51 protein-coding genes, 4 tRNA genes and 1 pseudogene are annotated in these 57,671 nt (G+C 39.6%); 23 read left to right on the top strand and 33 right to left on the bottom strand.

Annotation, left to right across the window (positions count from 1 at the left end; genetic code table 11):
* Window positions 1-12: 12 nt before the first annotated feature.
* Both glnS and ACOB80_RS05105 read right to left on the bottom strand, forming a co-directional pair.
* Complete coding sequence (glnS, locus tag ACOB80_RS05110) at window positions 13-1,683, bottom strand: glutamine--tRNA ligase (protein WP_473164723.1); 1,671 nt, start codon at window positions 1,681-1,683, stop codon at window positions 13-15.
* 251 nt (window positions 1,684-1,934) lie between these two features.
* The gene (locus tag ACOB80_RS05105) at window positions 1,935-2,576 is read right to left on the bottom strand and encodes a DUF1707 and DUF2154 domain-containing protein (RefSeq protein WP_473164722.1); all 642 of its coding nucleotides are present in this window, start codon (window positions 2,574-2,576) and stop codon (window positions 1,935-1,937) included.
* A gap of 346 nt (window positions 2,577-2,922) precedes the next feature.
* Between ACOB80_RS05105 and ACOB80_RS05100 the strand changes: the two genes are divergently transcribed.
* The 5 genes from ACOB80_RS05100 (at window position 2,923) to ACOB80_RS05080 (ending at window position 8,296) form a co-directional block, all read left to right on the top strand.
* Complete coding sequence (locus ACOB80_RS05100) at window positions 2,923-3,183, top strand: hypothetical protein (protein WP_473164721.1); 261 nt, start codon at window positions 2,923-2,925, stop codon at window positions 3,181-3,183.
* A 242-nt stretch (window positions 3,184-3,425) separates the two neighbouring features.
* Window positions 3,426-4,214: a type I methionyl aminopeptidase gene (gene map / locus ACOB80_RS05095; RefSeq protein WP_473164720.1), complete on the top strand. Its 789-nt coding sequence runs from the start codon at window positions 3,426-3,428 to the stop codon at window positions 4,212-4,214.
* Window positions 4,215-4,232: 18 nt separating this feature from the next.
* Entirely contained in the window at window positions 4,233-6,863 is a 2,631-nt protein-coding gene (gene glnD, locus ACOB80_RS05090) for a [protein-PII] uridylyltransferase (RefSeq protein WP_473164719.1), read from the top strand.
* Window positions 6,864-6,884: 21 nt separating this feature from the next.
* Window positions 6,885-7,715: a 2,3,4,5-tetrahydropyridine-2,6-dicarboxylate N-succinyltransferase gene (gene dapD / locus ACOB80_RS05085; protein WP_473164718.1), complete on the top strand. Its 831-nt coding sequence runs from the start codon at window positions 6,885-6,887 to the stop codon at window positions 7,713-7,715.
* 239 nt (window positions 7,716-7,954) lie between these two features.
* On the top strand, window positions 7,955-8,296 hold the full coding sequence (locus ACOB80_RS05080; RefSeq protein ID WP_473164717.1) for a hypothetical protein: 342 nt from the start codon (window positions 7,955-7,957) through the stop codon (window positions 8,294-8,296).
* 13 nt (window positions 8,297-8,309) lie between these two features.
* Here the strand turns inward: ACOB80_RS05080 and ACOB80_RS05075 are convergent, their stop codons facing one another.
* Window positions 8,310-9,071, bottom strand: a complete 762-nt coding sequence (locus ACOB80_RS05075; protein WP_473164716.1) for a pseudouridine synthase — start codon at window positions 9,069-9,071, stop codon at window positions 8,310-8,312.
* Between the two features lie 82 nt (window positions 9,072-9,153).
* Here ACOB80_RS05075 and ACOB80_RS05070 point away from each other — a divergent pair, with 82 nt between their 5' ends.
* The 3 genes from ACOB80_RS05070 (at window position 9,154) to ACOB80_RS05060 (ending at window position 12,274) form a co-directional block, all read left to right on the top strand.
* Window positions 9,154-10,176: a DUF3549 family protein gene (locus ACOB80_RS05070; protein WP_473164715.1), complete on the top strand. Its 1,023-nt coding sequence runs from the start codon at window positions 9,154-9,156 to the stop codon at window positions 10,174-10,176.
* 14 nt (window positions 10,177-10,190) lie between these two features.
* A complete protein-coding gene (locus ACOB80_RS05065; protein ID WP_473164714.1) occupies window positions 10,191-10,490 on the top strand; it encodes a DUF3301 domain-containing protein in 300 nt (99 codons plus the stop codon).
* A gap of 704 nt (window positions 10,491-11,194) precedes the next feature.
* Window positions 11,195-12,274: a hypothetical protein gene (locus ACOB80_RS05060; RefSeq protein WP_473164713.1), complete on the top strand. Its 1,080-nt coding sequence runs from the start codon at window positions 11,195-11,197 to the stop codon at window positions 12,272-12,274.
* 599 nt (window positions 12,275-12,873) lie between these two features.
* Here ACOB80_RS05060 and ACOB80_RS05055 read toward each other — a convergent pair.
* Together ACOB80_RS05055 and ACOB80_RS05050 are read right to left on the bottom strand one after the other, a co-directional pair.
* Window positions 12,874-13,509: a GNAT family N-acetyltransferase gene (locus tag ACOB80_RS05055; protein WP_473164712.1), complete on the bottom strand. Its 636-nt coding sequence runs from the start codon at window positions 13,507-13,509 to the stop codon at window positions 12,874-12,876.
* 134 nt (window positions 13,510-13,643) lie between these two features.
* Window positions 13,644-14,711, bottom strand: coding sequence for a ketoacyl-ACP synthase III (locus ACOB80_RS05050; protein WP_473164711.1), 1,068 nt, complete (start codon window positions 14,709-14,711; stop codon window positions 13,644-13,646).
* A 189-nt stretch (window positions 14,712-14,900) separates the two neighbouring features.
* Here ACOB80_RS05050 and ACOB80_RS05045 point away from each other — a divergent pair, with 189 nt between their 5' ends.
* From ACOB80_RS05045 to ACOB80_RS05035, 3 genes are all read left to right on the top strand, one after another.
* A complete protein-coding gene (locus ACOB80_RS05045; RefSeq protein ID WP_473164710.1) occupies window positions 14,901-15,116 on the top strand; it encodes a dodecin in 216 nt (71 codons plus the stop codon).
* A gap of 133 nt (window positions 15,117-15,249) precedes the next feature.
* On the top strand, window positions 15,250-17,115 hold the full coding sequence (locus ACOB80_RS05040; protein WP_473164709.1) for a GNAT family N-acetyltransferase: 1,866 nt from the start codon (window positions 15,250-15,252) through the stop codon (window positions 17,113-17,115).
* Window positions 17,112-18,035, top strand: a complete 924-nt coding sequence (locus ACOB80_RS05035) for a histone deacetylase family protein (protein ID WP_473164708.1) — start codon at window positions 17,112-17,114, stop codon at window positions 18,033-18,035. The genes ACOB80_RS05040 and ACOB80_RS05035 overlap by 4 nt, the downstream gene beginning before the upstream one ends.
* 57 nt (window positions 18,036-18,092) lie before the next feature.
* Here ACOB80_RS05035 and hpf read toward each other — a convergent pair whose 3' ends face one another.
* The 3 genes from hpf to ACOB80_RS05020 form a co-directional block, all read right to left on the bottom strand.
* Window positions 18,093-18,431: a ribosome hibernation-promoting factor, HPF/YfiA family gene (gene hpf / locus ACOB80_RS05030; protein ID WP_473164707.1), complete on the bottom strand. Its 339-nt coding sequence runs from the start codon at window positions 18,429-18,431 to the stop codon at window positions 18,093-18,095.
* A 309-nt stretch (window positions 18,432-18,740) separates the two neighbouring features.
* Window positions 18,741-18,914, bottom strand: coding sequence for a DUF3545 family protein (locus tag ACOB80_RS05025; RefSeq protein ID WP_473164706.1), 174 nt, complete (start codon window positions 18,912-18,914; stop codon window positions 18,741-18,743).
* 73 nt (window positions 18,915-18,987) lie between these two features.
* Window positions 18,988-19,824, bottom strand: coding sequence for an HDOD domain-containing protein (locus ACOB80_RS05020; RefSeq protein WP_473164705.1), 837 nt, complete (start codon window positions 19,822-19,824; stop codon window positions 18,988-18,990).
* A 377-nt stretch (window positions 19,825-20,201) separates the two neighbouring features.
* Between ACOB80_RS05020 and ACOB80_RS05015 the strand changes: the two genes are divergently transcribed.
* The 6 genes from ACOB80_RS05015 to ACOB80_RS04990 all read left to right on the top strand — a co-directional run bounded on the left by ACOB80_RS05015 (window position 20,202) and on the right by ACOB80_RS04990 (window position 25,420).
* Window positions 20,202-20,582 carry a GntR family transcriptional regulator gene (locus ACOB80_RS05015; protein ID WP_473164704.1) on the top strand — a complete coding sequence of 127 codons (381 nt, stop codon included), beginning with the start codon at window positions 20,202-20,204 and terminating at the stop codon, window positions 20,580-20,582.
* Between the two features lie 10 nt (window positions 20,583-20,592).
* Window positions 20,593-21,453, top strand: a complete 861-nt coding sequence (locus ACOB80_RS05010) for a hypothetical protein (protein ID WP_473164703.1) — start codon at window positions 20,593-20,595, stop codon at window positions 21,451-21,453.
* A gap of 161 nt (window positions 21,454-21,614) precedes the next feature.
* On the top strand, window positions 21,615-22,511 hold the full coding sequence (gene yihG / locus ACOB80_RS05005; protein WP_473164702.1) for a 1-acylglycerol-3-phosphate O-acyltransferase, YihG family: 897 nt from the start codon (window positions 21,615-21,617) through the stop codon (window positions 22,509-22,511).
* An 86-nt stretch (window positions 22,512-22,597) separates the two neighbouring features.
* A complete protein-coding gene (locus ACOB80_RS05000) occupies window positions 22,598-23,266 on the top strand; it encodes a TetR/AcrR family transcriptional regulator (RefSeq protein WP_473164701.1) in 669 nt (222 codons plus the stop codon).
* A gap of 47 nt (window positions 23,267-23,313) precedes the next feature.
* Window positions 23,314-24,711, top strand: coding sequence for an aldehyde dehydrogenase family protein (locus ACOB80_RS04995; protein WP_473164700.1), 1,398 nt, complete (start codon window positions 23,314-23,316; stop codon window positions 24,709-24,711).
* Window positions 24,712-24,847: 136 nt separating this feature from the next.
* Window positions 24,848-25,420: a type II secretion system protein gene (locus ACOB80_RS04990; protein ID WP_473164699.1), complete on the top strand. Its 573-nt coding sequence runs from the start codon at window positions 24,848-24,850 to the stop codon at window positions 25,418-25,420.
* A 56-nt stretch (window positions 25,421-25,476) separates the two neighbouring features.
* Here the strand turns inward: ACOB80_RS04990 and ACOB80_RS04985 are convergent, their stop codons facing one another.
* The 9 genes from ACOB80_RS04985 to ACOB80_RS04945 form a co-directional block, all read right to left on the bottom strand.
* Window positions 25,477-27,297: an acyl-CoA dehydrogenase C-terminal domain-containing protein gene (locus ACOB80_RS04985; protein ID WP_473164698.1), complete on the bottom strand. Its 1,821-nt coding sequence runs from the start codon at window positions 27,295-27,297 to the stop codon at window positions 25,477-25,479.
* A 281-nt stretch (window positions 27,298-27,578) separates the two neighbouring features.
* Window positions 27,579-27,655: transfer RNA gene (locus ACOB80_RS04980), tRNA-Asp, on the bottom strand.
* Between the two features lie 23 nt (window positions 27,656-27,678).
* Window positions 27,679-27,755 (bottom strand) — tRNA-Asp (locus ACOB80_RS04975).
* Between the two features lie 43 nt (window positions 27,756-27,798).
* A tRNA-Asp gene (locus tag ACOB80_RS04970) sits at window positions 27,799-27,875 on the bottom strand.
* Between the two features lie 24 nt (window positions 27,876-27,899).
* Window positions 27,900-27,976: transfer RNA gene (locus ACOB80_RS04965), tRNA-Asp, on the bottom strand.
* Window positions 27,977-28,116: 140 nt separating this feature from the next.
* On the bottom strand, window positions 28,117-29,406 hold the full coding sequence (locus ACOB80_RS04960; RefSeq protein WP_473164697.1) for a TIGR03503 family protein: 1,290 nt from the start codon (window positions 29,404-29,406) through the stop codon (window positions 28,117-28,119).
* 8 nt (window positions 29,407-29,414) lie between these two features.
* Window positions 29,415-30,140 (bottom strand): DNA polymerase III subunit epsilon, encoded by a 726-nt coding sequence (dnaQ, locus tag ACOB80_RS04955; protein WP_473164696.1) that lies wholly within the window; start codon window positions 30,138-30,140, stop codon window positions 29,415-29,417.
* Window positions 30,124-30,639, bottom strand: coding sequence for a DUF2919 family protein (locus ACOB80_RS04950; protein ID WP_473164695.1), 516 nt, complete (start codon window positions 30,637-30,639; stop codon window positions 30,124-30,126). The genes dnaQ and ACOB80_RS04950 overlap by 17 nt, the downstream gene beginning before the upstream one ends.
* A gap of 7 nt (window positions 30,640-30,646) precedes the next feature.
* The gene (locus tag ACOB80_RS04945) at window positions 30,647-31,360 is read right to left on the bottom strand and encodes a DUF599 domain-containing protein (protein WP_473164694.1); all 714 of its coding nucleotides are present in this window, start codon (window positions 31,358-31,360) and stop codon (window positions 30,647-30,649) included.
* Window positions 31,361-31,559: 199 nt separating this feature from the next.
* On the opposite strand from ACOB80_RS04945, the gene ACOB80_RS04940 reads away from it, so the two are divergent.
* Together ACOB80_RS04940 and ACOB80_RS04935 are read left to right on the top strand one after the other, a co-directional pair.
* Entirely contained in the window at window positions 31,560-33,926 is a 2,367-nt protein-coding gene (locus tag ACOB80_RS04940) for a carbohydrate binding family 9 domain-containing protein (RefSeq protein ID WP_473164693.1), read from the top strand.
* Window positions 33,927-34,089: 163 nt separating this feature from the next.
* A complete protein-coding gene (locus tag ACOB80_RS04935) occupies window positions 34,090-36,456 on the top strand; it encodes a carbohydrate binding family 9 domain-containing protein (RefSeq protein ID WP_473164692.1) in 2,367 nt (788 codons plus the stop codon).
* Between the two features lie 66 nt (window positions 36,457-36,522).
* Here the strand turns inward: ACOB80_RS04935 and ACOB80_RS04930 are convergent, their stop codons facing one another.
* Window positions 36,523-37,038 carry a hypothetical protein gene (locus tag ACOB80_RS04930; RefSeq protein ID WP_473164691.1) on the bottom strand — a complete coding sequence of 172 codons (516 nt, stop codon included), beginning with the start codon at window positions 37,036-37,038 and terminating at the stop codon, window positions 36,523-36,525.
* 21 nt (window positions 37,039-37,059) lie between these two features.
* A pseudogene (locus tag ACOB80_RS04925) lies at window positions 37,060-37,398 on the bottom strand (RDD family protein); the annotation flags it as partial.
* Window positions 37,399-38,140: 742 nt separating this feature from the next.
* On the opposite strand from ACOB80_RS04925, the gene cysK reads away from it, so the two are divergent.
* Together cysK and ACOB80_RS04915 are read left to right on the top strand one after the other, a co-directional pair.
* Entirely contained in the window at window positions 38,141-39,109 is a 969-nt protein-coding gene (gene cysK, locus ACOB80_RS04920; protein WP_473164690.1) for a cysteine synthase A, read from the top strand.
* A 105-nt stretch (window positions 39,110-39,214) separates the two neighbouring features.
* Window positions 39,215-39,652, top strand: coding sequence for a hypothetical protein (locus ACOB80_RS04915; protein ID WP_473164689.1), 438 nt, complete (start codon window positions 39,215-39,217; stop codon window positions 39,650-39,652).
* 33 nt (window positions 39,653-39,685) lie between these two features.
* Here the strand turns inward: ACOB80_RS04915 and ggt are convergent, their stop codons facing one another.
* Together ggt and ACOB80_RS04905 are read right to left on the bottom strand one after the other, a co-directional pair.
* Window positions 39,686-41,446: a gamma-glutamyltransferase gene (ggt, locus tag ACOB80_RS04910; RefSeq protein ID WP_473164688.1), complete on the bottom strand. Its 1,761-nt coding sequence runs from the start codon at window positions 41,444-41,446 to the stop codon at window positions 39,686-39,688.
* Window positions 41,443-42,048: a tRNA-uridine aminocarboxypropyltransferase gene (locus ACOB80_RS04905; RefSeq protein WP_473164687.1), complete on the bottom strand. Its 606-nt coding sequence runs from the start codon at window positions 42,046-42,048 to the stop codon at window positions 41,443-41,445. The genes ggt and ACOB80_RS04905 overlap by 4 nt, the downstream gene beginning before the upstream one ends.
* A gap of 104 nt (window positions 42,049-42,152) precedes the next feature.
* Here ACOB80_RS04905 and rrtA point away from each other — a divergent pair, with 104 nt between their 5' ends.
* Complete coding sequence (rrtA, locus tag ACOB80_RS04900; protein WP_473164686.1) at window positions 42,153-42,746, top strand: rhombosortase; 594 nt, start codon at window positions 42,153-42,155, stop codon at window positions 42,744-42,746.
* Between the two features lie 86 nt (window positions 42,747-42,832).
* On the opposite strand, the gene ACOB80_RS04895 is transcribed toward rrtA, so the two are convergent.
* Window positions 42,833-43,699 (bottom strand): flagellar protein MotY, encoded by an 867-nt coding sequence (locus tag ACOB80_RS04895; RefSeq protein WP_473164685.1) that lies wholly within the window; start codon window positions 43,697-43,699, stop codon window positions 42,833-42,835.
* Between the two features lie 188 nt (window positions 43,700-43,887).
* Between ACOB80_RS04895 and rnt the strand changes: the two genes are divergently transcribed.
* Complete coding sequence (gene rnt, locus ACOB80_RS04890) at window positions 43,888-44,607, top strand: ribonuclease T (protein WP_473164684.1); 720 nt, start codon at window positions 43,888-43,890, stop codon at window positions 44,605-44,607.
* On the opposite strand, the gene ACOB80_RS04885 is transcribed toward rnt, so the two are convergent.
* From ACOB80_RS04885 to ACOB80_RS04835, 11 genes are all read right to left on the bottom strand, one after another.
* Window positions 44,576-44,935 carry a hypothetical protein gene (locus ACOB80_RS04885; RefSeq protein WP_473164683.1) on the bottom strand — a complete coding sequence of 120 codons (360 nt, stop codon included), beginning with the start codon at window positions 44,933-44,935 and terminating at the stop codon, window positions 44,576-44,578. The genes rnt and ACOB80_RS04885 overlap by 32 nt on opposite strands.
* 142 nt (window positions 44,936-45,077) lie before the next feature.
* On the bottom strand, window positions 45,078-45,542 hold the full coding sequence (locus ACOB80_RS04880) for an outer membrane lipoprotein (RefSeq protein ID WP_473164682.1): 465 nt from the start codon (window positions 45,540-45,542) through the stop codon (window positions 45,078-45,080).
* A gap of 15 nt (window positions 45,543-45,557) precedes the next feature.
* On the bottom strand, window positions 45,558-46,160 hold the full coding sequence (gene lpoB, locus ACOB80_RS04875; protein ID WP_473164681.1) for a penicillin-binding protein activator LpoB: 603 nt from the start codon (window positions 46,158-46,160) through the stop codon (window positions 45,558-45,560).
* Window positions 46,161-46,182: 22 nt separating this feature from the next.
* Window positions 46,183-46,620: a YcfL family putative periplasmic lipoprotein gene (locus tag ACOB80_RS04870; RefSeq protein ID WP_473164680.1), complete on the bottom strand. Its 438-nt coding sequence runs from the start codon at window positions 46,618-46,620 to the stop codon at window positions 46,183-46,185.
* A gap of 10 nt (window positions 46,621-46,630) precedes the next feature.
* Window positions 46,631-48,043, bottom strand: a complete 1,413-nt coding sequence (locus ACOB80_RS04865) for a COG3014 family protein (protein WP_473164679.1) — start codon at window positions 48,041-48,043, stop codon at window positions 46,631-46,633.
* Between the two features lie 179 nt (window positions 48,044-48,222).
* Window positions 48,223-48,699, bottom strand: a complete 477-nt coding sequence (gene greA, locus ACOB80_RS04860) for a transcription elongation factor GreA (protein ID WP_473164678.1) — start codon at window positions 48,697-48,699, stop codon at window positions 48,223-48,225.
* 117 nt (window positions 48,700-48,816) lie between these two features.
* Entirely contained in the window at window positions 48,817-52,038 is a 3,222-nt protein-coding gene (gene carB, locus ACOB80_RS04855; protein ID WP_473164677.1) for a carbamoyl-phosphate synthase large subunit, read from the bottom strand.
* A gap of 24 nt (window positions 52,039-52,062) precedes the next feature.
* Entirely contained in the window at window positions 52,063-53,190 is a 1,128-nt protein-coding gene (gene carA / locus ACOB80_RS04850) for a glutamine-hydrolyzing carbamoyl-phosphate synthase small subunit (protein WP_473164676.1), read from the bottom strand.
* 278 nt (window positions 53,191-53,468) lie between these two features.
* Window positions 53,469-54,278: a 4-hydroxy-tetrahydrodipicolinate reductase gene (dapB, locus tag ACOB80_RS04845; protein WP_473164675.1), complete on the bottom strand. Its 810-nt coding sequence runs from the start codon at window positions 54,276-54,278 to the stop codon at window positions 53,469-53,471.
* An 8-nt stretch (window positions 54,279-54,286) separates the two neighbouring features.
* Window positions 54,287-54,712 (bottom strand): DUF6841 family protein, encoded by a 426-nt coding sequence (locus tag ACOB80_RS04840; protein ID WP_473164674.1) that lies wholly within the window; start codon window positions 54,710-54,712, stop codon window positions 54,287-54,289.
* Window positions 54,713-54,839: 127 nt separating this feature from the next.
* Window positions 54,840-57,638, bottom strand: coding sequence for a TonB-dependent receptor domain-containing protein (locus tag ACOB80_RS04835; RefSeq protein ID WP_473164673.1), 2,799 nt, complete (start codon window positions 57,636-57,638; stop codon window positions 54,840-54,842).
* Window positions 57,639-57,671: the final 33 nt, after the last annotated feature.

The raw sequence follows: 57,671 nt of genomic DNA, 5'->3' as shown, positions 1-57,671 counted from the left end.
ATTTAAAGCAAATTAAGCGTTAATTTTTGCCCAAGTATCTCGTAAACCAACAGTACGATTAAATACTAGCTTTCCATCTACAGCATCTTTATTGTCTAAACAAAAATAACCTTGTCGCTCAAATTGATAGGCTTTTTCAGCTTCAGCGCTAGCCAACGCAGGCTCGACTTTAGCATTCTCAATTACCACCAATGACTCAGGATTGATAACCGAGTGAAAATCTTCAGCCGCACCAGGGTTAGGTACTGTGAATAATCGGTCGTAAAGGCGCACGGTTGCATCTAAAGCTTGGCCTGCAGATACCCAATGAATAACACCTTTTGGTTTAGTGCCATCTTCAGGGTTTTTACCTAAGGTTTTATCGTCATACGTGCAATAAACCGTTGTAACATTGCCATCTTCGTCTTTATCGCAACGAGTCGCTGTTACTACATATGCACCACGTAAACGTACCGCCTTACCAAGTACTAAGCGTTTATATTTTTTATTCGCCTCTTCGCGGAAATCTTCCGCTTCAATTAGAATTTCTTTGCTAAATGGCACAATGCGTGAGCCTTGGCTATCATCGCTAGGGTGGTTCTTAACGCTTAATTCTTCCACTTGATTTTCAGGGTAGTTTTCAATCACTAGTTTAATAGGATCAAGTACTGCCATAGCGCGCGGCGCATTGTCATTAAGATCTTCACGAATACAAGCTTCTAATACGCTCATTTCAACCGTGTTATCCATTTTGGTAACACCAATGCGTTTTGCGAATTCTCTGATAGAACCAGGAGTAAAACCACGTCTACGTAGAGCAGAAATAGTTGGCATACGCGGGTCATCCCAGCCTTCAACCAAGTTTTCTTCAACTAACGCATTTAACTTACGCTTACTCATTACTGTATATTCAAGGTTTAAGCGAGAAAACTCATATTGTCTCGGTTGAGACTCAATAGAAATATTATCGATTACCCAATCATACAAACGACGGTTGTCTTGGAACTCAAGCGTACACAAAGAATGCGTAATATTTTCAATCGCATCAGAAATACAGTGAGTAAAATCATACATTGGGTAAATGCACCACTTGTCACCCGTTTGATGATGATGTGCAAATTTAACTCGGTAGATAACAGGATCGCGCATACACATAAAGCTAGAGCTCATGTCAATTTTCGCGCGTAAAGAACATTCACCTTCTTTAAAGCCACCACTGCGCATCTTCTCAAATAACGCCAGATTTTCTTCAACACTAGTATCACGATATGGGCTATTCTTACCTGGCTCTTTTAACGTACCGCGGTATTCACGCATTTGTTCACCGTTAAGAAAACAAACGTAAGCTAATCCTTTTTCAATTAGCTCAACGGCGTATCCATGTAGGCGTTCAAAATAATCTGACGAATAACGAACATCTCCAGCCCACTCATACCCTAACCACTGAACATCTTCTTTAATTGAGTTCACATAGTCGATATCTTCTTTCTCTGGGTTGGTATCATCAAAGCGTAAATTACATAAGCCTTTATAGTCTTCAGCTATGCCAAAGTTCAAACAAATTGATTTAGCATGGCCAATATGTAAATAACCATTTGGCTCAGGTGGAAAACGCGTCTGCACACTGGTGTGTTTACCACTATCCAGATCTGCATCAATGATTTGACGAATAAAATTAGTTGGACGGTTTTCAATTTCCGACATGAACGATTAACCTTCAAAATGATTCTTTAAATACCAGTCGCGCATTATGGCAAATTAGCTCGCTAACTTACAGGGCAAAGTTGGTATTAATGTTAAATTATTTAAGGGTTCATCGCCTTACACGTAGGAATAACAAACTTAAAGATAAAGGAGCCGTTTACCGACTGCCTTTTTAATGAACAACCAAGCCAGATGTTTGCCTAAAACTAACAATTTTCTCGCTTGGTTGTGAATAATTTTTGTAGAAAAACCTACTGAAACATGCGCTTTAAGCTATCAGCGAAGGCAACAAATTTTTCTTTCACTGTTCGCTTCAGTTTAATATCGACGCCACCAAAAATAATCAAACCTTCAACAATAATTGTCGGTGCATTTCGATCCGCAACTGATGGCGCTTTATTATCTAAGCCACCAAAAATACAAAACGCTTTAGAAACAACATTAACGTTTTCAGGGACATAAATATCGTCACCACCACAAAAGCACAATACTTTCAATGTAGTTTTAGGCTGGGTAAAACGCGCTTCACTAAAATCGATAGTGCTGCCCCCCATAATACTAATTGAGCGAATTTCCCGTGGAACCGTCCAGCGGCCACTGCGATCACTACCGCCACAAATATTCACTAAATGTTCAATATCTTCGGCATCGTCTACAGTATATTGGTTATCGAGCTCTCTTCGCTTACTGTCGACATAAGCTTGGTCAACAGTAAGATCTAAATCTTCAGCCAATGCTGCTATTTCTATATTATCTTGACTTGCCATCGCCGTATCTAAACGTCGCTCAAACGCTTCGTAAGACAATTTTCCATGGCTGTAATTCATAATGAGTTGATCTATAACTTCATTACGAACATCTTCAATCGGCCTATCTTCAATGACAACTGGCATAGTATTTTCCTAATAGTTGAAATCCACATTAATAGTCAGTGAGAAATTAATTTTCTTACAGCTAATATTACTTTTCTCAAAAACATCACATTGCCAAGCTATAAAGCAAACTTTAAACCAAGATTAAACCATATAAATTTCAAACAGTTAAAATAGAGACAATACAGTAACATAAGTGTAACAACCACATTATGGTGAATACGGTTACATTGTGGTGGATTTAACTACACAAAATAAAATCAAACTTTTTTGTAATTACTACCTACTTGATAATAAAGACATTTAATTTTTGGCCTAGACTTTGCTGAAACATATTTCAGTTATAGCAAGCATGAAAGGAATAATCATGGGAATCGATGTACTGCAACTTTTAGCTCTTATTTTTATTTTTGTTTTCCCAATCGTTATGGTGGGAATATTTACTAATCATAAAAAAGAAATGGCAGCACTTAATAATCAGCTTAGCGAATCTGATAAACATCATTATGAGTCAGAAATCGCGGCGCTAAAAAAGCGTTTAGAAGTGTTAGAAGCAATAGTAACCGATAAAAGCTACCAGCTTGCATCTGATATCGACAACCTAAAGCAAGACAAAACCATTCAATAAAGCACTTAGATTTCCTGCCCACTAGACTCTACAAACGGGCAGGCTTTATTTAATGCTCAATTAACCTCGCTGTAATTAGCGTAATCCTCCCTATTCCAAGACTAAATTTAACCCTTAGAATCTCACTGAAATACTGCGTTTTTTAATATATTGAATAGGCATCACGCTATTTTCAATGTAGAATCTACCTCCATTATTGCGCACGAAAATGTGCTATTTGCTAGATTATTAATGAGGTATGAATGTCCATCACGATTAAAACACCTGAAGAAATTGAAAAAATGCGTGTTGCAGGCGCTTTAGCTTCGCAAGTGCTAGAAATGATAGAGCCACATGTAAAAGCAGGTGTTACCACAGATGAACTAAATACAATATGTGCTGATTACACAGAACGTGTACAAGAAGCGATATCAGCGCCATTGAATTATCACGGCTTTCCAAAGTCTATTTGTACTTCGGTAAACCACGTCGTTTGTCACGGTATCCCTGACGAAACACCTCTGCAAGATGGCGATATTATTAATATAGATATTACTGTGATTAAAGATGGTTATCATGGCGATACCAGCAAAATGTTTTTAGTTGGTGATGTGTCACCTGAAGACAATCGTTTATGTCGTATTACGCAAGAAGCTTTATACGTTGGCTTAAAAAAGGTTAAGCCGGGCAATAAATTCGGTGAGATCGGCACAGCAATTCAAAAGTTTATTAAGAAATCTGGTCGCTACTCTATCGTTAAAGAATATTGTGGTCATGGCATTGGTAAAGTTTTCCATGAAGAGCCACAAATTGTGCATTACAAAAACAATGACAGCACCAAAATGGAAGAAGGCATGTGCTTTACCGTTGAGCCTATGATCAACCTAGGACGTGCTAATACTGTTTTAGATAAAGAAGATAACTGGACGGTTTACACCATAGACGGTAAAAAATCAGCACAATGGGAACATACTATTGTCGTGACTAAAACAGGATGTGAAATTCTAACCTTACGTAAAGAAGAGTCGTTACCAAGAGTATTACACAACTAAGCGTAGTTTAAAAAGAGAATGCACGTGTCAGAAGTCTCTATCGTTCCAAATGAGTTTACTCAACCTTTTCAAATAAGTGCGGCACCAATTTCTACTAAAGAAATTGTGTCGCTCAACAAGTCTTTCTTATCGTGGCAGCAGCAACAATTTGCACCACAAGAAATCACCGACTTAATTGCCGCTCGTGCACACTATATAGATCAAGTATTAACAAAACTTTGGTGTCAACATCAGCTTGATGAGTTTCAAATAAGCTTGCTTGCAGTTGGTGGCTACGGACGTGGTGAATTACACCCCTACTCTGATGTCGATATTTTATTGTTAACACAAGAGGACGTTGATGCGGCTCAAGAAGAAAAGATATCGGCGTTTATTACCCAGTTGTGGGACATAAAACTAGATATAGGTCACAGTGTTCGCAGTATTAAAGAGTGCTTAAAACAAGCGGTTAACGACGTAACTGTTGCCACTAATTTAATGGAAATGCGTCAAATTTGTGGTAATGAAGCATTAACTCAACAATTGCAGCCGCTAATTAACGAAGAAGTATTCTGGACCACAAAAAAGTTTTATCTCGCTAAAAAAGACGAACAAGCTAATCGCCATGATCAATATAATGGTGCGGCTTACACTCTTGAGCCTAATTTAAAAGCGAACCCAGGTGGCTTAAGAGATATTCAAACGATTGGTTGGGTCGCTAAAAGGCACTTTCACGCAGACTCATTAGAAGAGCTTGTTGAACACGGTTACCTCACATCAAACGAATTTAATGAGCTTTTAGAATGTCAGTATTATCTTTGGCGCATGCGCTTTGCACTGCACTGTATAGCAGGTAGAAGTGAAAACAGATTGCTATTTGACTACCAAGTTGATGTCGCCACCATGATGGGTTTTGGTGACCGCGGTAAACTTGCCGTTGAACGCATGATGAAGCGGTTCTTCCGTATTATTGGTAGGGTTGCAGAACTCAACAAAATGTTACTTCAACATTTTGACTACACCATCATCAAAAACAAAAAACACGATGTACAGCTGGTCTTGAACGACGATTTTGTGGTTTTAGACGGGCTTATCAAAGCGGTAAATAAACGCATCTTCATGCGTTCTACAAAAATCATGGAAATGTTTTTGCTTATTGCAAAACATGAAGAAATTACCGATCTGCACCCTGAAACTTTGCGCTTAATGCGAAATGCACGAAGACGGTTAGTTTCTGGCATGATGGACTATGCAAGATGTAGAAACATCTTTATCGAAATCGTTAAGCACCCTAGAGGGCTAGGCTTACCATTAACTTTAATGCACCGACATTCAATATTGGGAGCCTATTTACCAGCTTGGCGTTCCATTGTCGGTCAAATGCAATTCGATTTGTTTCACGCTTACTCAGTGGATGAACACAGCTTTAGGTTACTCAAAAACTTATATCGCTTTAGTAAAGAAAAATACAACGATGAATTTCCGCTTTGCAGTAAAATAGTGCAACGTATTCGCAAGCCTGAAGTGCTTTTTATCGCGGGTATTTTTCATGATATAGCAAAAGGAAGAGGTGGTGATCACGCAGAGCTAGGTGCAGTTGATGCCCTAGCATTTTGTAAAGAACATCAACTCAATGACCACGATGGCCGCATGGTATCTTGGCTTGTTAAACACCATTTATTGATGTCGGTAACCGCGCAGCGAAGAGATATTTCAGACCCAGAAGTCATAAAAGCTTTCGCCAGCATTGTTCGAGATGAAGCACATTTAGACTATTTGTACTGCTTAACAGTTGCGGATATGCGCGCTACTAATGAGAGTTTATGGAATAGCTGGAAAGCTAATTTACTGGAAGAACTCTACTTTAGCACTAAACGCGCCTTTAGGCGTGGATTAGAAAAGCCGGTAGACTTACGTGCAAAAATTAGAGAAAACCAAGATCAAGCACTGAGTATTCTCGACCACCAAAACGTTGATATCGACAGTATTAAAAACCTTTGGCAAGAATTTAAAGCGGACTATTTCCTTCGCTATGCCCCAGAACAAATTGTTTGGCACTGCCAACATATTTTAGGGCACAACCGCGATAAACCTTTGGTTCTTATTAGCCCTACTCCCTATCGTGGTGGTACCGAAGTTTTCGTTTACACCAAAGATAAGAAAAACATATTCGCCACGATTGTTTCTCTATTAGGCGCAAAGCGTTACTCAATTCATGATGCGAAAATTATCACCAGCAAAACTGGGTTTACTGCAAATACATTTGTTATTTTGGACAGTAAAGGCAAGGCAATTAACGATTCATTCCAGGCAATAGAGCTAGGTCAGTCATTGACTAACATTTTAACAAAAACTGACCCTAGCATTAACCTGAAGCCTCTAGCAAAGCGTTTTGAACAATTTAGAAAACCCACACAAGTTAGTTTCATAGAAACAAAAACAAGACGCAGTACGCTAATTGAAATAGTTACCCTAGACAGCCCTGGTTTATTGGCTCGTATCGCGAGAGTGTTCCAAGCAAGTCAACTCACTATTCACTCTGCTAAAATCACAACGTTTGGCGAAAAAGCTGAAGATGTGTTTATTGTTTCTACAGCACAAGAGCTAGCATTAAATGCTGAGCAAGAACAAGAATTAGCAGAAAAACTTAAATTAGAATTAGATACATAACACTTATATATGGATAAGAACATGTCAGAATTACAGCAAATTATCGAAAGTGCTTTCGAAGACCGAATGAACATCACACCGACTACGGTGACTACTGAAATTAAAAACGCAGTACTTGATGCGTTAGCGGCACTAAACGACGGTTCAGCACGCGTAGCAGAGAAAGTAGCGGGTGAATGGGTTGTACATCAATGGCTTAAAAAAGCAGTACTACTTTCTTTTCGCATCTGGGACAACGAAATTATCGATGGCGCAGAGAGCAAGTTCTACGACAAAGTGCCATTAAAATACAGTGACTACACCGAAGAGATGTTTGCTAAAGACGGTGTTCGTATTGTACCACCAGCAGCGGTAAGAACAGGTAGCTTCGTAGGACGCAACGTTGTCGTTATGCCAAGTTATATCAATATTGGTGCTTTCGTTGACGAAGGTACAATGGTGGATACTTGGGCGACGGTAGGCTCTTGCGCACAAATAGGTAAAAACGTACACCTATCTGGTGGTGTTGGTATCGGTGGTGTTTTAGAGCCATTGCAGGCAGGCCCCACAATCATCGAAGACAATTGTTTTATTGGTGCTCGCTCTGAAATTGTAGAAGGTGTCGTTGTTGAAGAAGGCGCAGTAATTTCAATGGGTGTTTATATTGGCCAAAGCACACGTATTTATGACAGAGAAACTGGTGAAACACACTACGGACGAGTACCTGCTGGCTCAGTTGTTGTACCAGGCAACCTTCCTTCTAAGTGCGGTACCTATAGCTTATATGCGGCTATCATCGTTAAGAAAGTTGATGCAAAAACACGCGCTAAAGTCGGCATTAACGCCTTACTTCGTTCAGTAAGCGAAGAATAATTCAACTAAGTCTTTATAGAGAAAGCCATCGCTAACATCTAGCGATGGTTTTTTGACACTTCCACTTTAAAAGCAAAAATTTCTCCCTCAATTTCACATTCTCCCAGCAGAATTTAAACGCAACACTTAGGTTTTTTCTAATATAAATCAATCTTGTAGATTTTTTATTCAATTACTTTTTCATACTGGCACACTGATTGCGATACCTCTAATGTCATTGTCAATAAGTTGTTTATCTCATGAAATTTGTAAAACCATTTGCACTAGTATTAGCCTTGTTAACGACAGCGTGTAATACCACAACCAACTCTGTTGTTGAGAAAAAACCTTTAGTATCAGATCAGCACCTGCTGCTGTCACTATTAAATAGACCAATGACAGAAGATCACAAAATCATGGTCGCCTTTACCAATACTAAACTTCAATTACCTGAAAATGGTGGCTTTGTGCCTTTAGTGAGTCCAGTGATGATTACCGGCCCGTACCAAAGCACAAAAAATGAAGAGACTTCAATGCCTAACTTCTATTCGCAACTCATCGCAAGAGACAGCCATGCGATTCGAGTGCAAGGTCCAAATTAACATGGCTTTGAATCTAATTGTCTAGTGCATTTTCAATGGATTCTAACGACCAGTTCAATCGCTCAAACACCGTTAACCATTGCTGATCAAATTGGGCTTCAACTAAGATTTCTTCTTTTAAAACTGGGTGATAAAAACAAAGACTTTTGGCCATTAACATTAAGCGTTTAAAGCCAAAATGCTTAGCAAAAAATGGGTTTTGTTTGTTATCTCCATAGTTAATATCACCAATGATAGGGTGTCTTAAGTGAGACAAGTGCTTTCTGATTTGATGTCGGCGTCCTGTTTTAGGCGCTAGACCCAGTAACGAATATCGAACACTGTTATATTTCCCCAGCGGAATGTCGAGTTGCGCAGTGTTCAAGCGAGTAAAGTTGGTTTGAGCCTCTTTAGTAACTTCATCGTTAGCGCTGAATTTATCACCAATTTTATCTAACTTAATTTTAATAGGGTGATCAATTAGCCCATCTTCAGGCGCAAATCCTCGAGTCAATGCAATGTAATTCTTTCGTACCCGATTATGGTAAAAATCTTCACTCACTAGCCTTGCCATTTCTTCCGTTTTAGCAAACAGCAACACTCCAGATGTCGGTCTATCTAACCGATGAATAGGGTAAACATATTGATTAGCGATATCTCTCACTAACTGTAAAGCAAAATACTTTTCATGTCGGTCAAGATAGCTTCGATGAGCGAATAAACCTGCTGGCTTGTCGACAGCAATAAAGTAGTCATCTTGAAATAAAACGGTTAAATCTGGCTTTTCGGTGAACATAAACAGCATTGCTCAGCTAGGTATTTTGTTTAGCCGCTATTATCTCTATAATACGTGTTGGTTTCGACAAATATATTTTTCCATGAGCACCATTTCTAGTATTACTGAGTTACTCAATCTATCTAATGTTCAATTTCGCATCTTCGATATTGGCCGCAGGGTTAGTAAAATATCGAAAGAAACGTTTAGTAAAATTGAAGAAAATCAGTTGCCTCACCCATTTCCTCATCAAGGCCACGCTCATTTAGCTATTGCGTTTTGGCAAGGTAAAGAACAATCTCCTTATCTTTGGTTTGCCAAACTACCGCTAGATGAAAGGGGCTTGCTAAATCAGGGGGCTAGAAACCATTTTGTTGCTATCATCGTTGAAGCGTTGGGAACAGATTTGTCTGCAGACCCAACGGAAAAACAAGCAGAGTTGTTACAAGCCAACCCATACATCTATGAACCAAGCCAATATAAACTGGCTTTTTTACATAGTTTAATTAGCGCTAGTTTGAAACAACCTGCTTCTAGTTACTATCAACCTGCCGTCGACTATTTAATCAAAAAAGATTGGCAAAGCTGGCAAAACATTGGTGTTCAAGGCTTAACAGACCTTGCCGTAAGGTTTGAAGCAGACAATCTAACTTCATTAGTCTCTGACGCATTACCTCACATGCCCAAACAAGTATTGGCAGTATTTTCCGGCGCGCTAGAGAATGTTAAGTTGCCACACACACTGTGCCATGCAGTGCTGAACATGCAATCACAGTCGACATTAGATGAAGAGACAAAGCTTTTATATTTTAGAGCATTATCATGTTCACAGCATGACGAGAGCATCAGAGAGTTAATTAAAGAATCACTAAATAGCGATAAAGCAACTAGTCAAGAGTTTGTCATCACGATCGCAGGGCGTTTCTGGGAATCACTGGAAAATGAGGCTACTTGCCTAGCATTCCTTGAGCTTGTTGCAGCAAAATTCCCAGAATTATTCGCCCCTCTTTTTAGAGATTTAGTCGCTATTCCAGGTTTAAGGGCGATAATATTTGCCAATATGCGAAATGAACAACGTTCAGAAGCACTCGGCAAAGCAATTGGTGCACTTTTCAATCAACAATAAGGACGAACATTTACATGGCTGAAATTTATCTCTTGCTTGGTGCTTTTTTGGTATGTTGGTACTTTTTGTTTTTACGTAATTTAGCTGAAACAGCACGACGACATGCACAACTTTATTGTAAAAACGAAGGCCTTCAATTTATTGCCATTGCCCGAGAATCTACAAGACTAACCTTCAATAAAACCCACGGTCTGTATTGGCAAAGTGTTTTCAATTTCGAATTTAGTGGTGATGGTGAATCAGCCTACTCTGGAAAGATTTCCTTGAAGAATTTGCGTAAACAGAGCATCGATGTCCCTGCTTATAGGATTTAAGCTTGTGCAAGAATTTTTAATAATAAAGTAGCGGACAAAGAAAAAGCGACTTAGCGTCGCTTCTTCTGGTTGGGTATGTCCTGTACCTCAACATCTACTCAGTGTCTTCCTGACTTAGAGCGTCCTGCCCCGCATATTGAAAACCTTCCTAGTTTTGAACAAGTGCGCTTCCCTACTTAACATCCTGTCAATGCGCTATCCTTAATTACGTCCTGTAAATCTCGTTCATTCAACTCCGTTTGAGTTTTCCTTTTTACTTCCATATCCTTGCTGAGTTACTCAAATATCGTCAATCCTTTGAGGATATTTGTTTTGGTTTTCCTTAACCCTGTGTCGTCCTGACAGTTATAATTCTAGGCTATTGGCTTTTTAAAAAAAGCGACTAAAAACAAAAAATTTTAAGTGATTGTTTACTCAAGTTTCTTCAAAATAAAACTTTAGCATTAGTTTCAGCACCTTACGGACAAACTTTAACTAGCTACCCTAAAGATTATTCCCTGATCGCTGACAGCTTATAGGACAATGTCTTACATAAGACATTCGACTTTGTCTATCACTTGACGATAAAGGTAATACCTTCAAGGCGAATTAAACGCCAAGTAGCAATAAATGGGCTAAGAAAATGCTGACATTAAAGAGAAAACTGTTTACTCTTTGACACTATAATCTATACCCAATTTTAGTTTGGAGATGACGTGCCTTTCTTGTCTTCTTTGCTCTGTTTCCAAGGAGCAGATGATCGTTTTAGGTTTGCCCTAATTAACTTAGTAAGTACCCTATTATTCGCGATAATTTCACTTGTTTTTATCGATTGGCCAATCATTAACGTTGTTTTAACTGGCGCGTTATCAACCATCATATTTGCTTCAACCAAAAGGCGCCTTAACGACGCACAATTAACCAAACAATGGCTATATATCCCTGTAGCTGCGTTTGCGATTACCACACTAATAATATCTATTTCTCAAGTTTTGCCTTTGTATTGGCTACTATTGCTCCCGTTAGCCTTATCACTGATTTTAGTGAGTTACCCATCCAAACATCAGGTGAGAAAGGTGCTTGGATATAGTGGCCCCGTAGATTTGCAAATGTACGAGGTGTCTAACTCTCATCGTCAACATAGAGTAGAGCCGAGTTTTTCAGGGAACGTTTCGAATCAAGAACAGGTAATAGTTGACGCTGCACCTGTGACCTACCAACAAGCAGCGTCTTTACCAAAACAAGATTTAGGTGAACAAATTCGTGAATTCTTGTTTAATCAACAAAATGGCAAAAAGACGATTGCGCTATTAATTAGTATCATCATTGTTGGCATCTTGTTCAGCTGGTTAATGATGACACAATCATCAGGGTCTAAAACGGTAGAAGAAGTTAATAATGAAGAAAGTATTCAACCAGTGCAGACCGCTTACCACGCAGAGATTTCAAATGTAGTGGTGTTAGCTGATGACTTTGAAGTAGCAACAAATGAGTTTTATGGTGTTGTTATTCAATGGGAGGTTGACGATAACTTAGGCAAAGTTGAGCTATGGGATGTGCATAGTGCCAATGGTGATAAGAGTTGTGAAAAGTTAACCTTTAATAATAAAGAGTCTATTCGTACCACTAAAGTGTTATGGCTTAATCAGAATCTAATTCAAGCGCACTTTTCGCCTTTAGATCAATCAAACCTTATTAATGGCTTAGCAAAAAGAGGAAGTTTTTCGTTATGTGGTTACGACTTTTCCTTAAAAGGAAGTCAAGCGGCATTGGGTAAAAGCAGCTATTTTCAACAATTGCTGTAATTTGCTAATACCTATCCAATTTTACCAAAAATTAAACATAAAAAAATGCGGCTCTTCTGAGCCGCATTTCTCTAACTAGCTTATGCATCCTGCATAAAGTATCCCGCTTCGTCCCTAAATGGTGTTCCTCACCTTTCCTAGCACTTCCTTGGGCATTCCTTCAACATCCTTATAAGCAACCAATCCTCGGTCACACCGGTATCCCTAAGCAATTTCCTTTGCCCTTCCTTGGTTTGTCATCCCTGAAATTTGTCAGTCCCTTGAGTTTACAGTAATCCTTGTATAGTCAAACACGCCTTGTTTGAACTTTCCATGAACACTCTAGCTCTTCTGTCTCATCGCCTTCCTGACAGTGACTATATTACGCCTTTAGAAATTCTGAGGTAGTAACTCATCCAAAATTATTTACTTGTTATATTTTTGTAAAGAAAGGTAAATTTACTTTATTAATTAATAAACAATAACTTACGTGACTTTGAAAAGAAGATATCTGAAAGAAAAAGCTCTTTGTCCTACGTTGTTGTAAGACATGTCTTACAAAGTTATAGGGTAAATAGGAGAAAACGACTATTAACGAATAGCGAATCCTCCTTTTAAGTTTAACGATAGTGAATCATTAGCGACCCTGAGACGTTACCTAACGTTAGGTCCTCCACATGTTTGTAGTCGACATCTTTAAAAAACGAGCGGTATTTATCTGTTGTTGCATAAACAGCCACACCTTCACTTTCTGGGTATTCTTCTAGTAATGTGTTCACCGCCGCCATAAGGTAATGGCCAAAGCCATGGTGCTGATGTAGTGGGTGTATCGCGATAAATGCCAGCATATGAAAGTTATCCATTGGCACAGCTTCCATGACTTTTTGCTCTTTTTCGATCATTTGTTTAGTGCTTACGTAACCAGCGCCAAGCAACATTTTTAATCGCCAGTGCCAAAACCTATCAGCAGAAACTCCGTCTTTACAGTGGTTCAAACACGCTACGCCAACCATAGTTTCACCTAGATAAAGGCCTACCATTGGCTGTTTAGCTTGCCAAAACACCCCGAGCTCTTCTCTTATTGCCGCTCTAAGTTTTTGCTCATATTCAGGTGAATCACCTTTAAATATTTCTAAAAAGACAGGATCGTCATGATAAGCTTGATACAACAAAGATACCGCCAGCTTTAAGTCTTCAGCGCTTAAATACGCCGCCTTAATCTCTTCTTTCGTTGCGTTACTAACTTGTTGTGACATCTTTCTCCCCCAATAAAGTTATCACAAACACCATAGCAGCAAATCTTTTGTATGGTCAAATTACAATCAACTTTTACTTTTCCTAAAACAAAAAAAAGCATGCCAAGGCATGCTTTATTCGAAGTACTAAAAACTTAGCATCGTTGCTTCATAATGTCTTTTACCAAGGCTAAACCCGTTTGTTCACAAGGAGGTAACTGACAATTGCTCTTACCTTTTGCAACCGGTTTGTCGACAAATCTGAGTAAATGGGCACTCCAAGTGAGTCCGCCTCCAAAAGCGGGCATCAACACATGGCTGTTTTCAGTAACAAGCCCTTCTTCGATTGCTTCTACTAGTGCAACTAAAGCTGTTGCAGCTGACATGTTTCCGTATTTTTCTATATTAATAAATACCTTTTCAGGCGGCACAGACATTTTTTTAGCTAAAGAGTCAATAATGCGAAGATTCGCCTGGTGTGGAACAACTAAATCGATATCTTGCGGAGCTAAATTTGCTTTTTCTAACGTTTGCTCACTACCACTTGCCATACCTGCTACAGCTTTTTTAAATATCTCTTGTCCGATAAATTGCCAGTGAGCATCACCTAATAAGCGACCTTTATTCGCATACTTCATCCCCCAGCCTTGTACAGCGAGAATATCACGTGACTCACCAAAACACCCCAATGACTCAGCTAATACTCCTGATGGAGTATCACTGGCCTCGAGATATAAGGCTGCTGCGCCATCGCCAAATAAAACAGCAACATCGCGATTAGTCCATTCCATAATTGGCGAAATAACTTCTGCACCGATGACCAAAGCTGATTTAACGACACCGCTTTTGATCATCGCCGTCGCTGTCGTTAAACTGTACATGCCACTGGTACATGCGGTATTTACATCCATACAAGCCGCTTGTTCTGCACCTAACAAACGCTGCACGTTTGATGCAGCATTTGGACAAAGCTCATCAAAGGTTGTACAACCAAATACGATTAATTCAACATCTTTCGCTGTTTTTCCAGCAGCAGCCAACGCCCGCTCACATGCCACATGGGCTAGTTCACTGACATTTACATGAGAAATACGTCTTTCCTTCATGCCCGTACGTGTCGTTATCCACTCATCATTGGTTTCTAAAAATGTGGCTAAGTCATCATTAGTTAGTTTTGCTGGCGGTAAACATTTACCCCAACCAGTTATTGCTGCATACGTCATAATTCACCTAAATAATTCTTTAAACTCAACTGTTCATACCAGTGAGTTATATGTCGCTCATAGTACTGTGACTCTTTAGCTAAGTCTATGAGTAATGAGTGGCAAACCAGAAAAAAGGCCTGACATAAACTATAGTCAATAGATGTAAAAACAGGAACTTGAATCAATATCGGTAACAGGAGAAGACTGATGTCAAATCATCACACTTATAAAAAAGTAGAGTTAGTGGGATCATCTAAAACCAGTATAGAAGACGCTATTCATAACGCGTTAGCGGAATGCAGTAAATCGATTAAAAATATGGACTGGTTTGAAGTGACCGAAACTAGAGGCCATATCGTTGACGGTAAAGTTGGTCATTTCCAGGTAACGCTGAAAATTGGTTTTAGAATCGAAAATAGCTAGGTCGGATTTTCGTTTCTTAACGATAGATTTTGAGATAAATCAATAAAATAATGGTTATTTTCCACTAAAGTCGCAAACTAATATTGTTGCGACTATGGTAGAGTGTGTCCATAAATTAAATAGATAATTAACTATGAAATTAACTGATAAAGCTGGCCAAGTCGTGCGCTGGCAAGATTTCATTAAATCGGGAAATCGCATTTTTATTGGCTCGAATGCCGCTGTCCCCAATGCGTTAATCGATAATCTCATCAGCAATAGCGAGCAACTGCACGATATAGAAACAGTACACATTTTAACGCTTTCTGATAACAAATGGGCCAAAGTAGAATATCAACAGCTATTTAAAGTGAACTCGCTATTTATTGGTGGCGAAAATGTTAGAGAGGCTGTTGCTGAGGGCCGTGCCGATTATACGCCTTGCTTCATTTCTGAAATTCCAACATTGTTTAAAGAACACATATTACCACTTGACGCTGCCTTAGTTATGGTTAGCCCACCTGATGAGTATGGTTATTGTTCTTTAGGGGTAAGTGTCGACATAGTAGCTGCTGCAGTAAAATCCGCTAAATTTGTGATTGCACAAATTAACCCCCGAATGCCTAAAACAAACGGGCACAGCTTTATCCACGTAAATCAGATAAATGCTTGGTTAACTAAAGAGCAAAAGCTACCAGAACTACCCGCAATAGAAATAGATCAAGTCAGCGAACGCATTGGCCAGTATTGCGCAACCCTAATTGAAAACGGCGCTACCATTCAGGTGGGTATAGGTAAGATCCCAGATGCGGTATTACGATATCTAGCAAACCACAAAGATTTAGGTGTGCATAGCGAAATGATCTCCGATGGCATCATCGATTTAATGCTCAACGGGGTGATAAACAACAGGCGGAAAACATTCCACAAAGGAAAAACTGTGGTCACTTTCTGTTTAGGTAGCCAGAGATTATATGATTTTGTTCATAATAACCCGCACGTAGAATTTTACCCTTCAGAGCACATAAACTCGCCTGTAAATATCGCCAAAAACGACAATATGGTATCTATCAATAGTGCAATTGAAGTCGATCTAACTGGTCAAGTGGTTTCCGACTCTATTGGCCACCAATTTTACAGTGGTATCGGTGGACAGGTGGACTTTGTCAGAGGTGCTTGGCTCAGCAAAGGCGGCAAACCAATTATTGCACTGCCTTCAACCACTAAAGATGGCTCAATCTCTCGCATCGTTCCACATATTACCGAAGGTGGTGGCGTTGTCACCTCAAGAGGCCATGTAGCCTATGTAGTAACTGAATTTGGCGTCGCGAATTTGATTGGAAAAAGTATAAGAGAGCGCGCATTAGAACTTATTCGTATCGCCCACCCTAAATTTCGAGAGTCCTTACTTACTGAAGTTCGAAAACACTACTGGGTACCGCCTTATCAGGACAATACTCCTTCATCAGTACCTGAATTGGGGGCCATAGAAATCAAGAAATTTACCTTAGGAGGCGAACGATTTATTTTAAGACCGCTGAGTCCGGCCGATGAAAGAAAACTGCAAGAGTTTTTCTATTCCCACACTAAAGAAACCTTGATGATGCGTTATAACCACCACATGATGCAAATGACAAGAGAAAACTCCTGTAAGTTGGTGAGTGTTGATCAAAGCAAAGACTTAGCGTTATGTTTTACTCAACGCGATCAACTAGGCGAGGTTATTCAAGCAGTTGGAAGATATTACTTTATAGAGAGCGGTAATATGGCTGAAGTTGCCTTTGTTATTCGCGAAACTCAGCGAAGTAAAGGCATGGCAACTACCCTATTGTTGCAAATGATCAAGATAGCTAAAAAACGTGGTTTAACTCAACTTATTGCTTGCGTTAGACGAGACAATGCCCCGATGCTAAAAGTATTTGAAAACGCAGGATTTAAACGTGGTTATTCCGAAGATTATGACGAGGTATCACTAGCACTGCCGTTAGATAATGAGCAAGAAACAGAGGAAGATCTATGAACTTTGGCGTAATCAGCCATTATAAATGTAATGGTCATCAGATGGGTGCACATCACCCAGAGTGCCCAGCTCGCCTTGATGCTATTCAAGATCAATTTATTCGTAGTGGCTTGGAATATGTTATTCGTCAAATTGACGCGAATAAAATAGATAAAGCTTTTTTGGCTCTGGCACATGACCAAACCTACATAGACTTTATTTATAAGAATGCACCTTCGCAAGGTGAGTTTCGCATTGATGATGATACGTCTATGAATAGTGAATCTTTGGAAGCAGCGCTTTACTCTGCCGGGGCTGCTAAAGATGCGGTCGATTTAGTCATGAGTGGTGATTTAAAAGCGGCATTTTGTGTGACTCGACCACCAGGGCATCATGCTGAACGAGACAGAGGCATGGGATTTTGTATCTTCAATAATATTGCTATTGCGTCAGAATACGTAAAGAAACACTTTGGCATTAAGCGAGTTGCCATTTTAGATTTTGACGTACATCACGGAAACGGTACTGAAAATATTGTGAAGGATAAAAAAGGAACGCTGTTTTGTTCTTCATATCAATACCCTTTTTACCCATTTGAAATGCTAGAAAGTGACACACCGCCGATTATAAACACGCCTTTGGCTGCGACAACCAAAGGGTTTGAATTCAGAGAAATTATTGCCGAGAAATGGCTACCTCAATTAGAGAAATTTAAACCAGAATTCATCTTTGTATCTGCGGGGTTTGACGCTCATATTGAAGATGAAATGTCGCAAGTGAGTTTAACCGAAGCCGATTATCATTGGATATCCGAGCAAATTAAAATGATAGCCGATAAACACGCTAAAGGAAGAATCGTGTCAGTTTTAGAGGGAGGATATGCATTAAGTGCTTTAGGCCGTTGTGCCGTAGCTCACGTAAAAGGACTTATTGGTCAATAGCACATTATTGGCAAGGTCAAAAAAGCAGGCGTTGTAGCCTGCTTCTCAATATATTTATTAACTTGTCGGTTCAAACAGTGCTGACTGCGGCACTTGGTATTTAGTGTGTAGCTTTTTGCTCATCATACCTTTTCGCCGCTTTAACGCTGCCTCTAACTTGCCACTCGCTTCTGCAATCGCCATATACAGCTCTTTTGCTGTAGCTCTAACTGATATTTTCTCACCTTCATAAAGTGTAGTTACTTCCAATTGCTGGCGATTTGGTTCAACACGTATTACCGAGTCTAAATGCAGAATACTTGGAAAATGTTTCGCAATTTTAGCAAACTTTCTCTCAATTGCTTCTCGAATACCTTGCGTAACTTTTACGTGATGACCTGAAATTGTTATTTTCATGATATGCCCTCTTTTATTGGGAAAGAAAAATGAAGTTAACGTCAAACGCAATGTCTGTTGATTAACTCTTACTATTTATACTCTGGGCAAGCGCTGTAAAAAACAAGGAGTAAAAGGTATTTCAATAGCAACTGAATGTAAAAAAGTATGTCACCAAAGATAAAGCGCATGTAAAACAGTAACATACAAAAAAACAAATTCGTTATTTTGCGAAGCAATAATAAATTAATAAATCTTTAGCAGCGAATGAACGCTGCTAACAAGAATTATAGTTCTACTTTTAAAGGGTAGTAACGACGTAAAATATCACTAGAACGAATAACTGTCGTATTGCTCTAACTCTTTTCTAAGCCGTCTTTTTTCTTTGATGTTTTCAATTTCTCGCCATTTTCTTTTCTTAGATTTCATTTTTACTTTAGCGTCTTGTTCAACGTCACTGTCTAAATTAAAAAAATCTAACTCGTCCCAATCTACACTGCTCATAGCTCTTCCTCTTGGATAACTTGAGGTCACTGTAGATCGTCATTATGACCATTTTCTTAAACTAACATGACGATTAAATGACGTTCAAAGCAGACATGATTTCGAGCGCTTGGGCTCGACAATATTCAAGAGCTTCATCTATATCTCTCGAAGTTAAGTCAAGGTCCTCTAACAAGTGAGTGCCCAAAAAGCTTGTTTTGTTGTACCTACCTTGGTGAGAGTGATAAAGCGCAAGCCGTGAAGTTATATATAAAAGGGTTGAACTCTTGTCTTTTGGCGTTTGATAAGCATGGTGAAAATGCTCGATAGGCTCAGTGATCACTTCTGGTAACTGCCACTTTTTTAATAAACATGCTGACACATCAGCAAAAGTGAACCCAAAAACCTCTTGTTGTCGATGCCAAGGAAGTTGCTCTTTATTGTAGAGCTCACACTGTTGAACCTGTTCACGGGCTTGATGTACCAACACTAAGGCACCAATATTGTGAAACAATCCAGCCAGAAAAAGAGAGTGACTGTTCGGCAATCCTTTTTTCTCGGCTAAAAATTTTGTCATAAGTGCGCAGTCAACACTGATCTCCCAGTGCCTATCCATATCAATAACACGGGGATCTATCTCCGAAAATGCTGCTGTAACGCCATATGCATGAATGAGTGTACCGAGTTTATTAACACCAATTATCATTAATGCTCTGTCTATTTCAGCGACTTCTTTTGGAAACGAGAACAAGGCACTATTAGCTATTTTTAATAACTGTGCTGATAAAGCAGGCTCTAATGCAATAACTTTAGCCATATCCTCTAGCGTAGAAGTATCGTCACGCAACATGTCCGTTAGCTTTAAATAAATATCTGGCAAAACACAAAGTTCCTGCGCCCCTTCTATATATTGTTCGATATTGAGTGTCATATTTGTTACCTCTTCGCCAATCTTCCACACTTAACCATACACATAAGCTAAGTATTTACCCATTATTTATACTTACCGCACAACCTAAAAACCAATATAGCCATAATTAAAAAAACAAAGTCTTCAATGTACCACCTAGACCGATGTAATTAACTATAAACGGAAACACGTAAACTGCATAACTCCAGCATTTTGGATTCTCCCCCAAAAACACAAACTTTAAATAACACATATAAAACAAAAACTTAAGTAAAACTCAGGTCAAAAGAACAAATAATTTACTGCTCAATTTACAAACATACTTGCAATCTTTAAAAACCAGTTGTACCATTACAACACATGGTACAACTGGTACATAAAACTATGGGGTGGTATTTATGGAAATAGAAATCGATATTGAATCAGCTACACCGATATTTGCTCAACTTGTCGAGCAAATAAAAAACGGTGTCGCGGTTGGACAAGTAAAGGGTGGCGATCAGCTACCGTCAATTAGACAGCTGTCTAATGATTTAGATGTAAACAGTAAAACTGTCGCTAAAGCCTACAAAATATTGGAGCGCGATAGCATTATCCAATCAAAAGGATATCGCGGTACATTTATTGAAGAAGGTGCCATTGAGCATTGCCAGTTTAATCTACATCAATGGCTGGTAGACAAGTTAGAAGATGCGATAAAAATTCTAAAGAACTCAGGAGCGACTGACTCGGAAATTCGCATAGCATTTAATCAAGTTATCAATCAAACGCAAGACTAAGGAGAGAATCATGCCTAATACAATATTATTTTATCTACTTTTTATCAGCCAGGTTTGGTTAATTTCTTATTTCTTTCCTAGAAAACTGGTATTTAGATTAGATTACGTCTTAAACAATTACCCAGAAGAAACTCATCCAAAACTTTACCCAGAAGGAATGGATAGAGTAAAAATATTAAGAGCGATTTATTTATTAGCAAACAACGCAATGATCGCTATCGGTGCAGGCTTATTGATTTATTTTAGCCTGTTATCCCCTGAATACGCTCAAAGCCAAAAATATGAAGAACACATTCCTCTGATGTTCGGCATATTACAATTCTCACCATTATTTGTTCTTGAGATATTGGGTTATCGACAAATGCGCTTGATGCGAGAAGCAAATACTGAGACAAAACGAAAAGCGCCATTAGAAGTGCGAAATCTGAACGATTACATTTCGCCTTTGTTATTATTAGCAACCGTTCTAACCTATATTGCATTTGTTGTCTTTGAAGTGTGGCAAACACCGAGTTTAACTAACGAAAGCTTCCTGATAAAAGTAGGCTGCATTAGTTTAACTAACTTAATATTTATATTTTCAGGTTACTGTTTATTTGCAGGTAAAAAGAAAGATCCCCACCAGTCAGATGTAGATCGCAAAAAAATAAACAAAATAGCCCTGCCTAATCTTTGTTATATCAGCATGTTTGTCACCGGATTTGTGGTCGCTCAAACATTGTTGAATGTATATGACGCGAGTTATTATCAGGTGTTAGTTAACTGTTTGTACTTCCAAGTACTAGCATTAATAACGTTGAACAACTTAAAAGGAAGCTTGGATATCGCTAAGCTTGATTTAAGCGGGTATCGTGCTCAACAAGGAAGGTAATTTATTTCGCGGGAAGTTGTCTTCCCGCTAATCCACTGCTCATGGTATCGGCAAGATATGAATGCAACAACCTTTATACGGTAAAGTGATACACAAAGGGTATAAAACTCAGTAGAATGGCTGAAATTTTTTTACCAAAAGTGTAAGAGTTAATAAAATTCATGTTGTCCTTTTTGCCCTCTTTTGTTTCTTTTCCTATAACTTTTATTCTATTTTGCCTTAACTTAGCTTTGTGTGGCTCAGTAATATTCGTAGGCGGAATACTTAAATTCATCATCCCCTTAAAAGCATTTCATCGCGCTTTGTTTTATCCAATGAATTTTATATATCGCACATGGGCCTACATCAATTACCTACTGATGGTGTCTTTTAATAAAATTGAATGGCAAATTACCGGAGACGAGCAGCTTTCAAAGAACAACTGGTATTTGTTGATTGCCAACCACCAAAGCTGGTTAGATATTTTTGTGCTATCTCATTTTGCCGGCTCACGTATTCCTGCACCTAAATACTTTTTAAAAGACTCGTTGAAAAAAGTACCTTTTATTGGGATGGCTTGCTGGGCATTAGATATGCCGTTTATGAAACGTTATAGTCGTTCATTTTTGAAAAAGCACCCAGAATTAAAAGGAAAAGACATAGAAACAACTAAGGCGTCTTGTGCAAACTTTAAAGAGCGCCCGACAACAATTATAAACTTTGTCGAAGGAACGAGATTCACATCAGAAAAAAAACAGAAGCAAGCAAACAATTACACCCACTTGCTTACACCTAAAGCGAGCGGAATAGCATTTACCATGGAAGTTATGGGCGAACAGTTTGATAAGATATTGAACGTAACCTTGCTTTACCCTGAAAATCCAGGTCACGTCATGAAAGACTTGCTAAAAGGCAAGCTCACCAAAATTATTATCGATGTAGAAGCAATAGATAATGACGGTACTCTTTTAGGAGATTACAGCAATGACGTAGAACATAAGAAGAAGTTTAATCGATGGTTAAGTCAGTTATGGCAAAACAAAGACAATAAAATAAAAACCTTACTGCAAAAAAAGTGATTGCAAACCTGTTTCTTATTGCGTTTAGGAATAAAAAGCGTTAATTTAATGTTACAAACTAAGAATTAGAATAACGAGTAGTTATAATGGGTACTATTGCAAAATCTCCAGTTAAACGCCGTACTAAAGGCGAGCAAACACGATTACAAATATTAGAAGCAGCAGTAAAAGTATTAGCTAGAAACGGTATTAAAGGCACTACCCATCGCGCTATCGCTAACGAAGCGCAATTGCAGCTGTCTTTAACTACTTATTATTTTAAAGATATCCAAGAATTAGTTCATGAGGCATTTATTCTTAGTTCATCTAATACTATTGCAAAAGCTGGGCTGGCTTGGACGCAAACTTTTGAATTACTAGATAGCTACACAAAAACAAAACTAAAACGGGTAGCAACACGCCAAGAATTAGCTCAATGGCTTACCAACATGGCAACAAATTATCTTGTCAGCAAGATAAAAGAAAACTCTGTAGACCTAGCCGTAGAACAACTTTTATTCACCGAGATACAAATTACTCCCCAATTACGTGCTTTAGCTGCAACACACCGGGAAGCGCTTCTCGCTCCTTTTACCAAATTATGTGGGTACTTTAATCCCGGCCTTGCGGATGTAGACGGTGACATTATGTTAACTGTATTTACGCAATTGGAATACCGACATTTAACCTTGCTTACAGACGAAATAGACGAGGCCTATATCAAAGCGCGTATTGAGCGATTAGTTAACGCAGTGCTTCAAATTAAGTCAAATTAAAATTAGTTTTGTACAAAAGTTCAAGTTAGTTTACATTGAGTCATCCGATGACTTTTTTAATGAGAGCTAATGTGAACTTCAAACAACAACTTTTACGTCACCAAAACTTTTTTAACAGTCAGCAAACCTTTGATCTAGATTGGCGCATTACTCAATTAAAACAGATCAAAAAAATGGTCCAAGTTCATGAAAGTGAATTTTTAGCTGCACTAAAAAAAGACCTAAACAAACCTAAAGTTGAAGCTTGGATCACAGAAGTATCTTTCGTTGCGGGTGACGTTGATCATGTTGTTAAACGTCTAAAAAAATGGGCTAAAGAGCGCTCTGTCTCTACTCCAATCGTTGCTCAACCAGGCCGTTCTTATATCAAGCCTGAGCCTTTAGGTACCGTTTTTATTATTGGAGCTTGGAACTATCCTTTGCAACTCATACTAGCGCCTTTAGTTGCCGCTATATCAGCAGGAAACTGTGCGATTGTTAAACCCTCTGAATTAGCGCCCGAAACTTCTTCGTTGCTTGCCAAACTTATTCCACAATATTTACCGCAAGAGCTAGTTTCTGTCGTGGAAGGAGGCGTTGAAGAAACCACAGAATTATTAAAGCTACCTTTCCAGCACATTATGTATACCGGAAATGGCCATGTCGGCCGTATTGTAATGACAGCTGCAGCACAACACTTAACTCCAGTTACCTTAGAGTTAGGCGGTAAGAGTCCCGTTTATGTTGACGAGAGTGCTGATATAAACATCACTGCACAACGACTAACATGGGGAAAATGGATGAATGCAGGGCAAACCTGTATAGCCCCTGATTACATTCTAATAAAGCCCGGCTTAGTTGAATCATTTACTCAAGCGGTTATTAAACAAATCAAAGAGATGTTTGGCGATAACCCACAACAATCTGACAACTACGGTCGCATTGTTAATAAAAAACACTTCGAGCGAATTTGCAGTTATATGAATTCAGGAAGTGTATTACATGGTGGTAAAACTGATCCAGCCGATTGCTATATTGAGCCTACTCTCATTCTAAACCCTTCTTTAGATAGCCCTTTAATGACCGAAGAAATCTTCGGTGCGCTATTACCTATCGTAACCGTTGACTCATTTGACGATGCTGTGGCTTTTGTCAAAAACAGAGAAAAGCCTTTATCATCCTATATATTCACTAAAGATAAAGCGCAACAACAAGCCTGGAGCAGAAATATAAGCTCTGGCTCGCAGTGCATTAATGATGTCATTATGTTTAATGCAGTACCCGAATTACCGTTTGGCGGCGTCGGTCCCAGTGGCTTTGGCAGGTACAGTGGCAAATCAGGGTTTGATAACTTCAGTCACCTAAAATCAGTTCTAAAGCGCCCATTTCTCAAGGATTTGCCCGTCAGATTCGCACCTTATACCAAAATGAAGTTTGCTTTTTTGAAATTAATCAGACATTTATAAGGGATGTTCTATACTTATACCAGTGACATTAATTGGTATTATTGGGTAAACTAAGAATATAGCCGCGTTGGTTAGACTAGCTAACGCGTTAAGTTATGCTGTTCAATAGTTGATTAACTTTGCGTTAGGATAAGGGATGAAAACAAAAGGGTTTACTTTAATTGAGTTGATAGCGATTGTTGTGGTCCTAGGTGTGATTGCAGCAATAGCTGCACCCAAATTTGTAAATTTAAAAGACAGTGCTCTTCTCGCTAATATGGAAGCGATGGAAGGTAGCTTGCGCTCTGCACACAATATGGTGCAGACAAAAATTCGAATAGCACCAGAAAACTTAAACAACGCAGAAAACCGATATACATTAGAAAACGGACAAGTGATTAGAGTGCGAGGAAAGCTGCCTGACGGCAGGTGGAATAACACATTTCAATTTCTAGTAGATTTTCAAGATATCGCACAAGTCAATTCTAATAACTGTACCGACCCAGATTTAAAATGGTGTGTTCGCCAAAGAAATCAAAATTGGTTTAATTCTCGAGGTTACTCTTCTCTAGGCACAGGGCGAGGCTTTGTGATCTTTCCTTTTGGCACTAATGTCAACCAGGACAGGTGCTACATTTACTACATGAATCAAAATGCTAACGCTAATCCAGATCCGGTACAACCGTCCATCATTGGCTCAGATTTATCAGAGTGTGATGAGGTGTTATAAAACTTAAAGAATAAAAAACCCGGCATTTAGCCGGGTTTTCTTTTATACCGTTAGTCTTATAAAAACGATAACAATTCAGGGTCTAATTGCATCAGTGACTTAGGGTCTGCCATCATGGTCTCTGATAAAGATTTAGTGCGCGGTAAAATTCGCTCAAAATAGAACTCTGCGGTCTTTATCTTGGCACGGTAGAAGTCTCTGTTTTCAACATCACCTGCTAGCTTTTCATAAGATGCCTGTGCCATTTGTGCCCAGAAATAGGCCATGACGATATAGCCTGAGTACATCAAGTAGTCTACAGATGCAGAGCCTACGAAATCTCTATCTTTCTTCGCTTTGATCGCAAGTCTAATAGAATATTGCTGCCAGCTAGCAATCGCCTTACTTAATGGCCAAATAAATCTATTCATTTGACGTTTATGAGGATTACTAGAAATCATACTCTTATCTTTACAATAATTAAGTACTTCCATGGTAAAGCTCTTCAGTGATTTACCTCGGCTAAGCAGGATTTTTCTGCCTAATAAATCTAGTGCTTGGATACCAGTGGTGCCTTCATATAGAGTCGCAATTCGCACGTCTCGTACAATTTGCTCCATGCCCCACTCTTTTATGTAACCATGGCCACCAAATACTTGAACACCGTGGTTCGCACTTTCTAAGCCAACTTCAGTTAGAAACGCTTTTAAAATAGGTGTAATAAATCCAAGTCTGTAATCAGCACGCTTACGCTCTTTTTCATCTTTTGAGTGCTCAATAACATCTGCTAACTTAGCCGCGTAGTAGATCATTGCTCTACCACCTTCACTGAATGCTTTCTGAGTAAGTAGCATTTTTCGAACGTCAGGGTGAACAATAATTGGATCTGCGACTTTATCAGGCTCTTTAGTACCAGATAAAGATCGCATCGACAGGCGCTCTTTCGCGTAAGTTAGCGCGTTTTGATAAGAAAGCTCTGTGGCACAAATACCCTGTAGTGCTGTACCTATTCGCGCAGTATTCATAAAGGTGAACATGCATTCCAAGCCTTTATTTTCAGGGCCAATTAGTTCACCTTTAGCACCATCAAAATTTAATACTGCCGTAGCGCTACCTTTGATCCCCATTTTGTCTTCGATAGAACCACAAACGACATTATTTGCATCTAAAATGTTACCTTGATCATCTACAGACATCTTAGGCACGATAAATAGTGATATACCTTTAGTTCCTTTAGGCGCATCAGGCAAACGAGCCAGTACAATATGAATAATGTTGTCGGTTAAGTCATGCTCACCAGCAGAGATAAAGATCTTAGTACCGGTAATCGAGTACGTACCATCTTCGTTTGGCACAGCCTTAGTTTTTACTTGGCCCAAATCAGTACCACATTGCGGTTCCGTTAAACACATGGTTCCTGTCCATGTGCCTTCAGTTAATCGCGTCAAATAAAGTTCTTTCTGTCGGTCTGTTCCGTGCAACTCTACTGTATTCATCGCGCCGTGACTTAATCCAGGGTACATTGCCCAAGACCAGTTTGCGGTACCCATCATTTCAGACTTCACCATACCTAATGAAGGTGGAAGCCCCTGCCCACCGTATTCAAGTCCATGTGATAAAGATTGCCAACCACCAGCAACATATTGTTCATATGCTTCTTTAAAGCCTTTTGGTGTTTTTACCGTTCCATTATCAAATGTACAGCCTTCTTTATCCGCGCTTTGGTTCAGCGGTAAAAGCTCGTTTTCACAAAACTTCGCACATTCATGAAAAATAGCATCAACTAAATCAGGTGTTGCTTCTTCAAATTGCGGAAACTTTTCATAATGAGGATAAAAATCAAGAACATCTTCAAACAAGAATTTAATGTCTGCTATTGGTGCCTTATATGTCAGCATAGCTGCTCCCTATAGTGGTAAGACCTGTTATTATGCTTTCATACTAGAGAAGTCACGAAAGAAAATCAACTGGTCTTACCAGACCTTTAAAAATTAAACTCGATTATCTTACGTTGCTATGGCTGCTAAGGATTAACAAAATTGAAGTAATAAGTCGCCCAATCAATTTAATAGAAATAACAGGAAGCGATACGAAGATAAATTTAAAGATAGCAGTAGAGAGAGAATTTTCCTGTAAAAACAGGAGAGAAAAAGGAAATAATATTGAAATAAAAGAAAGTTGGCGGAGTGGACGGGACTCGAACCCGCGACCCCCGGCGTGACAGGCCGGTATTCTAACCAACTGAACTACCACTCCGCACAGGGGAAACGATAAAATAGTGGCGGAGTGGACGGGACTCGAACCCGCGACCCCCGGCGTGACAGGCCGGTATTCTAACCAACTGAACTACCACTCCGCAGTATTTTATCTTTCAAAAACTTGTTAAACTTTGCTATTCGTGGCGGAGTGGACGGGACTCGAACCCGCGACCCCCGGCGTGACAGGCCGGTATTCTAACCAACTGAACTACCACTCCTCAGGAATAGCTTAAGACAATTATTGGCGGAGTGGACGGGACTCGAACCCGCGACCCCCGGCGTGACAGGCCGGTATTCTAACCAACTGAACTACCACTCCACACGTAATCGTCTTTTCAACAACAAGTCGTTGAATGCGGCGGGAATAATACGGTTAACGTGACGAGGCGTCAACCCCTTTTTTACATAAATATGACTGTATGCGCATTTGCTGAGCAATAAGGCTGAATTTAAATCAAATTAGCGCTTTTTTCTACGAATAATTAAGATACCAAGACCTGCTGCAATGATAATAATTAGGTTACTTCCTAAAATAATATAAAGATTGCGCTTCTCTTCTGCTGCTATTTTTTCTTGCTGAGCTAATTTCGCTTGTTCTAGCTCTAGTTCGAACTTCGCTTGCTCATCTGCTACTTTTTGCGCTAATTTTTTTGCCTCAGACAATGACTGGCTATCTTCAACTATTTCTTGATTATCTACCGAAGGAACTAAAGGGCCATCTTCTCGTTCAACATTGAACGTAAATTCAGGAACTACTAATCTAAACTCACGACCATGAATAGTCTTGCCAAACGCATTCAATGCTATTTTATGAAGCCCCGGCTCTGTATAGCCTATTTGTTTAACACGCGTTATTCCCTCACCTTCCATAATAGCAAATGGTTCAGACTGTCTATCAGGAAAAGTTATTTTTCCTTGAAAAATAAGAGAGTCTTCATCAACAAATTCACTATCTATATGTATAGTCAATTCATGTTGCTCTAGTGGGTCAATCGTTGTTTCAATAGCTAATGAGATAGGATTATTGCGAACGATAACAGGCTTCTGTCTAAGCTCTCGTATCGCCATAGGCATAATAACCCGATAAACCGGTACCCACTCGCCCGCAGAAAAGTCTAAAGCGAATTCTGCAGTAAAAATACCGTCTCGTGCATATTCATCTAAGTCATATCCATCGTCTCTAAAAGATCCTAGCTGTACAGTTTCAGCGCCAAAGTTATCAAACGCTAAGTTGTTGGTACTGAAAAAATCTACGTCTAGGTTAATCACGTCATTAAAGAGTGGGTCATCTACAACTTTTTCTTTATTAAAGATTTGTCCTTTTACCTTTAAGGTTTCACCAGATAGCAGAATTTCCGCTAACGGTTCTACTTCTAAGGTGACGTCAGAAACCACCATGATTTTACTGTTAGGTAGAATTTCCCCAACAGCTTGCCAAGGTCCTGGCATGGGGTTGATAATTCTTATCATGTCGTAAGTTTTATCGTCATACCACTCAACCTTGTCTTTAGGTAAATTGGTAATCTTTAACTTACTACCATCAGGACGAACTAAAATAATCGGCGGTGTGCCTCGGCGACGATAAAAAAGTAAGGTAATTTCTTCAAGGTTTGCGTCTAAGCGAAAGCGGTTATCAAAATAAGGAATTCGGTTGGTAACATCGTCTTGTTCATAATATTTCACCGATTCAGATTGCTCTTGTGCGGCCAACGAGTTAGAAAAAGCTAACGTGAAAACTATGCTGGCCAAAAGCCCCCTTATTGCCATATTGGCGAACTCCCCTTGTCTGCGATAATCGCTAATCGTTCTTGATGCTGTACTTCTTCATCGGCAGTTGCACGGACAATCTTTAATTTTTCTCGATTATCACTTAAACGGCGAATTGCATTTGCATCAGCTCCATCTCCTTCACCATCGCCTACAGATAAGTTTAAAGTAGACTGCTTCCTTGTCATCTCTATATAAACAAAGGCAAGCAACTGCGCATCAATTAAAGCGCCGTGATAAGTACGGTCAATTAAACCATCGACACGATAGAATTTGGCAAGGTAATCGAGGGTTTTAGGAGAACCAAACTCATCTTTTGATACCATTAGCGTATCGGTAACTTCGCAAATATCGCCAGTATTTGGCAATCCACGACCTACAAGATTGAATTCATGATCCATAAAGCCAACGTCAAACTTCGCGTTATGGATGACAAGTTCAGCGCCTTTTATGAAATCAATGAAGTCTTGAGCGATATCTGCAAATAATGGTTTATCACGCAAAAACTCATTGGTTAATCCGTGAACATCAATAACCTCTTGTTCCATTTCAAACTGTGGGTTGATATATGCATGATAGGTTCTGCCCGTAAGCTGACGGTTAATCATTTCTACACAGCCAACTTCAACAATGCGATGCCCTTCTCTTGGGTTTATACCTGTTGTTTCCGTATCTAGAATAACTAATCGTTTATGTTGACTATCGTCTTGGATCATATTTCGCTCTTTTTCTCTCGGGTAACGGCTCGGGGAACTCCCGTGTATTTAACTTTACGCGATTACTGGTAAACAAAAACCAAGCCGAAGTCACGACAATAATAAGCTGTGTTATCGACAAGGTTAAAGAAAACTCATTAAACCATATAGATGCTGTAGTGTTAATGGCCAAATCAATTAACAAGGCAATTAAAAACCAGAATGGTAAATGTCTACTAGCACTGCGCACCCAATTGGGAGCCTCGGGTCTACGTTGACTAACAACAATAAACAGCACGAGTGCGCTCGCACCAGACAATAAGCTTAAATAGAATTGTGAGGGTTGCGGAAATACCAACTGAAGAATACTCACTTGATCTTTAAAGTTAGTCAGGGAGGCCACCCAGATGAAGTAACCGCGCAGCAAATATAACAAGATTAAGTAAAAGCCCTTTGATAATTTGACACAGTCGTAAGCATCAAAGTCTTGAGGTTTTAAATTTCTATATAATTCAGGCATACCAAAACTACTTAGCGTCTCTCTCTTTATTGAGAATCTCTTGACCAGCTGTTATTGCGCGGACAGCTTTGGAGCGGAACTCGCGAATATATAAAGTATAAACAACGAACATACTTGCTAAGATAAAAAGTAGAGGATGAAAAAACCAGCATATTGCTGCCATAGAAAAATAGTAAGAACGCAAGCCATAATTGTAAGAATGTGCGGCTTGGTCTTGTACGACCGCCATTTGCTTAGCATATTCTTTTAATGTCTCTCTTTCGCCTTTTTCATCGAACGGCGCAGCACCGATCATCACATTTAAAAAGCCATATTGTCGCATTGACCAAGTAAACTGAAAGAAAGCCATAACAAAAATAAATGCTAGTAAGCCAAGCTTAAGTTGAATAACCGTGTGGTTGGGAAAGGCCGCGTAAGGAATAGATGCAATAACTTCTTCCAGTTTTTCTACTTGCGCGAACAAAGTTAATACACCAGCGAGAACCAGTAAGGTTGATGAAGCAAAAAAAGCAATATTGCGCTCTAAATTTGCTAATAACGCAGCATCGCCTACTTTTATATCACGCATTAGCACTTCATACATCCAGTGAATTCGATGTTGATGCAAACACCTTGCGATGCAATTAGTGGTTTTAGCTTTTTTTCTAGCAAACTCGGTATAGCCTACCCAGCACGTAATAAAAGAAATAAGAGCAATAATATTTAGTAGGTTTTCAGACATAAAGTAACTCATTTGGCTTTATAGACGGCATTATGCGTTAGAAATCGTAAACTTGCGATAGCAATTTGACAATCGATAGTTAACAAACTGCATTAAACCTAGATATCAGGTAAACCATCGTAATTATTTTGACACAAAATGTAACTTTTCTAGAATGACATGCGTTTAATTTTTCTATGTTGTTATTAATAGGCTTTTAATGAAATTGCTAAGAAATTCTTTATTTTCTTTTAGTTATCCTTTACTTGCATTGGCTGTGTCATGCAACGCATTTGCTGATGCGCCGAAAAAGGCGACTTATCAAATACCTCGAATTAACGGACCAGTAACAGTTGATGCCAAATTGGATGAGCCACAATGGCAACAAGCTAAAAAAGTTTTAATTAATAACGTGACCCGTCCCTATAACAACACAGAAAGCCCTGTACATACTGAAGCGTTATTAATGGAAGATGGCGAGAACTTTTATCTAGCCTTTATTGCAGAAGATCCTGACCCAAGCCAAATTAGAGCTTTCCTAAGAGATAGAGATAAATCGTGGTCAGATGATATCGTAGGCATAAAAATCGATACGTATAATGATCAGCGAACGGCTTATCGATTTCTAGTCAATCCAATGGGCTCACAAATTGATGGCATCGAAAGTGAAGTCACTAAAAGGGAGAGTGACGCCTGGGACGGAATTTGGGATAGCGCGGGTGAGATTAGTGATAAAGGGTACATTGTCGAAATGGCCTTGCCATTACGCATGCTAAATTTTACCGAAAAGGACACGATTCAAGATTGGGGCATCGAGCTGATGCGTTTTTACCCACGTAACGAACGATTACGCCTTTCTAATATTTATTTAGATAGAAACAACAATTGCGAGTTGTGTCAGTTACATACTGCGGAAGGTTTCTCTGGTGCTAAGCAAGGCGACAACCTTATTGTTACACCATCTTTAGTCACAGGTCGCTCGGAAGAGAAAGTTGATGATGAGTGGGAATCAACTAACAATACCGAAGCTAGCTTAGATGTTCGCTGGGGTATTTCACCGGACTTATTGCTTAACGCAACCATAAACCCGGATTTTTCTACCGTTGAAACCGACAATGCTCAACTTAACGTAAATAATAACTTCGCGTTATTCTTCCCCGAAAAACGTCCATTCTTCTTAGATAACGCCGATTACTTTGATTCTAACTACAACCTTGTTTACACCCGAAACATCAACGCACCTAATGCTGGTGCAAAGCTTACCGGCCGTAAAGATGATCATTCATTTGGCTTATTTATCACAGACGATGATACCACTAACATTCTTATTCCTGGTAACAGAGCTTCTTCAATTGCAGAAATTGATGATGAGTCTAAGGCCGCAGCATTACGTTATCGCTATAACTACAACCCTGATATCACGTTAGGTTGGATTTCGACTTTACGCTCTGCAGAAGATTATCAAAACGTGGTAAACGGTATTGATGGCCGATTTAAATTAAGTACCTATGATGTATTTAAATTTCAAACTATTGTGTCTAGTACCGAATACCCTAGTGACCTGTTCGAACAATTTTGCTATGCAGATGATAGCGAAGATTGCACAAAACCAGAGGAAGCTGAGTGTACTTATGGGGATTGTGATTACAACGAAAAAGTTTTAAGAACCTTAAAAGACGATAGATTTACCGGCCACGCCATAAGAGCTAGCTACAGACACAACGACGAAAAATGGTTTTACCGTGTGAACTACAACAAACAAAGTAGTGATTTTCGTGGTGATTTAGGATTTATCTCACGAGTAGACTTTAACAAGTGGTCAATAGGTGGCGAACGTAAGTGGTACGCGGAACCTGGCCAATGGTGGACTAAAGCTACAATTTACTCTGACTGGGACATTTTTCATAACGACAATGGTGAGTTAATTGAGAAAGAGTGGGACCTTGTGGCTCGCATTGAAGCTAAACACAGTTCAAATTTACGTTTAGGGCTTACCAGTCGTGATAAAGTTGGCTCAAGAATAGATAAGTCGTCGCTTGCTATCGACGCTAATACCACTCTTTTCAATGAAAAGCGCATTAACCTTTCCGGTGGCATTCGCCCTATCTTAGGCTTAAGGCTTCACGCCAACCTGCATTATGGTGACGCAATTGATTTTAGTAGTAACCGACTAGGTAAAACTAAGCAATTTAATACATCGATTGATTGGAATGCAAATAAGCATTTAGAGCTTAGATTTAAACAAGTTTTTAATCAGTTGAATGCCGATGACGCTAATGTGTTTACTGCACGTTTGACAGATATGCGAGCGACATATCAATTCAGTATTAAAAGCTTTCTGCGCTTTACACTTGTGTATAACAACACCAACAGAAACCCTTACAACTACCTTTATACCGATCCTGAGGACATTACTGCGTCGAGTAAAAACTTAAGTACTGAATTATTGTACGCATATAAAATAAACCCGCAAACGGTGTTTTATTTAGGCTACTCTGATGGACATTACACAGAAGAAGAATTCAGCGAATTAGAACAAGAAAACCGTAGTATATTCGCAAAATTTAGCTATGCCTGGATAAAATAAGCAAATCGTTCGCCTATTCAAAATATAAAAAGACTTGCTTCTGCAAGCCTTTTTATATTTAACTGGCAAAGCATTGTTTTTAGGTAAACAATTTGTAACACTTCCCCCCTATCAAGGATTACTCCTCAAAAAAACAACAACAAATATTCATGGAGCGGATTTAATGTCGTACTTGATTCGACTTAGTTCACTGGCTTTTAGCCTTTTGCTGTTTAGCTTTTTTTCCTTTGCAGGAGATGAGAGCAAAACTTCTACGCGAGAGATTCATATTCCAAATACTCAAGACTCTATAAATGTTGATGGTGAGTTTAATGAGCCTTTATGGCAAGAAGCGAAAATTGTAGAACTGAACTTAGTGACGAGTCCATGGGATAACACACCCAGCCCTGTTAAAACAACAGCCCGCATTATTGAAAATGGAAAATATCTATATATTGCATTTGATGCGCAAGACGCTAATGCATCAGAAATAAAAGCCTTTCTCGGAGACAGAGACTCCAGACTTTCCGATGATATCGTTGGCATAAAGCTCGACACATTCAACAAACGACGACTAAATTACGAGTTTTATGTAAACCCATACGGTGTTCAGTACGATGGTATTTATAACGAAATGACAGGCAACAATAACGATGCTTGGGATGGTATTTGGGATGCTTACGGCAAAATCACTGATAAAGGCTATCAAGTAGAAATTGCTATCCCATACAGCATTTTAAATTTCGAAGACTCGGAAAAAGAAAAGACTTGGGCATTTGAGCTAGTTAGATATTTACCAAGAGATGCTTTACTCCGTATATCTCATTTGAACATGGATAGAAACAACGAATGCCTGTTATGTCAAGCTGCTGAATTAAAGGGATTTGAACGAGCGAAAACGGGCAATAATTTAATGTTAACGCCTACGCTAGTCGCAAACAAAAGTGAGACGAGAGACGTCTATGAGTCAGATCCACAATGGCAAGGTGATACCGATGTTGAAGCAGGCTTAGATATTCGTTGGAATATCAACAGCAACACTTTATTAAATGCAACGATTAATCCTGATTTTTCAACAGTTGAAACCGACTCAAGCCAACTGACCATTAATGAAACGTTTTCACTTTTTTACCAAGAAAAACGACCTTTCTTTTTAGACAACGCCGACTACTTTTCTTCCTATTTAGACTTAGTCTACACACGAAATATTGTCGCTCCTGATTTTGGTGCAAAGCTCACCTCTTCGGTTGATGAGCATAATATTGGTGTATTTGTAACAAAAGATAGTGAAACCAACTTCATTGTACCAGGCAACATAGGTTCAAATATCGCAGAGCTTAATCAATCAAGTTTATCAAGCGCAATTAATTACCGCTTTGACGCCAGTGAGCAGCTATCAGTTGGCGCTATGGTAACGAGCCGAACCGCAGACGATTATCACAACTACACCGCAGGCTTAGATCTAAAGTATAAGTTTGATGATTCAAACACCTTAATTGCCCAACATGTAACGTCCGATACAGAATACCCAGAAGATATGTATCGTCAATTTTGTTACGGAGATACCGATATGGAATGCGAACAAGAGTTTAATGAAGATTGCTCTCTTGTTTATTGTCCATACAACGAACAGGTGTTAAGAACTAAGGAAAAAGACAGCTTCAACGATAGTGCTTCAATGGTAAAATACGAGCACTATTCCGAGAACTGGCAGTACACACTTGAACACAATCGCTTTGGTCAAGATTTTAGAGCAGATTTGGGCTTTATCAATCAGGTGGATTTTCAACAAAATAAGGCGACTGTTGACCGCGTATTCTGGGGGGATGAAGACTCATCTTGGCAATATATGCAAGCTTCAGCTAAATGGTGGTTAAACCAAAATGAAAACGGTGAACTGCTCGACAAGACAGTTGAGTTTGCCTATTTGATTCAAGGACCAATGCAATCAGAGCTGGAACTAACCGCTACTTTTTCTGACAAGGTAGGTAGAAGACATAACGCTTCTTCTTTAACAATTGATGGCAATACCTCAAGATTTGACGAAGCTTTATTCAAAATTTATGGCTCCGTTGAGCCTGTGGGTGAAGTTCTGTTAGAAGCTGAGTATATTTTCGGTGACAAAATAGATTATAGAAATAACCGCCTTGCAGACTATCAAGAGATTTATGCGGCAATGGATGTTCACTTAAATGAACATTTACGCGCGAAAGGTTATTACATAAATGCGTCGATGGATGCTGATGGTGCGGAAGTTTATACAGAGCAACTAACTGAAGCGCGCATTAGTTACCAATTTAACGTAAAGAGCTACGTTGATATCAACATCGTCTACAGCGATATCGACAACAATGTAGATAACAACCCTCTAAGTTATCCATTGAGAAAGTCAGACAACCTATCTACACAGATTATTTACGCCTATAAAATAAACCCGCAGACAGTGTGGTATGCGGGCTATGCTGACAACAGTTATCAAGATGAATACTTAGATGACATGACGCGTGATTCAAGAACGTATTTTACTAAAATCAGTTACGCTTGGATGTAATTCAGCCCTAGAAAATCTAGAGTGTTTACATCCAAACCTTGCTTACTATGCTCTAAGCATTAACGATTAGCGAAAAACAACGGCCGCATCAGAGCGTGAGTAACTGCGCTTTTCTTCTTTCGTCCATTGACCGTTTTTAAAATAAGAGGTTGCGACTATCAGCTTTTGTGGGGACATAGTACTCGTTGACTTTACTTTCGTTATTCCGTCTTGATTGCCTGTAACTTCTTCGTAAGCAACAAAGCTATTATCTGATAACACTTCTATCGTACCCTGTGTATAAAAGCCAGCAGTAGTAAAATAGTAAAATACTAAGCTTTTCTTCTTTTTATCGTAAAAAATAAAAGACTCTCCGCCATAGTCACCACCGTTGATAGAGTGAGTTGTTTTTAGTGCTGTTCCATTAAGCGCTCTCTCCCACTTTGACACGTCTGTGACCTTTTGTTCGCCAAATGAAAACGTTGACTGCCAAGTGCCCAAATAAGGTTGAAATATTGCCAACTCCTTAGCCATTGCTTTTTCTTGAGCTTGAACAAATGTCGCAAGGGAGCTTAATAGAAAGATGCATAAGAATTTTATCATGTAATCACCGTGTTAATATAGTTATGTATCGGCACTATTTTCTGAACGAAGTCCAGCTAAACGTGCCGCATGGTTTTGTTGTTGAGCAAGTTTTACATCTATAACAATAGTAGAAGAAATTCGATCATGTATTGCTTGTCTATTTGGGTCCCAAAACACCTGCAAGAAGCCTAAGAAACCCGTAGCCAGTCCAGCGGCATAGCCACCATATCGACCAAAACTATCCCAAATAGATAAAGGCGTACCGTCAAGTTGCAATACGCGTATCGAAAAAATTCTTTTACCAAGTGTTTGTCCATTTAATACAGCCGTTGCTAACGTAAAATAAAGAGCAGCCCAACCGAAGCTTAAACCTAACTCTTTAATTGAATCTTTTAACCAAGCAATACCTGTAACTAATAAGCCATCTTCTTTACTGTTATCACTGTCTTTATTTGTGTCATCGGCCTTTTCGTCACCTTGCACAGTACTTATAGTCGTTTCATTGCTATTTGTTGATGCAGTGGCTTCATCTGGGAAAAACATGTCACTAGCAACAGATAGCAGCACAATAGCAAGCGTAGCAATACCAACAAACTGCATAAGCTTTTTACGTGCTCCGCGTTTTTTACCTTGTAGCTGCGCGCGCTTTTTACTACCAAGCTGAATAAAAGTAAGCGCGATTAATATCGCCAATAGCTCACCAGGCGCATCAGATAGAATGCCAATGAGAATGAAGTCGACAAGTAAAGCAAAACCACGTTTGGATGGAGTAGCTAAAGGCGCACCAAATAGCAATGGGTTTATGCGAAAAGCCGAAGGTGTAAGTATTTTTTTAGCTTCTTCTTTACTTAAATGATCAAAGCTAGCATCGGCTGTTTCTTGATTATTATTAGTTATCGCCTCATTTGCGCTTTCAGGCGAAGTTAATGCTTCTTTTGTCATAATATTTAATTAATTTTTATACTGAATTTTTTTATAACTTTATAGAATATAAGTTATAACTAATCGGCACTTCTTTTTGTTCAATTTGCCGCTAATATTTAAGAGTTACTCACGACTATAACGTTGTTACGCTTCAAAATAAAACAATTAGCAACAACGAACAGGCAAGGATTTAATTATGACCTCAATTTTTCAAGATAATTCTACAGCTATTGGCAATACGCCGTTAGTTAAACTTAACCGCGTAACTGGTGGAAATGTATTCGCTAAAGTTGAAGCACGTAACCCAAGCTTCAGCGTAAAATGTCGCATTGGTGCAAACATGATTTGGGACGCAGAAAAGCGAGGCGAGTTAACTGAAGGCAAAGAAATTATCGAGCCTACCAGCGGTAACACAGGTATTGCCCTAGCTTTCGTTGCTGCGGCACGTGGTTATGCAATTACATTAACTATGCCTGCAACCATGAGTTTAGAGCGTCGCAAGCTACTCGCTGCTTTAGGAGCAAAATTAGAGCTAACCGATGGTGCTAAAGGCATGGGTGGCGCTATTGCTAAAGCGCAAGAAATCAAAGATTCAAATCCTGATAAGTACGTGTTGCTAGGTCAATTTGATAACCCTGCAAACCCAGAGATCCACGAAAAAACTACCGGTCCAGAAATCTGGAAGGATACTGACGGCAATGTTGATATCTTTGTTGCTGGCGTAGGTACAGGTGGCACAATTACTGGTGTTAGTCGGTACCTTAAAAATGAACAAGGTAAAGCGATCACTTCGGTAGCTGTTGAGCCAACTGACTCACCAGTTATTAGTCAAAAGCTTGCCGGTGAAGAATTAAAGCCTGGTCCGCACAAAATACAAGGTATTGGCGCAGGCTTCATTCCAGGCAACTTAGATTTGTCAGTGATTGACGCTGTCGAGCAAGTATCAAATGAAGATGCTATGGCAATGGCACACAGGTTGATGAAAGAAGAAGGTATCTTAGCAGGTATTTCTTCTGGTGCGGCAGTTGTAGCAGCGAAACGCTTAGCTGAACGTCCAGAAAACGAAGGTAAAAACATCGTGGTAATTCTACCAAGCTCTGCAGAGCGTTACTTATCGAGCGCTCTATTTACTGATACATTTTCCGAAAAAGAGTTAGTTCAATAATCATTCAATTAGAACCTACTTGATAAAAGGCGCTTTATGCGCCTTTTTTATTGGAAAAAATAATGTATTATTATCCACTGAAACGGATTGAATTGAATATATTTTATGTGGAAAAAAATCGGACTAAGTTTAGCGTTACTGTCTAGTTTCCTTGTAGGCTGTAATGATGATAAACCTAAAGGCATAGATACGACCAACAACCCGGAGAAAGTCGCTGTTGCTTTTTTTAACGCTTTATACAATGAAAAGGACGTTAAAAAAGCTGCCGCTGTTTGCACGCCAAAGTTACGTCGAATTATTTTACATTACAAATCAACAAGTGCTGTAGGCCGACATGTTTTTAATATGTCGTATGACGAAGTCATTGTGAAACCAGATGACAGTGGCGTTAAAGTTCGAGAGCAATTTAAAGAAAAAGCAGTCATTACCTTATATTTCAATGGTACTTATAACGGAGAAATACAAAAAGACGTCAAACGTATTTCTGTTATTCAAAAAGATGACAGTTGGTATATTGATAAATTGCTAAAAGATCCTTTTTAGCATCAAAAAAAAGCGGCTTTTCAGCCGCTTTTTTTATTGTTGTAAATCTGACATTACCTTGCCTTCCCGCCTAGGATCAGCCCCTCCAACTAAACCGTAGCGATGCACTTTAATTGCATGTAAGCCACTGTTTAAGTCACGTACTGATACCTTGTGCCCTTTAGCCTCTAATCCAGTTTGTAATTTTACTATTGGTGTACCTTTTTCCAAGGCTGTTACATCGTTTCGATTGGTCACTTTTGGCATATTGATCGCCTGTTGAGGATCTAGTTTCCAATCGACTACCCCCATAATGGTTTGCGCGACATAGCTAATGATCCTGCTGCCACCTGGTGCGCCAAGCACTAAGAACAATTCATCACCTTTAAAAACCATGGTAGGTGCCATTGACGATCTCGGTCTCTTTTTAGGGGCTACACTATTTGCGACAATGACGCCGTTACGCTCTGGCGATAAAGAAAAGTCAGTCAGTTGATTATTCAGTAGAAACCCTTCAACCATAACCGCTGAGCCAAAAGCCATTTCAATACTTGTGGTCATAGATACCGCATTACCCTCACTATCGACAATAGATATATGACTAGTCGATGGAAGTTCATAAGCATCGTCATTAGCACGCATCGCATTTAGTGATATTTCGCCAGCCTGCGCTTTGGTATCTTGATGGATATTAATCTTTTTCGCTCTTTGAGCTAAATAATCTCGATTAATTAGTTCGGAAACCGGAACAGAAACAAAATCAGGATCTGCGATATATTTCGCACGATCAGCAAACGCTAACCTTGAACTTTGTGTGTACAAATGTACGTTATGAACATCTTCAAATGGCCTCTTTTCCATGCCGTAACTTTCTAATTGTCCTAATATTTGCAATACACCCACCCCACCAGAACTTGGTGGTGCCATGCCGCACACTTTGTATCCTTTATAAGGTCCACAAACTGGCTCACGCTCTACCACTTGATATGCTTTCATATCTTGTAAACTGAGAACGCCGGGTTCAATAGTCGCGTTGTTAACTGCAGCAACAATATTTTTAGCGATCCACCCTTGATAAAACGGTTCAATTCCATCTTTTGCTAGACTTTTATAAACCTCAGCAAGCTTTGGATTTACTAGCTTATCACCCGCTTGAATTGCTTTACCTTCAGGAAAAAAATACTGGCGCGCTTCTGCCAGTTCAGTTACCCCAGGATTAAATTGCATTTCGACCAAACGCTGAAGCCTAGGCGATACTCTAAAGCCACGCTCGGCCAATTTGATTGCATCGGAAAACAGTACCTTCCAAGGTAGTTTTCCATATTGGTCATGAGCTTGTTTAAGTGCCGCCAATACGCCAGGAACACCTACTGACCGCCCCCCAACCACAGCTTTAATCCAAGGCACTGGCTTCCCTGTTTCATCTAAAAACATATTAGGCGTTGCTTTTAACGGCGCTGTTTCTCGACCATCAAAAGTTTTAAGCTGACTTTTTTTATTGTCCCAGTGCAGAATAAATGCCCCTCCACCAATACCGGAAGATTGAGGCTCAACTAGCGTTAACGCTAGTTGAACGGCAATAGCAGCATCTATTGCGCTACCACCTTTTTCCAAGATGTTATATCCGATTCTTGAAGCATATGGATTAGCCGCGGCTACCATATATTTTTTACCTTTTACGGCTTTTTTAGCTTCATAGCCAGTAGCTGCTTCTGGTTCTCTCACTTCCTGAGCTTGAGCAAACCAACAGGTACTCGCGATGGCACCTAGCAGTAATAACTGTTTAACTCGAGATTTTGTCGTTAATGTATTCAATTGGTTTTCCTATTGGCATATCCAGAAAAATTAAGCAGTCGTTGATTAAAGGCAACGAAACTATCCATCAAATCTGTATACTTGTTTTGTTCATTTTCTAACAAAGATAAAGCATGGCAACAAGCTTCAAGTGTAGATAACGCCCCTTTCTTCTCAGTTTTTCGAGCAACATAAAGACTATTCAATTCACTAGAGAACGTAAAATGAGGTATCGAATGTAAATGAGTATTTTCCATATAAAGTCGATACGCTTTTTTCCATGTACCATCTATCAAAATTAAGCATTTAATAATTTGCCCGCTATTATCGGTCATCGCAGTTTCAATAGGCTTCGCACCTTCCGAAGGATACAACACACCAATACTCTGTTTATAAGTTGCTAACACTCGCTGGAAATCATCACTGTCACTTAAATTATCGGTTGTGATCACTTGGCAGTTCAACAGGGAATTAGCAAGTAACGTGACACTTCCTTTGTGTTTGGTAACTTCACTTGGATGCTGAATAATGACAATATGAATTTGATTGTTAATTTTGACAAAAAGATCGCAAATACAAGCAGATATAGGGCGTTGACATTGATTGCATATCTGACGCGGCATAAATAGATTCTCAATAGTTTATTTGCTTACCTTCAACGCAAACAGTAACATGAGATAAAAAGCTGAACAATAGAGTAAACAGGGTTTATGCCCTACCTAATTTAGTGAAAAAACAACAATTCAACTTTCAACACTTTCTAATCGCCCCACTTTGTATTGCCGCCTTATCTATATTGGCATTTTATATGGGGGATTCTGCCAAAGATCAGTTTGATTATCTTCGCCCAGTCGCAACAAAAGAATGGTGGCGAACACTAACAGCCCATGTTTTCCATACTAACGACGTACATTTGGCCTTAAACCTAGCGGCACTCGTGCTACTAAGTTTTATTCATAAACAATTTTATCGCACTACTAGCATTGCTTTACTCTTCATTGTCAGTGCCGCTTTCGTCGGTGTTGGAATTCATGTGTTTACGCCAGAAATGGAACGTTATGTAGGACTCTCAGGTATTCTCCATGGTTTTTTTGTTTGGGGTGCACTAAAGGACATCAGTGTAGGTGAAAAAACCGGTTACCTGTTGCTAGGAGGAGTAATAATAAAACTCATCTACGAGCAATTGGCAGGACCAAATCAAGAATTAATGAACTTAATAGAAGCAAACGTAGCCATTGATGCTCACGTTTATGGTGCGGTTGCTGGTTTGTTTTATTTCGTCATTACCGTGCTGTTAAGTCGTTTCAAAGACAGAGAATAGCAAAGTAAGCAATTTCTCTTGATGTTTGTCTCGATCAAAAAAAGCGCCAACGGCGCTTTTCTTAACTTAAATTTTTCAGTTATTTTTTAAGGCTTATCCATTCGAATAACAACACGTCTGTTCTTAGCTCGACCTAAAACGGTTTGGTTCGAGGCAATGTGTCGTTTCTCTCCGTAGCCACTTGCTTCAATGCGACTTGGTTCAACACCACTATCAATAAAATACTGTCTAATTTTGTTAGCACGCTTTTCAGATGTTTTTTGGTTAATATTACGAGCACCATAACTGTCAGTAAAGCCGTCAATTAACACTAAATCTAATTCTTGATCCAACATCAAATATTCTTTGATCATTGCGATTCTTCGCTTAGACGCTTTGGTAAAATCATCCGAGCCAAATTCGAAATTTAAAACCGTATAAGAGATATCTTCAAAGCTGTAGTTAAGTAAATTTCCTACACACGATACAAAGTCTCTATAAGCTTTATGAAATTTAGAAGAAGACAAGGCTACCGACACTTTATCTTGATCGTTGTACCAGTCGTCATAGTAAAAGGTTGGGTTCATGCCCTTTTCCAACTCAGACAACATAGTCCAAGCAACTTTCTTGGATAAATCTGGTGAAAATTGTTTATATAACTTCATGTCAGCCAATACACGACCAGATTTTCCAGGTCGCCAATTCGGCGCGACACTTTTCACTTGTGCTAATGAGTAGCTATCAGGCAACATCAACATATCAAGCTCAAACATCATATTAGTATTACGGTTCGCTGTTGATACGAACTTAGCTTCGCCGTAATTCGGAATTTGATGCGACAGTGTACAAGCTAGTCTTGAGTTATCAGTCATTTGCCATTTAGAGCTAGCAATTTCAGCTTGATATTGCCTCATCCCAGCGTGAGAAGAGGTTACAGTTAGCGCAAGAAGAGTAGTTAACAATACTTTTTTCATAGTCACTGAACAATTTTTATTGGCGTGTTAACAGTATCGGCACAATTAACAGTTACTTTAACATTAATTATAGGCAAGAAAACTATTTTCTCATTTAATAGTAACGAGCAGATGTTCACTGGCGATGTTTTTTGACATAATAGCCGCCCTTAAACAAACAAATAGTAAAGCTGCAGTAAAGTAATACAATGACTGATATTCAGAACCAAGCCACGCCTTCTCACGTTTATAACTTTTCAGATAGATTCCGTGGTTATTTTCCAGTAGTCGTTGACGTTGAAACAGCAGGTTTCAACGCGAAAACCGATGCTCTTCTTGAACTGGCAGCAACTACACTAAATTACGATGAAAACACTGGGTTATTTTCTTTAGACCAAACCATTCACTTTAACATTGAACCGTTTGAAGGCGCTAATTTAGAGCCAGCAGCACTAGAGTTTACAGGGATTGACCCAACAAATCCTTTACGTGGAGCGGTAAGCGAAGAGGAAGCGTTAAAAGAAACCTTTAAAATGATCCGAAAGAAGATGAAAGCTGCGGGTTGTAAGCGAGCTGTTATGGTAGCCCATAATGCAGCATTTGATTTGGGTTTTGTTAACGCAGCAACGGAGCGATGCTCTATTAAACGCTCACCATTTCATCCATTTGTAAGTTTTGACACGACAACGCTTTCAGGGCTAGCACTTGGGCAAACAGTTTTAGCTAAAGCCTGCCAAGCAGCAGGACTATCTTTCAATAACCAAGAAGCGCATTCCGCTCTTTATGATACTGAAAAAACAGCCGAGCTGTTTTGTCATATCGTTAATAAATGGCAGTCATTAGGTGGCTGGCCTTTACCAGAATTAGATGACGCCGAAAAAAGCGATGATAATACTACTAGCGAAGTCGATTGTGGTGACGACAAGTAATATTTCTTACACCCCAAACGAGTACGCAAAAAGCTGTAAATTGATAACCACGATGATCTGTTGCCATCAGTAAAAAAATGCCCACTGCGATATAGCAATATGGTAGATATTCATACACGGCTTCAGGAAACAGCGCCGACGTTTTTCTTCTATTCGGTTTATCTTTGCGCCTAAAAGAGGAGCGCGTCACTAACACGATACAACCCGCAATATAGAAAATTGCTGAAGAAAATATAATTGGCAAGCTCTCACCGACGACTAATAGCCCACCACTCATCAAAAAATATAGGTAAGGTAAATTTTCATAAATAGGTTTAGGTAACTCCATAACACTCCATACATTTAATACCAATTTAATGTCATTGATATAACAACCACCTAAACCAAGTGTAGTTCAAATTTTATACATTTATAAAGAAGGGGCTCTCCTTTAAATTATTCAAACTCAAAGGAGTAAGGAATAGATAAGTCTAATAAGACTTATCTATTCGGACGGTATCATTGGCTAAGTATACTAAGCGCACCTGATCGCCCGATGCAAAAACCATATTAGGGTCTTGATCCTGAATGACCATATACTGCTCGCCACTCTCTACGGTAATAAGTAATTCAACCAATTGATAAATAACTTCTTGATACCTTTGCTGATTACTATCAGCAACAGAAGCGCCAATTATCGCCCCTAAAATAGTGGCAACATCTTTTCCAGAACCGCCACCAAACTGATGACCTATAGCACCGCCAATTAAAGCACCACCAAAGGTTCGCCAGCCATTCTTCTCGTCACGAATAATATCTTTACTCGTTACAATACGAACTGAATCTACCTGACCGAACAGCACTTTCTCAACTGGAACTGCCTTGTTTCGATCATAATCTGCAGCGAAGCTTAGCGAACTAAAAAGAAGTAAAATTAACGAAGCGAAATATTTCATCTTGTGTTTCCTACTTTACCAACCAACACGCTGTTTAGTGCGTGTTTTACGAATTTCAGTTTCATCTGCCCATTCAACTAAGCCACTTTCTAGATCCATCAAGCGCAAAGTAAACTTGTAGTAAACATCTGATTTATCTTTATTAGTTTTGACTATGCTAGACAAGTTTCCATATAGCATGTATTGAGCACCAGTCTGTTTGCCAAACTGAACTGCTTTATTGGTATCAACCATGCCGCCATCTTGCTGAAATTCAATTTGTTTGCGAGCAGCTTCTACACGTGACATATCAACAAAACGGAACTTCCCTGAGCGCAATAACTTAGTAGAAATCGAATCAGTGATAGATTCAGTGTCTATGTGCTCACTCGTTTTATTTTTAATACGTTCTACAAACACAACAGGGCGAGAATTCTGTGTTAACGTGCCAACAACCGGTGACAAAATCAACGAATCAGTCATGTCATTAGCCACCTTTTGCAAATCGGTTGAGCCAAAGTTTACATCGGTAGTCTCTACAGCGGTTGCATCACCATATTGGACAACTGACTTTTGCGCACAACCTGTGAAAACGGTAGCAGCTACAATACAAGAGGCGACTAAAGTTATCTTTTTCATATAAAAATCCTTGATTATTTAATTAGTATTTGTAGGCGTTACTATTAACAGTACGCACATAAACGTTAAAAGAAGTTACATTGCTAGAAGGGGCAACACCGCGTAATTGTGCAGTTTGATGACCGTGCAATTTTAACGGGCGCCATGGAGTTTTGTCGGGTTCAACTTCAAAGCCATTCTCATCAAACCAATTGAAATGATATTGCAGATGTTGGCTTTTCTCATATTGACTAGAAAGCTCAACATTCACTTCTAAAAAGCTTTGGTTTATCCGGTGTTTTACATTACTAATCGTCACTCTTTCCGCTAACTCAGGGTTATCTACCCGTAAGTATGTTGCTGGTGGAATTTCATTCGTAATAGATTCCGCGCCAATACCTGAAGTTACCGGCGGTGGCGTTTGACAACCAGTTATCAAAGCAGCTGAAAACAGGGTTGCTAAAGTTAATTTATGTTTCATATTAGTTCCTCTATAACACCACAGAGTTGGTATTAGTGTTAACCCCAGATGACGATACAGTCACTAGTGTGATGCCTCCGGGCTTAACGGTAATTTGGTAATCCAGAGATTGATTATTTACATTGAATTTTAAATTATGCTCACCGGCTGGCAAAGTTAAGCGAGCCATTTGAATAGAGTTAGGTAAAGTTAACCAGCTTCTCGTGTCGGCTTTCTCACTAGCGATATTGTATAAGCTTGCCAAAATGTTACCTACATCTCCGCCCTCTTTTTGCATTTTACGGCGAAACTCTTCTTTTGCGACAATACGTAATCCCTGTCTCGCTACGATACCTGGTAACTTCTCATGTAAAGACTTATGCGCCAAAGACTGCAAATGAACAATATCTTGAGTCGTGACGAACTTATCACCGTAACGAACAATCAAAGGCTGACCAGAATGCAATGATTCTTGATAAGCTGGCACAGCAAAGCTAAAAAAGCGAAGATCATCGTGGCGCGTGTACACAGGTAAATCAATTCTGATTTCTCTTTTTTCTTCTATTTGTGCTTGTTCAAAAAGTATCACCACATTAGCACTTTGCATATCTTTACCTTCAGCTATTGCAAAACGCTGTGAAAATAGTTCGATATCTTGTGTCATGCCTAATTGCTTAGCTAAGCGAAGCACATCTTGTTGCAAATAGGTATTTTCAGGATAAATGTCGATCGCGCGTTTATAATCTATATAAGCGTCATTTAACTCCCCTGCCGCCTCATATAAAACACCTGAAAGGTAAAAAGTATAGGCGTTTTGAAAGCCCTTTTTTATCTGATTTAACTTAGGGTCCATTGCTGGGTAAGAAGAGTAAACAGAAGACATTGACATGCCAGCGTCAGTTAACTCTTGTTCAGCTTCTAATATTTCCTGTTCGTTTTCTTTAAACGCAGTTTCTTGAACTAAGTTTGCACGTCTGACTTCCACTAGTGCAGAAGAAAGCTTTCCTTGGTAGGCAAAATTAAGGGCCTGATAACTATGAAGCATGGCCTGTTCATATTCTGGAATTTGGTAACTTAACGCGACATCATTGGTGGCAACAGCACCAACATTCTGTAGTCCTCGGGAAATCCTATATTCTGCTTGTAAGTTTTCTTGTTCAATTAGCTGGTATACCTGCTCAAAGTTTTGTTGGCTTTTAGCATAATCGTGTTTTAAATAAGATAGACGAGCCCGCTCTAACTCAACTAAGTTAAAGTTATTATGGTTAGACGCGACAACTGGTAAAGCACCAATAGCCTGCTGATAGTCGCCAACGTGTTGAAACTGCCTAGATGCCTTCATTTGCTCTGCATAGCCTGAAAAAAAGTCTTCAAATCGCATACTGCTGCAACTAGCGGTTAACCCTGCAACCACTAAAATCATTATCCGACTAACGCTTTTCATATCTTCTCTATCTCTATTTAAGTGTGGCTATATTAACGTGTTCTAAATTAACGAAAACTGAACGAATTGTTAAGATTACTATTTTGAGAAAAAATTTCATTTAAACCCATTATTTTTTGGCGTAAATTTTTAGGCATAAAAAAAGGCGCTATAAAAAGCGCCTTGTTCTCGTTAAGCATTTATTTATGCTCAACCGCAATAATTTCGTACTCTACAGCGCCTGCAGGCGTTGCGATTTCTACTTCTGAATCGACTTCTTTACCAATTAAGCCACGTGCAATTGGTGAGTTAACTGAAATACGGTTGTTTTTAATGTCAGCTTCGTCGTCACCTACTATCTGATAAGTCACTTCTTCGTCAGTATCAATATTCAGTAATGTCACCGTAACACCGAATATCACTTTACCATTGTTTGGTATTTTAGTGATGTCGATGATTTGTGCGTTACCTAGCTTACCTTCGATGTCTTGAATACGGCCTTCACAAAAACCTTGTTGCTCACGAGCAGCATGGTATTCAGCGTTTTCTTTTAAGTCGCCGTGTTCACGAGCTTCTGCAATCGCTTCAATTATTTGAGGACGCTTCACCGTTTTTAAGTGGTTTAACTCTTCACGCAATGCTTCCGCACCTTGCATTGTCATTGGGTATTGATTCATTCTTCTAACTTCCTAAATCAATTAAGGTGGCTATTACACCACCTTAATTCTTAAATTTTCCTTCTTGCCGAATATTTCAGCTTAACAGAAGGATTGATTTACACCAAGTTTTAAAGCTTAAGCTTTGCAGCTTTCATGCAACTCTTGAATTGATGTAACAATATTTCTATCGTCAGCCGCATGTGCCTGACACGCTGCATAGGCCGCGTTTAACGTCGTTGTATAAGCTACTTTATATCTCAATGCACCACCGCGAAGCACTTTAGAGTCTTCAATGGCCTTACGACCTTCTGTGGTGTTAATGATATAGCTGTACTCTTCATTCTTAATTCTATCAAGAATGTGAGGACGACCTTCATGAACCTTGTTCACTAAACGGCAAGGAACGTTCGCTTCACCTAAAACAACAGCCGTACCATGGGTTGCATCTAACTCATAGCCAAGTTCAACTAATTGCTTCGCTAAGTCAACAACACGTTCTTTATCACTGTTGCGCACAGAGATTAATGCTCGACCCGACTTAGGAACCGAAACACCAGCACCTAAATTTGCTTTTGCGTAGGCTTCTTCGAAAGTCTTACCAACACCCATGACTTCACCAGTTGAACGCATTTCAGGGCCAACTAGCGGGTCACAACCGTGGAACTTGTTAAATGGAATAACAACTTCTTTCACTGAGAAATATGGTGGAATTGTCTCTTCAGTAATGCCTAATTCCGCAAGCTTCTTGCCAGCCATTACTTGAGCACCAACTTTTGCAAGTGGCACTGAAGTCGCTTTTGATACAAATGGAACTGTACGTGCTGCACGAGGGTTAACTTCAATTAGATAAACTTTACCGTCTTTAACAGCCATCTGTGTATTCATAAGACCAATAACACCTAGCTCAAACGCTAAATCTGTTACTTGCTTACGCATCACGTCTTGTACTTCTTTACTTAAGCTATAAGCAGGTAATGAACATGCTGAGTCACCTGAGTGAACACCTGCCTGTTCAATGTGTTGCATGATACCACCAACAACAACATTTTCACCGTCGCAAAGTACGTCAATATCAACTTCGATAGCGTCATCTAAGAAGTGGTCAAGAAGTACAGGTGCTTCGTTAGAAACACTTACCGCTTCATTCATGTAGCGACGTAAATCTTCGATGTCGTAAACAATTTCCATTGCACGACCACCAAGTACATATGAAGGACGAACAACTAATGGGAAGCCAATCGCTTCAGCTTTTGCTAACGCTTCATCTAATGAAGTAACTGTCGCATTCTCTGGCTGTAATAAGCCTAAACGGTCAACCGCTTGTTGGAAACGCTCACGGTCTTCTGCACGGTCAATAGCATCTGGTGAAGTACCGATAATAGGTACGCCAGCAGCTTCAAGCGCGCGCGCTAATTTAAGTGGTGTTTGGCCACCGTATTGAACGATAACGCCTTTTGGCTTTTCAATACGAACAATTTCAAGTACATCTTCAAAGGTAATTGGTTCGAAGTATAAACGATCAGAAGTATCGTAATCAGTTGAAACCGTTTCAGGGTTACAGTTAACCATAATAGTTTCGTAACCGTCTTCACGAAGCGCTAAAGCCGCGTGTACACAACAGTAATCGAATTCGATACCTTGACCGATACGGTTAGGACCGCCACCTAAAATCATGATTTTTTCACGATCGCTTGGCGCTGATTCACACTCTTCATCGTACGTTGAGTACATGTAAGCAGTATCTGACTTAAATTCAGCAGCACAAGTATCTACGCGCTTGTAAACAGGGAAGATTTCAGCATTGTGACGCTTCTTGCGAATTTCAGCTTCACTTACGCCAATTAACTCTGCTAAACGTGCATCAGCAAAACCTTTGCGCTTTAACTGTCCTAGATATTCAGCCGTCAAGCCAGCCATGCCGCCTTCAGCAACTTTCTGCTCGTTTAAGACGATGTCTTCAATTTGAACTAGGAACCAACGGTCAATTTTAGTTAAACGGAATACGTCATCAACTGATAACCCTAGACGGAAAGCATCAGCAACATACCAAATACGCTCAGCACCCGCTTCTTGAAGCTCATGCATGATCTTGGTTTTCGCGCCAGGCTGAGTAACATCAACTTGAGGATCGAAACCACTTGCGCCTACTTCTAAGCCACGTAACGCTTTTTGCATAGATTCTTGTTGGTTACGGCCAATTGCCATGACTTCACCAACAGACTTCATTTGCGTTGTTAAACGGTCTTCTGAACCAGCGAACTTTTCAAAGTTAAAGCGTGGGATCTTAGTAACTACGTAGTCGATTGTTGGTTCAAATGAAGCAGGTGTAGCACCACCTGTAATGTCATTTGATAACTCATCAAGTGTATAACCAACAGCAAGTTTTGCTGCAATCTTTGCGATAGGGAAACCAGTTGCTTTTGACGCTAGTGCTGATGAACGAGATACACGAGGGTTCATCTCAATGATAACCATACGACCAGTGTTTGGACAAACACCAAATTGTACGTTTGAACCACCTGTTTCAACACCGATTTCACGTAATACTGCTAAAGAAGCATTACGCATAATTTGGTATTCTTTATCTGTTAACGTTTGTGCAGGTGCCACGGTAATTGAGTCACCCGTGTGAATGCCCATAGGGTCAAAGTTTTCGATAGAACAGATAATGATACAGTTGTCAGCTTTGTCGCGAACAACTTCCATCTCATACTCTTTCCAACCAATTAACGATTCGTCAATTAACAATTCGTTCGTTGGTGATAAATCTAGTCCACGAGTACAGATAGTTTCGAATTCTTCCTGGTTATAAGCGATACCGCCACCAGTACCACCCATAGTAAATGATGGGCGAATGATACAAGGGAAACCAATGCGTTTAGCTGTATCGCGTGCTTCATCCATTGAGTGAACAATTTCAGCACGAGGACATTCTAAACCAATGTTTTTCATGGCTTGGTCAAAGCGTTCACGGTTTTCAGCTTTGTCGATTGCATCGGCTGTTGCGCCGATCATTTCAACACCAAACTCTTCTAAAACACCGTTAGATTCTAATTCAAGCGCACAGTTAAGTGCTGTTTGGCCACCCATAGTTGGTAAAACTGCATCAGGGCGTTCTTTTTCAATAATCTTGCGAACAACTTCCCAGTGAATTGGCTCGATATATGTTGCATCAGCCATTTCAGGGTCAGTCATAATCGTTGCTGGGTTAGAGTTAACTAAGATAACTCGGTAACCTTCTTCACGTAATGCTTTACAAGCTTGAGCACCAGAGTAATCGAATTCACAGGCTTGACCGATAACAATCGGACCGGCACCTAAGATTAAGATACTTTTTATGTCAGTACGTTTTGGCATGTCTACTTATTCTCCTAACCTTTATTACTTACGTGCTTTAATTAAATCAATGAAGTGATCAAACAATGGCGCAGCATCTTGCGGACCTGGGCTAGCTTCTGGATGACCTTGGAAACTAAATGCAGGCTTATCTGTTAAGTGGATACCTTGCAATGAACCATCGAATAATGACTTGTGCGTTACTTTGATGTTTTCTGGAAGTGAATCTTCGTCAACCGCAAAACCGTGGTTTTGAGAAGTAATCATCACCACATTACGATCATAATCTTTAACTGGGTGGTTAGCACCATGATGGCCAAACTTCATTTTCACTGTTTGTGCACCACTTGCTAAGCCTAGTAACTGATGGCCTAAACAAATACCAAAAATCGGAATATCTGTTTCTAAGAATGATTTAATTGCAGAAATCGCGTAGTCACATGGCTCAGGGTCGCCAGGGCCGTTTGATAAGAAAATACCATCTGGATTCATCGCTAACACATCTTCAGCAGATGTTTGCGCCGGAACAACGGTTAATTTACAGCCACGCTCTACTAACATACGTAAAATATTGCGTTTTGCACCAAAATCGTAGGCAACTACATGAAACTCACCGTTTTCGTTAACACTGTGTCCTTCACCAAGCTTCCATGTACCTTCTTTCCACTGGTACTGCTCTTTGGTAGAAACTACTTTAGCTAAATCCATTCCTTTAAGACCTGGGAATGCTTTAGCGTTCTCTAGTGCTTTCGCTTCGTCTAAGTTGTCGCCAGCTAAGATACAGCCATTTTGTGCACCTTTTTCACGAAGAATACGAGTAAGCTTACGTGTGTCGATATCTGCAATACCTAAAATATTGTTATCTTTCAGATAGTCACTTAAACTTTTTTCGTTACGGAAGTTGCTTGCCAGAAGAGGCAGATCGCGAATAACTAAACCTTTTGCCCAAATAGCGCCGCACTCTTCGTCTTCGCTGTTCGTTCCGGTGTTACCGATATGTGGGTATGTTAGAGTAACAATTTGTTCTGCATAAGATGGGTCGGTTAGAATTTCTTGGTAACCTGTCATAGAAGTATTAAAAACTACTTCACCAACAGCCGCCCCGTCTGCACCGATTGCGGTGCCTTTAAATACAGTGCCGTCTTCAAGCACCAAAATGGCAGATTTAGTCAATTTAGCCTCCGTAAAGAAGAATGAAACTTAACGGTATCAAACACAAATGCCGCTACCACTAAGCATGAATGTCGCTAATGTGATTTTCCTTCACACATAAAAAATGCCAAAAATACCCTGTTGTTATCCTTAACAGTGAATTTTTGACAAAATCCACTTATTTTACGCTTTTATGACATATACGTCTAGTCTAAATTTATAAAAATATGGCTTTATAAGTCGTTTTTCTTCAAAAGCGATAAAAAAACGACTTTTCCCTAGTAAAATCCTTTAAATAGCTACAAAGACTTTAGGTTAAGTACATCTTGCATGTCATAAAAACCTGCACTTTCATTGCTTAACCAAGTTGCAGCTCGCATTGCACCTGTAGCAAATGTCATGCGTGACGTTGCTTTATGGGTAATTTCTAACCTTTCACCTAAGTCCGCAAAAAATGCGGTGTGCTCGCCAATAATATCTCCAGCGCGCACAGTAGCGAACCCTATGGTATCGCTCTTACGTTCGTCAGTAATGCCTTCGCGACCGTATACTGCCACTTGCTGCAAATCTCTTCCTAAGGTGTCAGCAATTACTTGCCCCATTTTCATTGCAGTGCCAGAAGGCGCGTCTTTTTTAAATCTGTGATGCGCTTCGAATATCTCAATATCAGTTTGCTCACCAATGGCCTTAGACGTTATTTCCAACAGTTTAAATAACAAATTAACACCGACACTGGTATTAGGTGCTAAAACTACAGGAATATTCTCTGCAAAAGTTTTGATTCGCGTAACTTCATCATCACTGAAACCCGTCGTGCCTATGACGACAGATTTATTATGTTTCTCACACCACGCTAAGTGCTCAAACGTAGATTCTATAGAAGTAAAGTCGATAAACACGTCAGCATCAAGTAAATCAGCTATATTTGCCGTGCTATTTACACCAATTTTACCAATTCCCGCTAACTCGCCTAAATCGACACCGATAAATGAAGATGTACTTCTTACGGTACCACCAACTAATGTAATACCGTCATAATCGTTAGCTGCTTGGATCAGGTTTCTTCCCATTCGACCACCACAGCCTAATACTGCTACTTTAATTGTCATTTATTCTGTTACTCCTGAGAAATAGTAAACCGGTTCTGCATTTCAACGTTTGCATGCACTTCCACCGATTGCGTACTGCAAATTTTAAAGGCGCTATCTACAATTGTTAAATGATAAATTGCGCGAAATTCTGTAAAAAGGTTATTTGATTGGTCAAAAAGACGCCAATCCAAAGAAGCGATTATCAAGTCATTGGTGAGTTCTTGCCATTGACCATTGGATACCGATATCCCTGAAATACTCTCGTTTTTTAATAAATCCGCACCTTGCGCAAAAGTGTCGATAAAGTCTTGTTCTGAGTTAGCAAGTTTTATGGTGTCTGGTGAGCTAAAACTGGCTCTAGCAGTATGCATATCGCGCATTTTCGCAATATCACTGTTAATAAATGCCTGTGTCAATTGAGTAAAAAACAAGGCGATGTCTGGTGAGTCCATGAATACAGTACAGTGAGATTAGTTTGCTATATTCTACGGAGTTAACGCTATTATTGCTACGTATGAATAAAAAAACGCGCTTGTATCTAAGCGCGTTTTTCAATTCTAATTAAATACAATGCCAAACTTAGAACTGGTAACCTACCGTTACGTAGAATTCCATACCAACAGGGTTGTACTTAGAAATGTCGGCAAATGGCCACCACTCTTCTGACTCATGACGAGGCGGTTTTTTGTCAAATAAGTTAACCACTGACGCATCAACTTTTAAGTCATCAGTAATAAAGTAGCTTACGTTTAAGTTATAACGTGTCCACGCTTTATAACGCTCATTTTCATCTTCTGACCAACGAACTGGCGAGCTACCTAAACGGTTAGCGAATAGTGAAACAGATAGATCGTCATTGCTCCAGCCAACAGTTGCTGTAGTGTGCGTGCGGAATTCGTTATTCCACTGCAAATCACGAATATCTTCTAACTCGTCTTCAGGTAAGTATTTTTCGTTCGTTTCAAAAATATTTGTGTAATTGATTGAGAAAAACACGTTTCCTAAATCACCAATATCTTTGTTATAGCGAGTTGAAAGGTCAATACCGCTTTGCTCACGTACACCTGTATTAAACGGGCTAGTTACTGTTGAAACAACGCCACCACGCGGGCCACCACGCTCTACACGGTTGAGCATTTCTTGACACTTAGCAGAGTTAGGATCAACTGTTTCGCCATACTGAGTAAAGCCAACGGTACATTCTGCTTCGTAGCGAAGAACCGTACCTGCACCGATAACACCTACTTTTTTCTCAAGACTAATTTCGTAGTAATCAGCAGTGAAAGACAAGTTATCTGTTAAATCAAATACGAAGCCAACATTAAAGCTGTCACCTGTTTCTTCTTCTAAAGAAAGGTCGCCTTCAGAATATTGACGAATGCTGCCTGTGCCATAGTTTTCACCACAGCTCCCCCAGCTTTCTCCTATTTGAATACCTTCTTCTTGAACACACGTAGTATAATCTGTGCCTGATGTAAACGAAGAGCTACGTCCAGCATACATATAATGCATATCTGGTGCACGGAAAGACGTTGAGTATGAAGTTCTCATCATGATCTCTTCAATTGGACGCCAAGTAAGGCCCACTTGATAAGTAAATGCACCACCTACTTCAGATTTATCATCGTAATAGTCGTAACGACCAGCTGCTTTCGCTTCTAAGTAACCGATAGAACTATCTGTATCCGTTAACGGGATTAAGAATTCGATACCAACTGCGTAGCGATCACGATCACCTTCACCGGTAATACCACTCCAGCCGTAGATATCGCCATTTACCGTTGGTTCATCAGTAATAAACTCGTATCCTTCTTTCAAGTACTCTGCAACTAAAGCAAATTGTAAGTCACCTGCCGGCATTTCTATCAATGCACCAGTCAGATCAAATGCTAAGCTATATAAATAAGAGTTACCATCACCTACGGAGTTGTGAGCAGCTTCATCAAACATATCTGGCGTTAGCTGACCAAAGAAATCAATGTTTTTGGGAGTAAAATCATCATTTAACACTGACTCATCTACTACCGCCCAACGAGAACCTTCCCAAGGCCAATCCCAAGCAACACCGCGTTCACCAAAAAGAAGTGTTAGCATCTTTTCATCGTCAAAACGCACAACGCTATCTTCATAATCATATTGGCTAGCAGTAAACGTTAATGAGTAGTCATAATCATCAGCGATTACACCTTCTATACCTACGATTCCCATTACTGACATTTCTTCGAACGTCTGATTTGATGTTGGTACTTCATGGTTTTGGAATTGGCGATAAATATGACGACTACCTTGCCATGTACTCCAATCGTCAACATCACTTCGTACGTCATAATCTAACGCATAGCTATAACGATAAAGGCCGGCATCCGCATCTGACTGTGTTGCCATGATAGTTGCAAATAAGTTTGAATCTTCTAATTCATATTCTAAGTTAACAAATGCAGAAACACGGTCACGAGCGTTTCGAACAGTGTACGTATCATAAACGTTATCGCCACAGAAGTGCGGGTCACCTTCAAATGGCGTTACCCAACCTGGCTGCTCTTTTGAGTAACCTAATGCATCACATTGATCTGATAAATCAATTAACATCCAAGGATCAGGCTGAAAACGCGCATAATACGACATGACTTGGCTTAAGTTATGACGAGATTCATTTGGGCTATCGTACGGAGAGTCAAACCAGTCTCGGTCTGTACCATAAATTGGATCACGCTGATCTACTTCAATCACCGCTGTGTATGAAAATGCGTCAATATTGCCGCCAGTGCTTAAAGTAAATTTCTTAGAAGCACCGCCGCCATCTTTGGTATCACCCATACGAGCAGTAACTTTATTATAGTCAACGTCATCTTTTAAAATTACATTGATAACACCTGCTACAGCGTCTGAGCCGTAAATAGCTGATGCACCACCACTTAAAATTTCAACACGCTTAACAGCTTCTGTTGGGATCATTGCAAGGTTAACGACGTTACCGGCAACGTTACCCGCTGGCTTAGGTAATACAGGAATACGACGACCGTTAACCAATGTTAAAGTATAGCCAGCGCCGAAACCTCGTAGATTGATCGCTTGAGCATTAGCGTTAAAGTTATTTGTGTCTTCTTCACCAACAAAAAGGCCAGTGTTCATGGACAAAGAGTCGAGGGCATCAAATACATTAGCATGGCCTTGCATTTGAATATCTTCTGCTGAAATCGTTACGATTGGTGAGATACCTTCCATATCAACACGCTTGATACGACTACCGGTAACTTCAATTTTTTCGATTTCTTCTTCGACTTGGTTCTCGTCTGACAATTGCTCTTGCGCAAGCAATGAAAATGGTAACAATCCTAGTGAAACTGCAATCCCTTTAGATAGTGCTTTTAATTTCATATGTGTTCCAACTGTTCAATTTAAATAAATGCA

Source organism: Thalassotalea coralli (assembly GCF_055786205.1).
This window is presented reverse-complemented; position numbering and strand designations above follow the sequence as displayed.

Bases quoted from the DNA above. Each gene is read 5' to 3' on its own strand.
- glnS (WP_473164723.1), bottom strand. From the start codon at position 1,683: ATGTCGGAAATTGAAAACCGTCCAACTAATTTTATTCGTCAAATCATT.
- ACOB80_RS05105 (WP_473164722.1), bottom strand. From the start codon at position 2,576: ATGCCAGTTGTCATTGAAGATAGGCCGATTGAAGATGTTCGTAATGAA.
- ACOB80_RS05100 (WP_473164721.1), top strand. From the start codon at position 2,923: ATGGGAATCGATGTACTGCAACTTTTAGCTCTTATTTTTATTTTTGTT.
- map (WP_473164720.1), top strand. From the start codon at position 3,426: ATGTCCATCACGATTAAAACACCTGAAGAAATTGAAAAAATGCGTGTT.
- glnD (WP_473164719.1), top strand. From the start codon at position 4,233: ATGCACGTGTCAGAAGTCTCTATCGTTCCAAATGAGTTTACTCAACCT.
- dapD (WP_473164718.1), top strand. From the start codon at position 6,885: ATGTCAGAATTACAGCAAATTATCGAAAGTGCTTTCGAAGACCGAATG.
- ACOB80_RS05080 (WP_473164717.1), top strand. From the start codon at position 7,955: ATGAAATTTGTAAAACCATTTGCACTAGTATTAGCCTTGTTAACGACA.
- ACOB80_RS05075 (WP_473164716.1), bottom strand. From the start codon at position 9,071: ATGTTCACCGAAAAGCCAGATTTAACCGTTTTATTTCAAGATGACTAC.
- ACOB80_RS05070 (WP_473164715.1), top strand. From the start codon at position 9,154: ATGAGCACCATTTCTAGTATTACTGAGTTACTCAATCTATCTAATGTT.
- ACOB80_RS05065 (WP_473164714.1), top strand. From the start codon at position 10,191: ATGGCTGAAATTTATCTCTTGCTTGGTGCTTTTTTGGTATGTTGGTAC.
- ACOB80_RS05055 (WP_473164712.1), bottom strand. From the start codon at position 13,509: ATGTCACAACAAGTTAGTAACGCAACGAAAGAAGAGATTAAGGCGGCG.
- ACOB80_RS05050 (WP_473164711.1), bottom strand. From the start codon at position 14,711: ATGACGTATGCAGCAATAACTGGTTGGGGTAAATGTTTACCGCCAGCA.
- ACOB80_RS05045 (WP_473164710.1), top strand. From the start codon at position 14,901: ATGTCAAATCATCACACTTATAAAAAAGTAGAGTTAGTGGGATCATCT.
- ACOB80_RS05040 (WP_473164709.1), top strand. From the start codon at position 15,250: ATGAAATTAACTGATAAAGCTGGCCAAGTCGTGCGCTGGCAAGATTTC.
- ACOB80_RS05035 (WP_473164708.1), top strand. From the start codon at position 17,112: ATGAACTTTGGCGTAATCAGCCATTATAAATGTAATGGTCATCAGATG.
- hpf (WP_473164707.1), bottom strand. From the start codon at position 18,431: ATGAAAATAACAATTTCAGGTCATCACGTAAAAGTTACGCAAGGTATT.
- ACOB80_RS05025 (WP_473164706.1), bottom strand. From the start codon at position 18,914: ATGAGCAGTGTAGATTGGGACGAGTTAGATTTTTTTAATTTAGACAGT.
- ACOB80_RS05020 (WP_473164705.1), bottom strand. From the start codon at position 19,824: ATGACACTCAATATCGAACAATATATAGAAGGGGCGCAGGAACTTTGT.
- ACOB80_RS05015 (WP_473164704.1), top strand. From the start codon at position 20,202: ATGGAAATAGAAATCGATATTGAATCAGCTACACCGATATTTGCTCAA.
- ACOB80_RS05010 (WP_473164703.1), top strand. From the start codon at position 20,593: ATGCCTAATACAATATTATTTTATCTACTTTTTATCAGCCAGGTTTGG.
- yihG (WP_473164702.1), top strand. From the start codon at position 21,615: ATGTTGTCCTTTTTGCCCTCTTTTGTTTCTTTTCCTATAACTTTTATT.
- ACOB80_RS05000 (WP_473164701.1), top strand. From the start codon at position 22,598: ATGGGTACTATTGCAAAATCTCCAGTTAAACGCCGTACTAAAGGCGAG.
- ACOB80_RS04995 (WP_473164700.1), top strand. From the start codon at position 23,314: ATGACTTTTTTAATGAGAGCTAATGTGAACTTCAAACAACAACTTTTA.
- ACOB80_RS04990 (WP_473164699.1), top strand. From the start codon at position 24,848: ATGAAAACAAAAGGGTTTACTTTAATTGAGTTGATAGCGATTGTTGTG.
- ACOB80_RS04985 (WP_473164698.1), bottom strand. From the start codon at position 27,297: ATGCTGACATATAAGGCACCAATAGCAGACATTAAATTCTTGTTTGAA.
- dnaQ (WP_473164696.1), bottom strand. From the start codon at position 30,140: ATGATCCAAGACGATAGTCAACATAAACGATTAGTTATTCTAGATACG.
- ACOB80_RS04950 (WP_473164695.1), bottom strand. From the start codon at position 30,639: ATGCCTGAATTATATAGAAATTTAAAACCTCAAGACTTTGATGCTTAC.
- ACOB80_RS04945 (WP_473164694.1), bottom strand. From the start codon at position 31,360: ATGTCTGAAAACCTACTAAATATTATTGCTCTTATTTCTTTTATTACG.
- ACOB80_RS04940 (WP_473164693.1), top strand. From the start codon at position 31,560: ATGAAATTGCTAAGAAATTCTTTATTTTCTTTTAGTTATCCTTTACTT.
- ACOB80_RS04935 (WP_473164692.1), top strand. From the start codon at position 34,090: ATGTCGTACTTGATTCGACTTAGTTCACTGGCTTTTAGCCTTTTGCTG.
- ACOB80_RS04930 (WP_473164691.1), bottom strand. From the start codon at position 37,038: ATGATAAAATTCTTATGCATCTTTCTATTAAGCTCCCTTGCGACATTT.
- cysK (WP_473164690.1), top strand. From the start codon at position 38,141: ATGACCTCAATTTTTCAAGATAATTCTACAGCTATTGGCAATACGCCG.
- ACOB80_RS04915 (WP_473164689.1), top strand. From the start codon at position 39,215: ATGTGGAAAAAAATCGGACTAAGTTTAGCGTTACTGTCTAGTTTCCTT.
- ACOB80_RS04905 (WP_473164687.1), bottom strand. From the start codon at position 42,048: ATGCCGCGTCAGATATGCAATCAATGTCAACGCCCTATATCTGCTTGT.
- ACOB80_RS04895 (WP_473164685.1), bottom strand. From the start codon at position 43,699: ATGAAAAAAGTATTGTTAACTACTCTTCTTGCGCTAACTGTAACCTCT.
- rnt (WP_473164684.1), top strand. From the start codon at position 43,888: ATGACTGATATTCAGAACCAAGCCACGCCTTCTCACGTTTATAACTTT.
- ACOB80_RS04885 (WP_473164683.1), bottom strand. From the start codon at position 44,935: ATGGAGTTACCTAAACCTATTTATGAAAATTTACCTTACCTATATTTT.
- ACOB80_RS04880 (WP_473164682.1), bottom strand. From the start codon at position 45,542: ATGAAATATTTCGCTTCGTTAATTTTACTTCTTTTTAGTTCGCTAAGC.
- lpoB (WP_473164681.1), bottom strand. From the start codon at position 46,160: ATGAAAAAGATAACTTTAGTCGCCTCTTGTATTGTAGCTGCTACCGTT.
- ACOB80_RS04870 (WP_473164680.1), bottom strand. From the start codon at position 46,620: ATGAAACATAAATTAACTTTAGCAACCCTGTTTTCAGCTGCTTTGATA.
- ACOB80_RS04865 (WP_473164679.1), bottom strand. From the start codon at position 48,043: ATGAAAAGCGTTAGTCGGATAATGATTTTAGTGGTTGCAGGGTTAACC.
- greA (WP_473164678.1), bottom strand. From the start codon at position 48,699: ATGAATCAATACCCAATGACAATGCAAGGTGCGGAAGCATTGCGTGAA.
- carB (WP_473164677.1), bottom strand. From the start codon at position 52,038: ATGCCAAAACGTACTGACATAAAAAGTATCTTAATCTTAGGTGCCGGT.
- dapB (WP_473164675.1), bottom strand. From the start codon at position 54,278: ATGACAATTAAAGTAGCAGTATTAGGCTGTGGTGGTCGAATGGGAAGA.
- ACOB80_RS04840 (WP_473164674.1), bottom strand. From the start codon at position 54,712: ATGGACTCACCAGACATCGCCTTGTTTTTTACTCAATTGACACAGGCA.
- ACOB80_RS04835 (WP_473164673.1), bottom strand. From the start codon at position 57,638: ATGAAATTAAAAGCACTATCTAAAGGGATTGCAGTTTCACTAGGATTG.